The organism is Arthrobacter sp. G119Y2 (assembly GCF_038069765.1).
Lineage (GTDB): Bacteria > Actinomycetota > Actinomycetes > Actinomycetales > Micrococcaceae > Arthrobacter_B.
Window position 1 is genome coordinate 57,212 of sequence record NZ_JBBPFS010000006.1, and the last position, 55,786, is coordinate 112,997.

The window sequence follows — 55,786 nt, forward strand, 5'->3', positions numbered from 1 at the left end:
AACTTTGCCGTGGCCATCTTCGGAGGCACCGCGCCGCTGATCATGCAGGGATTGATCAACGCCACGGACAACGACCTGATGCCCGCCTTCTGGCTGATGGCGACCTCAGTCGTCGGAGCCGTGGCCGTCTTCATCATGAAGGAATCCGCAAACCGGCCGATGCCCGGCTCGATGCCGAGCGTGGACACCCGGGCCGAAGCCCACGAACTGGTGGCGACCCAGGATGAAAATCCCCGGCTCGACGTCGATTCCCTGCCGTTCGGCACGGAAACGGCCGATTCCGGCAAGTAGCAAATCGAGTCAGGCCCGCCAATCCTTGAAGCCTCAACCAACCATGGGAGAATTGACCGCATGAGTGAATCTGATGCATCCGGTCCCCGGTGGCTGAGCCCGGAGGAACGGCGGGCCTGGCTGGCGCTGTACGCGGTGGCCACCCGGCTGACCCCCACCTTGGATGCAGACCTGTTCAAGCGGGCACGGATCACCCTGTTTGACTATCATGTGCTGGCGATGGCTTCCGAAGCGCCGAACCGGGCCCTTCCCATGAGCGAGCTGGCGGCACGGTCCAACGCCTCGCTCTCCCGCCTGTCCCATGTGGTGAAGAAGCTGGAGGGCCGCGGCTGGATGGAACGGTCCCAGTCGCCCGTCGATGCCCGCGTGACCATGGCCGCACTGACTCAGGAGGGCATGGCGGCCCTTGAGGGGCTGGCCCCGGATCATGTAGGCACAGTGCGGGACCTGGTCTTTGACGGGCTTGATGCCCGCGACGTCGAGGACCTTGAGCGGGTGGGGCGCAGGATCCTCGCCCGGATCGAACCGGGCATCGGGTTCCTTGACGAAGAGGGCGCCTGACACCGGGATTTAGCGTTTGCTAGCGTAGTGAGAGCTGAGCAGCCCCACCAACCCAGCGAGAGGTACTACTCATGCATGCGCCGCGGATCCTGACCATTATTCTTGCCGGCGGAACCGGGGGCCGGCTCGGAGCGCTCACCGAGCACCGGGCGAAGCCGGCCATGCCGGTGGCGGGCTCCTACCGGCTCATCGACATTCCCCTGTCCAACCTCCACAACAGCGGGTTCTCCGACGTCTGGATCGTGGAGCAGTACAAGCCCAAATCCCTCAACGACCACCTGGTCAGCGGGCGCCCCTGGGACCTGGACCGGACCAACGGGGGACTGCGCGTCCTGCCGCCGTACCAGGGCGGGGAAGGGGAGGGGTTTGCCGAGGGCAATGCCGACGCGCTTTACCGGCAGGCCGACTACATCCGTGAATATGATCCGGACCTGGTGCTGGTGCTCAGCGCCGACCACCTCTACCGCCTGGACTACCGCGACGTCGTGGCCACCCACGAAGAGGCCAATGCCGCACTGACGGTAGTGACCACCAAGATCCGCAACAACCCCTCGGACCACGGTGTCGTCGAAGCCGCCGACGGGGAGGTGGCCGGCTTCGAGTACAAGCCGGAAAACCCGAAGACTGACCGGGCGGCCGCCGAGATCTTCCTGTATGACGCCGCCGTCCTGCTGTCCGCCATGGACGAACTGATGGAAAAGGAAGGCAAGCTTGAGGACTACGGGGACCAGCTGATTCCGTACCTGGTCCGGACCGAAAAAGTAGCCGAACACCGGCTCGACGGCTACTGGCGGGATATGGGGACTCCGCGCAGCTACCACCAGGGCCACATGGATCTCATCGACGGGCGGGGGCTGGTCTTCGACGACCCGAAATGGCCGATCCTGAGCGCGGCGCCGCGCCGGCTGCCCGGCTATGTGGGGGACGGCGCGCAGGTCTCCGGGAGCCTGCTTGCCCCGGGGTCGCGGGTGGAAGGGACCGTCCGGCGCAGCGTGATTGGCCCGGGCGCAGTGGTGGAAGCCGGCGCGGACGTTGAATCCTGCGTGATCCTCGGAGATGTCCGGGTCCGCTCCGGCGCGCGGCTCCGCAACGCCATTGTGGACGCGGACGCGGTGATCGGCGGAGGCACGGAACTGGACGGTGCGCAGCTGGATCCGGACGCAGGCGTGGTGGTTGTCGGTGCGGACGGCGCCGTTGACGCCCCGCCGTCGTCGTAAACCGTGCCCGGCGACCGTGAGGTCGGGCACGTTAACCGGGTAGGGTGTCCCGCCGGTTTGAATGAACGGCGGCTTGCCCCTAGGATAGAGAGGCGTTAAGTTGCGCCTGTGCCCACCCGGCCCGCTGTGAAGCAGCCGGAGGGACATTTGCGCGGCCACCCGTATAAACCTAGAATTGAAGGCTGTCCCGGCAGATACTGCTTGGCTTCCTGAACTTCACCGTCTTCCCCGCGGCGAGGCACTTCGGCTGGATCTCACCCCGCCAGGTTCACCTCCGGAAAGTCGCAGTAATAACGGTGTCAAAACTGGTGGCGGGACGCTCTTTATGGCAGGTGCTTAGGCAAACGCCCTGTGTCTGTTTTTTGAGGACCGTCATATTTACTACAACTGGAGGAGAGAGATCATGGCAGCATACTGCCAGGTCACCGGAGCCATTCCCGGCTTTGGTCACAGCATTTCGCACTCGCACCGCCGCAACAAGCGCCGGTTCGACCCGAATATTCAGAAGAAGCGTTACTGGGTTCCGTCCCTGCGCCGCAACGTTACGCTGCAGGTTTCGGCCCGCGGCATCAAGACGATCGACGTGCGCGGTATCGACGCCGTCATCACTGACCTTATCGCGAAGGGTGTGAAGCTCTAGTGGCTAAGGACAAGGACGTACGTCCGATCATCAAGCTGAAGTCGACCGCCGGCACCGGGTACACGTATGTGACCCGCAAGAACCGTCGTAACGACCCGGACCGCATGGTCCTGAAGAAGTACGACCCGAAGATCCGCCAGCACGTCGAATTCCGTGAGGAGCGCTAAACATGGCAAAGAAGTCAAAGATTGCCCGCAACGAGCAGCGCAAGGTCGTTGTTGAGCGCTACGCTGCAAAGCGCCTCGAACTGAAGAAGACCCTGGTGGATCCGAACGCCACCGACGAAGCCCGCGAAGCTGCACGCCTCGGCCTGCAGAAGCTTCCGCGCAACGCCTCGCCGGTTCGCCTTCGCAACCGCGACCAGATCGACGGCCGCCCCCGCGGTACCCTCCAGAAGTTTGGTATCTCGCGTGTGCGTTTCCGCAACATGGCCCACGCAGGCGAACTGCCGGGCGTCAAGAAGTCCAGCTGGTAAGCATCGCTTAATCTGCTCTGAAAGGGCGGCAACCTCTGAGGTTGCCGCCCTTTTTGCTGTCCGGGTGCCGTGCGGCGCCGCCCGCCCGGGCAAGGCAGCGCCGGTCCGGCCCTCCGCGGCCAATTCCGTGCCGTTGCAGGGAAGTTGCAGGAAAGCAGCCTACGAGCCGCAGCGGGGCAAATGGCACCTTTTTCTGGGCTGAGAGCGGAAAAAACCGCTAAAAACAGCGGATTTTGCCGGACTTTCGGTGTCAGGCTGGTAAGTTTTCCAACAGTGGCGGTTTCGCATCCGTGATCCGCTCGAGCTAACCCCTAGTCCAGGAGGACATAAATTGGCTATGAACCGCAGTGAACTTGTTGCAGCAGTCGCAGAGAAGTCCGGCAACAGCCAGACCGCAGTTAATGGCGTGCTTGACGCTGTCTTCGAGATCTTCGCAACCTCCGTTGCCAATGGTGAAAAGATCACCATCCCGGGCTGGCTCGCCGTTGAGCGCACCGACCGCGCTGCCCGCACCGGCCGCAACCCGCAGACCGGCGAAACCATCCAGATCCCCGCAGGCCACAGCGTCAAGCTGACCGCGGGCTCCAAGCTGAAGGCTTCGGTCTCCAACAAGAAGTAACTTCTTCGCATGTGCAAGGGCCGGTGCCGGAAGGCGCCGGCCCTTTCCGCGTAATTAGCCCAAATTTCTACCGTGGGTAGAGAATAGGTAACGTGCCTAAAACTGCCAACACCGATACCGCAGCCGGCGGCCGGGCCGGAAGGGATTCCCGCCCCGCACCCGGTGCTCCCGCTGCCGAGGCGGCCGTCCGGAACGGCTGGCTGATCGCAGCCGTCGCCGTCATGCTCACCGCGCTGGCTTCAGCTCTGCTCTTCTCCGGAGCCGCAGCCGCCCAGCAGCTGTCCGATCCCGGGGCCCTGACCCGGTGGGCGCTGCCGGTGGCCAAGGCGGTGCAGAACGCGGCCATGGCCGCCGTCATCGGCGCCTTGGTCTTCGCGGTGGCCATCCTGCCCAAATCCCTGAAACTGAAGCGGGGCCGCAGGATCGAGGCCGGAGAGCCGGAACATCCCGCGTTCGCCAAGACCCTGTCGCTGGCCGGAGCGGCCGCTGCGGTCTGGACGCTGTCCGCCGTCGCCGTACTGCTCTTCACCTACTCGGATGTGTCCGGGCTGCCGCTGAGTTCCGAGGCCAGCTACACCCAGGGCCTGGGATCCTTCGTCACTGATTTCTCCACCGGGCGGGCATGGCTGGCCGTGAGCATTATTGCCGCCGTGGTGACCACCCTGGCTTTCGGCGTCCGGTCCCTGAACGCACTGGCCGCCACTGCCGTGCTGGCTGCAGGCGCCATCATTCCCATTGCCCTGGTCGGACATTCCGCCGGCGGCGATGACCACAGCGCGGCCGTCAACTCGATCGGACTGCACCTGGCCGGCGTTTGCCTGTGGATCGGCGGACTCATTGTCCTGGCCGTCGTGTCCCGCCGGCTGGGCCCCATCACCGGCGTCGTCCTGCGCCGCTATTCTGCCCTGGCCGGTTTCGCATTCGCCCTGGTGCTGCTCTCCGGCGTCGTGAACGCCTCCCTGCGGATCACCTCGCTCGAGCAGCTGAACTCGGAGTGGGGCGCCCTGGTGATCGTCAAGGCTGCGGCAACTCTGCTGCTGGGGGTCATCGGCTTCCTCCACCGCCGCTGGATCATTCCGCAGCTGCCCGCGAAGGTCCCCGGCTCCGCCGAAGGGTCCAGCGAGCACGGCGGACCGAAACAAAAGAGTGCCGGCCGCATCCTCTGGCAGCTCATCGCCGTCGAACTGCTGATCATGGGCGCCGTCTCCGGCGTGGCGGTGGCGCTGGGCCGCACCGCCACCCCCCGCCCTGAGGAACTGCCGCCCAATGCCTCCCCGGCACGCATCCTGACCGGGTACGACCTTCCGCCGGAACTGACCCTGGAGCGCTACCTCACGGAATGGCGCTTCGACTGGCTCTGGGTCGCCATCGTGCTCACCCTCGCGGTCGCTTATCTGCGCGGAGTGGTCAAAGTCCGCCGGCGCGGGGACAAATGGCCGCTGGTCCGGACCCTGTGCTGGCTGGCCGGCCTTGCGATGCTGACGTATGTCACCTCCGGCGCCCCGGCCGTCTACGGCATGGTTCTGTTCAGCACCCACATGCTCGCCCACATGTCCCTGACCATGGTGGTTCCCCTGTTCCTGGTCCTCGGGGCGCCGGTGACGCTGGCTCTGAAGGCCCTCACGCCGCGCGGCGACGGAACCCGCGGCATCCGCGAGTGGATCCTCGTGGGTGTGCACTCATGGTTCTCCAAGCTCGTCACCAACCCGATCTTCGCGGCAGTGAACTTTGCCGGCTCCATCGTGGTGTTCTACTACTCCGAGCTGTTCGGCTTCGCCCTGCGCCAGCACGTGGGCCATGAACTGATGATCGTGCACTTCCTGCTGACCGGGTACATCTTCGTCCTGACGATGATCGGCATCGACCCGCTGCCGTACCGGGCGCCGTATCCGCTGCGCCTGGTGATCCTGCTGGCCACCATGGCGTTCCACGCGTTCTTTGGGGTGGCGGTGATGGGCGGCACCTCGCTGATCCAGGCCTCCTACTTCGGAAACATGGGCCGGGAGTGGGGACTCTCCGCCCTTGCCGACCAGCAGCTGGGCGGATCCATCATGTGGGGAGTCGGTGAAATTCCCACGGTGATGGTGGCAATCGGCGTGGCCCTGCAGTGGTCGCGGACGGACGCCCGCGAAACACGGCGTAAAGACCGGGCCGCCGAGCGGAATAATGAGGCTGAGCTCGCCGCTTACAACAATATGTTCGCCAATCTGGCCAAGCGGGATGCCAGCAGCCCTGAAGGAGATCGTAAATGACTGAAACCGTGCGTGCCGGCTACCGGGTGCGGGCCTCTGCCCTTGAGGGCCGCAACTGGCTCAACACCGGCGGCCGCCAGCTGGGGCTGGAAGACCTGCGCGGGAAGGTCGTGCTGCTGGACTTCTGGACCTTCTGCTGCATCAACTGCCTGCACGTGCTGGATGAGCTGCGCCCGCTGGAGGAGAAGTACTCCGACGTGCTGGTCACAGTGGGCGTGCACTCGCCCAAGTTTGAACACGAAGCGGATCCGGTGGCCCTGGCCGCGGCCGTGGAGCGCTATGAGATCCACCACCCGGTCCTGGACGACCCCGAGCTGCTCACCTGGCAGGCCTATGCCGCACGTGCCTGGCCCACCCTTGTGGTCCTGGATCCCGAGGGCTACATCGTGGCCAACCTCTCCGGTGAAGGACATGCCGCCGGCCTGGATTCGCTGATCGGCGAACTGGTTGCCGAGCACGAGGCCAAGGGAACACTGCACCGCGGAGACGGTCCGTACGTCCCGGCCGAGCCCACCGCCGGAAACCTGCGCTTCCCGGGCAAAGCGGTTCCGCTGCCCGGAGGCACCTTCCTGGTGGCCGACACCGGCCACCACCGCCTGGTGGAGCTGGAAGCGGACCTCACGACGGTGCGCTCCGTCATCGGGGACGGGACGAAGGGCTGGCAGGACGGCTCGGCAGCCGCAGCCCGCTTCAACGAGCCCCAGGGGCTGGCGGTGCTTCCCGCAGCCGTAGCCGGGCGTGCCGGGTACGACGTCGTCGTCGCGGACACCGTCAACCACCGCCTGCGCGGCGTGGCCCTGGCCACCGGAACCGTCACCACAGTGGCAGGAAACGGTGTTCAGCGGCTCCTGGACGCGGGAAACCACACGAAGCGGGGAGCGGGGGAGGAACATCCCTCGGAGTCCAGCACAGCGGAAGCCAGCGGCTCCGGGCCTTCCCTGACGGAGACCGCCCTCGGGAACGAACCCCTTAACGTTTCCCTCTCCTCGCCGTGGGACCTCACCTGGTCAACTGCACTGGGGCGCCTGGTCGTGGCGATGGCCGGCACCCACCAGATCTTCACCTTCGATCCGCTCAGCCGTTCCGTGGACATCCTGGCCGGCACCGGGCTGGAGGGCCTGCTGGACGGGCCCGGAGACAGTGCCTGGTTTGCCCAGTCCTCGGGCCTGGCCGAAGACGCTGACGGCAACATCTGGGTCGCGGATTCCGAGACCTCGGCCCTGCGCCGGCTCTCCTTTACCGCGGACGACGGCGGGACGCAGGTGCTGGTGAGCACCGCCGTCGGCGCCGGGCTCTTTGATTTCGGTTTCCGGGACGGCGCCGCCGGCGAGGCGCGGCTGCAGCATCCGCTGGGCGTGGCCGTGCTGCCCGACGGCTCCGTTGCCGTCGCCGACACCTACAACGGTGCGGTTCGCCGGTATGACCCGGCCACCGAAACCGTGTCCACCCTGGCCCGCGGACTCTCCGAGCCCTCCGATGTCCTGGTTGACACCACTGCGGAGGAACCGCTGCTGATTGTCGTGGAGGCCAACAAGCACGAACTGGTCCGGGTGCCGATTCCCAAGGAAGCGCAGTCCGTGGACGAGGGCGCCCGGCAGACCCAGCGCCCGGCCAGCCCCGTCGCAGCCGGTCCGCTGGCCCTGTCCGTTCGGTTCTCCGCCCCCAAAGGCCAGAAGCTGGATGACCGCTGGGGAGATCCGACGCAGCTGAAGATTTCCTCCTCGCCGGAGGAGCTGCTCGTCTCCGGCGGCGGCACCTCCACCGGCCTGACCCGTGAGCTGGTGCTGTCCGGCTCCGTCCCGGGCGGCGTCCTGCACATCACCGCCCGCGCCGCTGCGTGCGACGGCGAACCCGGGGGCGAGATCCCCGATCACGCGGCGTGCCACCTGTACCAGCAGGACTGGGGCATCCCGGTGACCATCGACGCCGCCGGGGACACATCGCTGACACTGGACCTGCGCGGCCTCGACTAACCGCCTCGAAAGCCCCGCCAACTACAGAAGGTGTACGTCCCCAGGGACGTACACCTTCTGTAGTTCGGGGGAGGGATAGCCGGCCCTGGAAGGTCAGTCGATAAGTGGCGTGACCGAAACCTCGGTGCTGCCGACTGACAGCTGCGCCGCAAAGCTGAAGTCCTTCTCCACATCCAGCGGGCTCTTTACGCCGGAGAACAAATCCGTCTGCGTGGCGGTGAGCCGGGCCTTGCCGTTCAGCGGCGAGAGCACCCAGTTGCCGGAGACGGAGCGGATCTTTACCTCGGGATACTCAGTGATCTCCCAGGTGATCGGCAGTTCAACCCGGTTGTCGGTGAAGTGGAAGAACGGGCATCCCGGGGGAGCGAGGCGGTCCTGGGCGCTGGTGCAGCCCGCCAGGAAGGTGCGCACGTCCTCATTCACTTCATTCTTCAGTGCTTCGGTGGCTTCGGTGGTGAGCACCAGGTCCGCCGTGTCCTGAGATGAGGTGATGGAATCGGTCTGCTCCGGAGCGGCGAAGAACTCCGAGGTGTACGAAACCTCAACCCGGGCGGGATAGAACGCCGCAAAGGTGGTCGTGTCTTCGGGAAGGGCGACCGGGACGCCGTTTACGGAGGCCTGCGGCTGGCCGGCTGCCGTCACCGTCAGCGTCGGCAGCGTGGAGGGCACGAAGGACCAGCGGTCAAAAAAGAGCCAGTGCTTATCGGTGCGTTCCAGCCGGTAGGTGCTGGTCTCTTCCTCACCGCCGAGGGAGTATCGAACATCAAGGTCCACCCGGTTTCCGCCGGCGTTCCGCGGTTCTCCGATTTCCAGCACCTCGAGGCCGGCGGTTGATGCCTTCAACCCCTCATCGTCCAGAAGGGCGGCATTCGCGTTCGGAACCTTGGCGGCAAGCAGGCCGAGGGCGCGTTCGCCGTCGCCCTCCTTCAATGCCGTGAGGTAGCTGCTGACCTGGTGCTCGGGACCGTAGATCTTGGCGTTGACAAAAAAGATCACCACTACGGCGGCGGCCACCGTGAGCATGAGCGCGAGCAGCCATGTGGACACGGCCTTAATTACTGAAGTTGTTCCCTGCACTGCTCAAACGATACCGGGTGAACACGCCGAGGCCCCGGACCTGCGGCAGCGGCCGCAGATCCGGGCCCCGGCGAAGGGCTGCTAGGAGTCGACGCCGCTGCTGACCGCGTCCCTTTCGCGGGCCATCGCGATCTCCTCGGCCCGGGCGGCATTGGCTTCCTCGGTGAGTTCTGCGCCGGCCCGCGCATCACGGGTCAGGTTCTCGCCGGACTCGGGATCAAACAGGTGCACCTTGCGGGTGTCCAGCCACAGCTCGGCGTCCCGGCCGCCCCGGATGCGTGACGCTGCGTCCAGGGTGACCACAATCTGCGGCCGCAGCTCGTCGGCATCCATGTCGCGGGCGAGGTTGTCCAGCAGTTCCTTGACCTCGGGGTCCGGATTGAAGGGGATGTAGCCGTACTGTTCGTTGCCCAGCCACTCGGTGTGGCTGATCGGTGCGGTGAAGATTGAACCGTGCGGGCGCTTGGCCTCGTCAACAAACTTTGCGTCCTCAAAAAATTCCGGCCGCAGCCCCACCAGGACAATGTTCTTCCCGGCGGCCTTGTCCGCCCTGTCCTGCGGAATCGTGAGGTCTCCGACAGCGGTCCGCAGCACGTTTCCTTCCACCGTTGCCGGCAGGAAGTTCATCGACGGGGAGCCGATGAACCCGGCCACGAAGAGGTTGACGGGCTGCTCATAGAGCTCGCGCGGGGAAGCGACCTGCTGCAGGATGCCCTTTTTGAGGACCGCCACCCGGTCACCCAGAGTCATGGCCTCGGTCTGGTCGTGGGTCACATAGACGCTGGTGGTCCCGAGCCGGCGCTGCATCTGGGAGATCTCCGACCGCATCTGGCCGCGCAGCTTCGCATCCAGGTTCGACAGCGGCTCGTCGAAGAGGAACGCATCAGCCTGCCGAACAATCGCACGGCCCATGGCAACCCGCTGGCGCTGCCCGCCGGACAGGTTGGCCGGCTTGCGGTCCAGGTGCTCGGTGAGCTCCAGCGTGGCCGCTGCGTCGTTGACCAGCTTGCGGACCTGTTCCTCGGTGTACTTCCCCTTGGCCAGGCGCAGCGGGAACGCTATGTTCTCGAAGACGGTGAGGTGGGGGTAGAGGGCGTAGTTCTGGAACACCATGGCGAGATTCCGGTCGCGGGGCGCCTTGTCGTTCACCCGCTCTCCGTTGATGAGCAGGTCTCCCGAGGTGATGTCTTCCAGCCCCACGATCATGCGCAGCAGCGTGGACTTGCCGCAGCCCGAGGGGCCCACCAGGATGATGAACTCGCCGTCCGCGATGTCCAAGCTGACATCGTTCACGGCGGGGAAGCCGTCTCCGTACTTTTTGACGAGATTCTTGAGGGTGATCGATGCCATGAGAACAAATCCTTTTCTTCGACCGGACGTGCCGGGACTAGCCCTTGACGGCGCCCTGGGTTAGACCCGAGACGATCTGGCGCTGGAACGCCAGCACCAGGACAACAACGGGAATGGTGACAATAATTGCGGCCGCCGAGATGGCGCCCGTCGGTTCTTCGAACTGGGACGCGCCGGTGAAGAATGCCAGAGCTGCCGGCACCGGCCGGGCCGCGTCGGTTGAGGTCAGCGAGATGCCGTAGACGAAGTCGTTCCAGGCGATAAAGAAGGCAATAATCGCCGTCGTGAACACCCCGGGTGCGGCCAGCGGCACGATGGCCTTCCGGAACGCCTGCCAGGTGGTGGCGCCGTCAACCTGGGCGGCCTGTTCCAGCTCCCAGGGGATCTGCCGGAAGAAGGCCGACAGGGTCCAGATGGAGATCGGGAGCGTCAACGACAGATACGGAATAATCAAACCGGGCCAGGTGTCGTAGAGCCCGATGTTGCGCCACAGATTGAACAGCGGCGTCACGATGGAAATGACCGGGAAGATCGACACGCCGAGTGCGGTGGTCAGGATCAGCTTCTTGCCCGGGAAATCCAGCCGCGCAATGGCATAGGCGCACAGGGTGGCCAGCACGACGGCGATGAAGGTGGCGATGAGCGAAATGCCGATCGAGTTGCGCAGCGAGGAGAGGAACAGGCCCTGCGCATCACCGACCAGGATCTGTTCATAGTTGGAGAACGACCAGGTGGTGGGAAGGAACGTTCCCGACGTCAGGTCGCTGGGCAGCTTGAACGACGTGGCCAGGATGGAAGCCACCGGAAACAGTGCGTACAGGATGACCAGGATCGAGATAATCGTCCAGGTGATCCGCCGCCTCGTGGGCGAGGCTTTCATTAGTTACCCCCTCGTGCACCGGTGAGGTCCACCTTGAACAGTTTGATGGCGATGAAGCAGATGAGGATGACGCACAGGAACAGCAGCACGGACACAGCTGAGCCCATGCCTATTTCGAGCCTGGTAATCGAGGTGCGGTAGGCGAGCAGGGAGAGGACCTCCGTCCCGTACGCGCCGTTGGTCATGATGTAGACGTTGTCAAAGATTCGGAAGGCATCAAGGGCCCGGAAGAGCACGGCAACCATGATGGCGGCCTTCATGTTGGGGAGGATGACCCGGGACATCCGCTGCCACCAGGTGGCGCCGTCGACTTCGGCGGCTTCCGTCAGCTCACCCGGAACCTGCGCCAGTCCGGCAAGGAGCAGCAGGGAGATGAAGGGGGTGGTCTTCCAGATCTCCGAGGCCATGATGACAAACAGGGCGCTGGGACCGTTGGCGAACCAGTTCAGGTCCGGGTTGATGCCGGGCACCCAGTCAAACCAGTTGTTGATGTACCCCGAATCGATGTCGAAGGCGTAGAACCAGGCAAAGGCCGATACCACCGTGATGATGCCGTAGGGCACCAGGATGGCTGTGCGCAGCCAGCCGCGGACGGCCTTTAACGCGCTGTTCATCACTAGGGCGAGGGCAAAGCCCAGCACCAGTTCCACCACAACGGTGATGACGGTGATCAGCAGCGTTACTCCGAGGTCTCGCCAGAACAGGGAATCCGTGAGGATCACTGCGTAGTTGCCAAGGCCGATGAATTCGCGGTCGGCCGGAGCCGTGAGCCGGTACTTGAACAGCGACTCCCACACGGCCAGCAGGATGGGGTAGGCGGTGACCGCCAGCATGATGATGAACGCCGGGAGCGCCAGCGACAGGCCGAGCCGCCGTTCGGAACGGGCCCGGTCACTGAGCCGGGGCTTGGCCGGAGCCGGGGCCGGGGTGGTTCCCCTGGGGGCTTCTACGGAAGTACTCACAACAGCTTCTCCCCTTTCAGGACCGCAAGAATGAACTCGCCGCTTGTTGCCGGCGTGGTGGCCGGATCAACCGCGCTTGGCGGAGTCCAGGTCTGCTGGATTCCGGTCGACACCTCGTTGTAGTACGGGGTTTGCGGCCGGGGCTTGGACAGTTCAAGGGACTCCCTGATGGTTTCCGCCATCGGGAACGTATCGGTCACTCCGGGCGCGTCGTAGGCTGCGGCGCTCGCCGGCGGGTTGCCGTTGGTGGTGAAGTACTGGGCCTGGTTTTCCGGGCTCACAATGCATTCAATCGCCTGGTAGGCCAGATCCGGATACTTGCTGTTGGAGCCGACACCCAGGTCGATGCCTCCCAGCGGCGGAGCGGTGTCTTCACCTTCGTTGACCTGCGGGTAGAGCGTCCAGCCGATGTCTTCGATCAGACCTGCCGGCAGCGTTCCCGCCGTCACCGCTTCATTGGTGGCGGGCCAGACGAAGGGGTAGTTCACCATGAAGGACCCCTGGTCCCCCTGGAACTGGATCATGGACGTGTTTTCTGTTTGGGTGGGAAGGCCGGGCCCGCCAAGCCCTTCCTTGCCGATGGTGGATACGATTTCCGCGGCCTGGGTTCCGGCTTCCGAGTCGATGCCGAGCCGGATTTCATCCGCCGGTGCGTCGGGATTTTCAACGATCGTTCCACCGGCCGATTCAATCAGTGCGTTCACCCACACGGTCATGGACTCCGCGCGGGCACCCTGGACACCGATGTACTTGTCCTGGCTGGCGGCCGCTTGGATGATCTGGTCCCACGTCACGGGTTGGGTCATGTCCATGCCGGCTGCTTCAGCCACTGATTTGCGGTACCAGAGGATCTGCGTGTTGGCCCAGAACGGAACGGCCACCAGCTTGTCCTTCCAGCGGGCTCCGGCCAGGGCGCCTTCCACCACATCTTGAGTGGTGCGTTCCGCAACGTCCTCGGGTACGGGCGCCAGATAGCCCGGCTCCGCGAATTCGGGAACGAAGGGCGGGTCCAGGCTCATGATGTCCATGGTGTCGTCGCCTGCTGCCAACCGCCGGGCAAGCTGCTCCCGCTGCGCTGCCGCGTCATTGGGGAGCAGGGACGTTTGAATGGTGTAAGCGCCGTCAGACTGCTCGGTGCAGGTCTCCGCGATGGTGGCCTGGCCTCCGGCGTCCGGATTGATGTACCAGGTGAGGGTGGGAGGCCCTTCAGCAGAGCTGCACCCGCTGAGCAAAGTGGCTCCGACTGCGAGAGCAAGCCCTGCGGCGGCGTGGGTCCTTTTGCGGGTTCGGCCGTAGTGTCGTGCGTCCGTTGGCATCGGTGCTGTGCCTCCACCTCGTCGTAGGCGCGGACCGGGTAAATCCGCGGCGGCTGCCACCCTCAGCAGCCTTTCGAACGACATTATGCCCTGACAGTGTTTTGCGCCACTGCCAAGCGGGCGCAGGGAAGTAGTTTCCTCAGGTCAGGAGCGCAGCGATCCCCACCAGGACGGGAAGCGAGACCACTGTGGTGAGGAGCACGGTGTCCTTAGCGACGAGTACGCCTTCCTCATAGCGGCTGGCGGCAACAAATACGTTCTGCGCGGTGGGCAGGGCGGCGGTGACGACGACGGCGAACAGCAGGTGCCCCTCCATTCCCAGGGCGAACCGCGCCAGCAGATAGGCCAGCACAGGCTGCAGCACCAGTTTAAACGCCGACGCCAGCACGACGTCGGCGCGCCGGCCGCCGTCGCGCCGAAGCAGCCGTGAGCCAACCAGGGAAATTCCGAAGGCCAGGAGCATGGCCGGCACGGCGGCACCGCCGATCAGAGTGACCGGTTCGAGGATGATAACCGGCAGCTTCAGCCCGGTGGCCGCCAGGACCAAGCCGGTCAGGGTGCCGATGATGATGGGATTTCGGACAATCTGGCCCAGGAAAATGCGCAGCGAAGTGCGCCGTCCGCTGGTCGCCGAGTCCAGGAGCATCAGGAACATCGGGGTAAAGATGGCCATCTGGAAAATCAGGACCGGCGCGATGTACGCCGCGTCTCCCAGAACGTACACAGCGATCGGCAGGCCCAGGTTGGCGCCGTTGACCAGTGACGAGGACATGGCGGAAATCAGCAGTTCGGGCAGCGGGCGGCGCAGCCACCAGCGGGTGCACAGCACAAAGGCGGCAGCGGTGGCGAACGCGCTGGCGGCGGCAACGAGCAGGGGCAGTGAGAACACCGTGTGCAGGTCCGCATCGCTCATCGTTACCAGCAGCAGCGCCGGTGAGGCCACGAAGAACGCGAGCCGGCTCAGGACGTTTTGGGCGTTGTCGCCGAGCACCCCCAGCCGGCCGATCAGATAGCCGACAAGGATGATGATCCAGACAACCGCAAACCCGGTCAGTACCCCCAGCACCGGGTACTACAGCACGGACGGGGGAAGGGAGGCCCTGCGGACCTCGGGCGAGGGGGCGGGCTGGGGCGGTAAGTGGCTCATCGCCGCCCAGTATACGGCCGGAAGCGAACGGAGCGGAAAAGATGAAACCCCGGAAATCGCAAGGATTTCCGGGGTTTCCGTGGAGCGGGCGACGGGAATCGAACCCGCGTATCAAGCTTGGGAAGCTAGCGCTCTACCATTGAGCTACGCCCGCAAAGCCGGAGTACTCCGGCACAGAAAACTACTTTACATGTAACCCCGGCCTCACCCGAATTCGCCGTGCGGGGCGTCGCCGTCCCGCTCCCCGCCGGTTTGCCCGGGGCCGTCGCCGCTGGCTTGCCGGGCGCGTTCCACCAGGTCCCGCCAGCGCCCCTGCACACACTGTTCCGGCAGCGTCACCGCGGTTTGTCCCACCTGGAATTCGTACACAAAACGGTCGGAGCCGCCGGGCTGTTCCGGCGGGGGATTCTGCAGCAGGGGGAGCCATTCCCGTTCAGCCTCCTCCGAGCTGACCTGGGCGCTCCAGACCCTCGTGAGGCCGGCGAATCCGCCCGTTCGAACCACTACGATCTTCATGGCAGCACGCCCACCGCTTCCCAGGCATCGGCTACGGCACTGTATTCGGCTCCGGCCGTCCCGTAGCGTTTTCCGGCTGCGGCGAGTGTCCCCGCCGCAAACAGGTCGAAGGTGCAGTCCGCCGGCAGGTCCTGCTCGGTGATGGTGTCGTACCAGATCTGGCCGGCGCGCTCCCAGGCAAAGTTCCCCAGCGTGGCGGCAGCCAGGTAGAAGGCATGGTTGGGGATGCCGGAGTTGATGTGGACCCCGCCGTTGTCTGCTTCGGTGGAAACATAACCGGCCATGGAAGCGGGCTGCGGATCCCTGCCCAGGACGTCGTCGTCGTAGGCCGTCCCGGGAGCTTTCAGGGAGCGGATGGCCGTCCCGGACACTTGCTCGGTGAACAGGCCCGCACCCACCAGCCAGGTTGCCTCAGCGGCTTCTTGGTGCAGGAGTTTTTGCTCCGTCAGAACGCCGAAGACATCGGACACCGACTCGTTCAGTGCCCCGGCCTGGCCCTGGTATTCGAACCGGGAGGTGTACTGGATGACTCCGTGGGTCAGCTCATGGGCGATAACCGTCAGCGACTTCGTGAACCGCTGGAAGACCTCTCCGTCGCCGTCCCCGCAGACCATGCGCTCGCCGTTCCAGAAGGCGTTGTCGTACTCCCGCCCGTAATGCACGGTGGCGGCCAGCAAACCGCCGGCACCGTCAACCGAGGCCCTGCCGTAAATGTCCCTGAACAGCGCATGGGTGGCACCGAGTCCCTCGTAGGCTTCGTCCACTGCTTCGTCCCGGGAAGGCTCGTCGCCCTCGGAGCGGATCAGGGTGCCCGGCAGCGTTTCCGTGCCTCCGGCGTCGGACACTTCCCGCCGCAGGGACGGCGCAAGAGCCGTCCCCGGCGGCGGGGCGGGAGACTGCCTGGCCCGGGACCGGGCGTACTCCAGCGGAGGCAGCTCGGCCAAAGCCCGCCGTGCTGCCTCCGCTGCCCTGGTGAAACTGCCTCCCTGCTGCTCCGCGATGCGGGCCAGCAGATAGGGGGGAACAATGGAGCAGATCATGGGTGACCTCCGATGCCGGATGCGGCAGGAGCAGGATTCTGCACCTGTGGGCTCAGCCTAGGGGCCCCGTCCGACAGTGCAAGGGGAGGCGGTCAATCCGCCCCCGTTACGGTGCCTGCGGGGTGTCTGCTTCGCCGTCGGAAGCTGCCGGTGCCGCCCGGTTGGCTGCAGCCTGGTCATAGGCGGCCACAATGGCCGCTACACCCTCGGGCGCCAGTTCAAGGCCCATGTCACTGCCCGGGTTGATCGCCAGCCCGTAGCCCTGCGCAATGCTGCGCAGCGTCGCCTCACCCCCGGCCTTGACCATAACCGGGGCCTGTTCCCGGATCTGCTCCGGGACGCGGGCGGCGGTGGTGAAAGTGGCTGCCACCGCGGATTCACCCTCCGGCGCCCTCAGGACCAGTGCCTGGAAGGACGCGGGATCCTGCTCGTCCTGGAGCCGGCCCACGCTGAGCAGCTCCGATTCGCAGATGCGCGCCACCAGCTCCTGGCTGCTGATCCGTCCTTCTTTTCCGGCAGCAATCGCCTCTTCCAGCGCTGCTGCTCCCTCCGGATCCTGATACTGCGTCTGCCCGGGAACGGCATCTTCCTGTCCCGTGCTCTCGGTGTTGCCGGTGCTCTCGGTGCTGTCGGTGTTCTCCATGGGACTCTCCTTGGAAGTTCTGTTAAATGCCTTGTTCATCGCGTTATACCCAGCGGCAAGTTTGGCACAGCGGCAGGGGGGTCTTTCAAGCGGCGGGTCTTTCGAATGCGGAGCCGCCGGTGCGCCGGGGAGGGCGCAGCGCACCGGGGAGGGCTACCGTAGGAGCTGTCTGAACCGCCACGAAACACGGAGCACCGATGAGCGTCAGCAGGAACACCCGCAGCCTGGAAGCCGGTATCGAACGGGACTTCAGCGACAAGATGAGCTACGGCTCCTACCTGGCGCTGGAGACGCTGCTGGACTCCCAGCATCCGGTCAGCAATCCCGAGCACCACGATGAAATGCTGTTCATCATTCAGCACCAGACCTCTGAGCTGTGGCTGAAGCTGGTCCTGCACGAGCTGCGGGCCGTGCGGTCCAAGCTTGCCGGGGACAACCTGCGCGGGGCCATGAAGGGTATCGCCCGGATCAAGCACATCCAGCGCTCGCTGACGGAACAATGGTCAGTGCTGGCCACGCTGACTCCCTCGGAGTACGCGGAGTTCCGCGGGGACCTCGGCGCCTCCAGCGGGTTCCAGTCCTACCAGTACCGCGCGGTGGAATTCCTGCTGGGCAATAAGAACGCCGGTATGGTCAATGTCTTTGCAGCGGATCCGGCAGCTATGGAACTGCTCACCGAGCTCCTCGGACAAACCAGCATCTACGACGAGTTCATCCGCTTCCTGCACCGGCGCGGATACGCCGTCCCCGGGGAGCTGCTGGACCGGGACGTGACCCGGGCACACGTGGCGAACGAGGACCTGATGCGTGTTTACAAACACGTTTACGAGAACGCTTCCGAGCACTGGGACATCTACGAAGCCTGCGAGGAGCTCGTGGACCTGGAAGACAACTTCCAGCTGTGGCGCTTCCGGCACCTGAAGACTGTGGAGCGCACCATCGGATTCAAGCGGGGAACCGGCGGATCCTCCGGAGCTTCCTTCCTCCAGCGGGCGCTGGAGCTGACGTTTTTCCCCGAGCTGTACGCGGTCCGGACGGAAATCGGCCGCTGAGGGCACCGGCCGGACCCGGGCGGCCGGAGGGCGGGAATGCGCTATTTTTAGAAGGTGCTGATTTCTGACCGCGACATCCGAACCGAAATTGCCGACAAGCGGATCGTTCTTGATCCCTATGAACCCGGAATGGTCCAGCCGTCCAGTGTGGATGTGCGCATTGACCGGTTCTTCCGGCTCTTCGACAACCACAAGTACGCGCACATCGATCCCTCCCTGGACCAGCCGGACCTGACCCGCCTGGTGGAGGTCGATCCCGATGAACCGTTCATTCTGCACCCGGGTGAATTTGTGCTCGGTTCCACCTACGAGACCGTCACCCTTCCGGACGATATCGCCGCGCGGCTTGAGGGCAAGTCCTCGCTGGGCCGGCTCGGCCTGCTGACTCACTCCACGGCCGGCTTCATCGACCCCGGGTTCTCCGGCCACGTCACGCTGGAGCTGTCCAACATGGCAACGCTGCCGATCAAGCTCTGGCCCGGGTCCAAGATCGGCCAGCTGTGCTTCTTCCGGCTGACCTCGCCCGCAGAGTTCGCCTACGGCTCCGGGCAGTACGGCAACCGCTACCAGGGGCAGCGCGGCCCGACGGCGTCGCGCAGCCACCTGAACTTCCACCGCAGCGCGGTCTAGGCTCCTCCGAGCCTCCGGAACCGCCGTTATACTTCCGGAACCACCGCACGCGGTGTCTTGTCCGGAGAGCGGACGGGCAGCAGTGCCAGCAGGCCCAGGAGCAGGACGAGCAGGATGCCCAGGATGCCGTAGCGCTGGGCGCCGAAGATGCTGATGAACGCGGCGAACAGTGCCGGTGCCAGGAAGCTCACGGCACGGCCGGTCGTGGCGTAGAGCCCGAACAGTTCGGCTTCCTGGCCTTCGGGTGCAAGCCTGGCCAGGAAGGCCCGGGACGCGGACTGGGCCGGTCCCACAAACAGGCACAGGAGCAGGCCGAAGATCCAGAACGTGGTGTCGCCGGACCACTGCAGCCCCAGCATGCTCTGCTCATCGGGGCCAAAAACCGCGATCAGTCCGCCGGAGACCAGCAGCCCGACCAGCGAGAAGACAATGACGTTTTTCGGTCCGACCCGGTCATCGAGAACCCCGCCGGCGATGGCGCCCACGGCGGCCACCACGTTGCCGAAGATCGCGAACATGATCACCTCGGGCAATTCCCAGCCGAAGGTTCCCCCGGCAATCACGCCGCCGAAGGTGAAGACCGCGGCCAGGCCGTCCCGGAACACGGCGCTGGCCAGCAGGAACCAGACCGTGTGCGGGCTGGTCTTGAAAATGGCCTTGATGCGGCGGAAGAGCAGCCCGTAGGAGGCGAAGAAGCCGATTCCCGCGGCACGCTGCTGCCGGGGGACTTCGGGAACCATGAACAACACCGGAAGCGCAAAGACGGCCAGCCAGACGGCGGCGAAGACAGCAACGGCCCGGATGTTCAGGCCGTCCTCCGAGGTGACGCCGAACCATCCGACATCGGGGTTGATAAATCCGACCAGCACTGCGGCCAGGGCAGCGATGCCGCCCACGTACCCCATGCCCCAGCCGAAGCCGCTGACCCTGCCGACCGTGGCGGGGGTGGAGATCTGCGACAGCATGGCGTTGTAGTTGACGCCGGCAAATTCGCTGAAGACGTTGCCCAGTGCAATCAGGCCCACTCCCAGCAGCAGGAACTCCGGGCGCGGAAAGACAAAGAAGCAGAGGGCGGTGACCAGGCAGACCATCCCCGTATTGATCCCGAGCCACAGCTTCCGCCGGCCGCCGGCGTCGGAGCGCTGCCCGACGACGGGCGCCAGCAGCGCCACTGCCACTCCTGCCAGTGCCACGCCGTATCCGAGGACCGAGGAGGCATGAGCCTCGCCGCCGAAGCTCTCGGACGTCAGGTACACGGTGAACACAAAGGTCGTCATGACCGCGTTGAACGCCGCGGATCCCCAGTCCCAGGCCGCCCATGCCGCGACCTGCCGCTTCCGGATGTCCGGCGGCCGGAAACCGCCGGGTGATGCGCGCGGAACTTCTGTGTCGGAGGTCATAAGCCAGATGCTATCCCTGCGCGGTGCGGGGGCCGGGTTACCCGGAAGCTCCGGCATGTCTGTTGGTGCGGCGCCCGCTGTGACAACGCCGATGAGACTTGGCTGTATGCCATGGGTAGAATAGGTGGACGCCCTCTGACCACCACCTTGATAACTGCAGCCCTGTCCGCGGCTGGAAGACAGTCAAAAAAGCTCGGGAGATCTAGTGCTAATTGTGCTCACCGTTTTGTTTACGGTGGCATTGGTGGCGCCCTTATTGTTCCGCAGGATCGGCCGGTCGGCGTTCTACGTCCTTGCCGCCGTCCCCGCAGCAGCCTTTGTGTGGCTGCTGGTCACGTTCCCCCGGTACACAGGTGCCGACCAGACGCTGGCCTCGGGCGCTCCCAACGCCCCGCCGTCCGTGATCATCCCCTGGATTCCTGATCTCCGCGTGGAGCTGGCATTCCGGATGGACACCCTGGCCGCGGTCCTTTCCATCCTTATCCTCGGCGTCGGATCACTGGTCCTTTTCTACTGCGCCCGCTATTTCCGGCCCGGGGACCCCCAAATGGGTGCCTTTGGTTCCCAGCTGCTGGCCTTCGCCGCGGCAATGTTCGGCCTTGTGACGGCAGATGACCTGATCCTGCTGTTCATTTTCTGGGAACTGACCACCATTCTGTCCTACCTGCTGATCGGCTACTCGGCGCACCGTTTGTCGGCACGCCGGGCGGCCCTGCAGGCGCTGATCGTCACCACCTTCGGCGGCCTGACGATGCTGGTGGGCATGGTCCTGATCGGAGACACCGCCGGTACCCTGCGGATCTCCGAAATCCTGGCCATGGCTCCGCAGCTGCTTGAGCGCGGCGCCGTAGTCGACGTGGCCATTGTGCTGATGCTCGTCGGCGCGGTGTCGAAATCCGCGCTGCTCCCGTTCCACTTCTGGCTCCCTGCCGCCATGGCCGCGCCCACGCCGGTCAGCGCCTATCTGCACGCCGCTGCCATGGTCAAGGCCGGCATCTACCTGGTGGCACGCCTCGCCCCCGGCTTCTCGGAGTCCGCGTACTGGCACGTCGTCGTGCTGGTCCTGGGCCTTTCGACGATGCTGCTGGGCGGCTGGCGCGCGCTGCGCCAGTACGACCTGAAGCTGATCCTGGCCTACGGAACCGTCAGCCAGCTCGGTTTCCTGACCCTTGTGGTGGGGCTCGGCAACCGGGAAGCCGCCGTTGCCGGGCTGGGCATGCTGCTGGCCCACGGCTTCTTCAAGGCGACCCTGTTCCTGGTGGTGGGCATCGTCGACCACCAGTCGGGCACCCGCGACATCCGCAAGCTCTCCGGCATCCACCGCTCCTCCCCGCAGCTGTTCATCGTGGCGCTCATCGGCGCCGCTTCGATGGCGGGGGTTCCGCCGCTGCTCGGCTTCGTGGGGAAGGAATCGGTCTACGAGACCTTCGTCCACTACGCCGAGAAGCAGGGAACCGCAGGAGCTGCGGTGCTGCTGGCCGGCGTCGTCATCGGTTCCATCCTCACTTTCGCCTACAGTGCCCGGTTTGTCTGGGGCGGTTTTGCCACCAAGGCAAACTGCCCGCCCACGCCCTTCAAGCGGGTTCCCTGGGCCTTCCTCGCGGCTCCGGGCATCCTCGCCGTCGTCAGCGTGGTGTTCGGCCTGTGGCCGGCACCGCTGGACGCGGCCATCGTTTCCTACGCTGATCTGTACCCGGCCGACGGCGACCCCACGCACCTGGCGCTGTGGCACGGCTTCACCACCGCCCTGCTGCTCACGGTCATCACGATCGGCATGGGGCTGCTGCTCTTCTGGCAGCGCCTCGGCGTGGAACGGGTGCAGGCACGGTTCACCGCCCCGCTGGATGCCGAGCGCTCCTACCGCGGGATCATCGGCGTGCTCGACGACGTCGCAGTCTGGGTTACCGGCCGCACCCAGCGCGGTTCGCTGATGTTCTACCTCTTCGTCATCCTGTCGGTGGCGGTCGTGACCCCGCTGTTTGCGCTCATCGTGCGGGACGCACCCCTGCCCGAGCAGTTCCACTGGTTTGACTCGCCGCTGCAGGTAGTCATCGGCGTCGGCATTATCCTGGGTGCGCTGGCAGCAGCCCGCGCCAACAAGCGCTTCCTCGCAGTGCTGATGGTCAGCGTCACCGGCTACGGAATTGCCCTGATCTTCGCCCTGCAGGGCGCACCCGACCTGGCCCTGACCCAGATGCTCGTGGAAACCATCGTCCTGGTGGCCTTTGTCCTGGCACTGCGTTCCCTGCCCGCCCGGCTGTGGAAGCGCGAACCGGCCGGCCACCGGCTGCTGCGCGCGGCGCTGGGCCTGGCCTTCGGAGCCACCATGGTCATGATCGCCATGACGGCCATGGCTTCCCGGGTCGCCGAGCCGATATCGCTGGCATTCCCGGACCTGGCCTACGAGGTGGGCGGCGGCGCCAACATTGTTAACGTGACGCTCGTTGACGTCCGCGCGTGGGACACCTTCGGAGAGCTCTCCGTCCTCGCCATGGCCGCCACCGGCGTCGCGTCTCTGATCTTTGTCCGCGGACGCGGCGACAAGCGACGCCGGGCCGAGGGCGTTGCCACCGGCTCCGTGGACCGGGGACGCGAACACTTTGCGTCGTCGTCCGGACGCCAGCAGGCCACACTGGCACTGGCCCGCAAGTTCTCCAGCGTCAGCCGTGACGCCTGGCTGGTTGCCGGCCGGACACTTGCCCCGGAACGCCGGTCAATCATCTTCGAAGTGGTCACGCGCCTGCTGTTCCACTCGGTGATCCTGTTCTCGATCTACCTGCTGCTGGCCGGCCACAACATGCCCGGCGGCGGTTTTGCCGGCGGGCTCATGGCCGGACTCGCCCTGACCATCCGCTACCTGGCCGGCGGCCGCTTCGAACTGGCGGAAGCAAGCCCGGTCAGCGCCGGCCTCCTGCTTGGCGGCGGGCTCGGCATAGCCGGATTGTCAGCGGCCGTGCCGCTGTTCTTCGGCGGGCAGGTGCTGCAGAGCGCCATTATCAAGTTCACCTGGCCGCTCTTCGGCGAGATCAAGTTCGTCACCTCCACCATCTTCGACATCGGCGTGTACCTCGTGGTGGTCGGACTGGTGCTGGATGTCCTGCGGAGCCTGGGCTCCGAAATTGATGAACGCAGTGAAGGCGGTTCCTCCAGCCAGGACGAGACGCTGGAGCCCGAACCCGAAATAGCCAGCCGAGAGGAGGAGGTAGCCCGATGAGCATAAACATCACCTTTATGGTCATCATGGGAGCGCTGTACGCCTGCGGCATCTACCTGCTCCTGGAGCGCAGCCTGACCCGCGTGGTGCTGGGGCTGACCATGCTCACCAACGCCACGAACATCCTGCTGCTCTCCACCGGCGGGTTCCAGGGCCTTGCCCCGCTGTTCAATGCGGACATTGCAGCGGAAGATTACAACGACCCGCTGCCCCAGGCCTTTATCCTCACCTCCATCGTCATCTCCTTCTCCGTGACCGCGTTCATGCTGGGCATCATTTACCGTTCCTGGGTGCTGAGCCGCCAGGATGAGGTCCAGGACGACATCGAAGACCGCCGCGTGGCGAGCCAGAGCAGCTTTGATGCCGAAGACGACGCCGATGTCCCCGAGGACACCACCGAATTCACCCCGCCCGAAGAGGCTGAAGAGGCGCCGGGCTCCCTGCGCGCCACCGGTCAGAGCACCAGCCCGGAGGCCAAGGAATGAACACGATAAGTCTGGCCCCGCTGGCGGTGGTCCTGCCGTTCTTCGGTGCCGCCCTGGCCTTCATCCTGATCCGGCACACGCGCGCCCAGCGCGTAATCAGCATCAGCATCCTGACCGTGACGCTGATCCTGGAAGTGATCCTGCTGTTCTCGGTGTGGGAGACCGGTGCGCAGGCGGTGAACCTGGGCGGCTGGCTGCCGCCGGTGGGCATCACCATGGTGGTGGACCAGTTCTCCGCGCTGATGCTGGTGGTCTCCTCGGCCGTTAGCCTGGCGGTCCTCATATACGCCGCGGGGCAGGGCATGACCGACGGCGACGAGGACGGGCCGATCTCGATCTTCCACCCGACCTACCTGATCCTGGTGGCCGGGGTGTCCAATGCCTTCCTCGCCGGAGACCTGTTCAACCTGTACGTGGGCTTCGAAATCCTGCTTACGGCCAGCTACGTGCTGATGACCCTGGGCGGGACCACGCCGCGCATCCGCGCCGGCGTCACCTACGTGGTGGTGAGCGTGGTTTCCTCGCTGCTGTTCCTGATCACCATTGCCATGATTTACGCGGCCACCGGCACGGTCAACATGGCCGATCTGGCCGTCAAACTGGGCGACCTGGACCCGGGCACACAGCTGATGCTGCACCTGATGCTGCTGGTGGCGTTCGGCATCAAGGCCGCCGTCTTCCCGCTGTCCTTCTGGCTGCCTGACTCCTACCCGACGGCTCCGGCTCCGGTGACCGCCGTGTTTGCCGGGCTGCTGACCAAGGTTGGCGTCTACGCCATGGTCCGGACCGAGACGCTGCTCTTCCCCGGCGACCGGATCAATACGCTGCTAATGGTGGTGGCGGGGCTGACCATGGTGGTCGGGATCCTCGGCGCGCTGGCGCAGACGGATATCAAGCGAATGCTCTCCTTCACCCTGGTCAGCCACATCGGCTACATGGTGTTCGGGCTGGCCGTGGGATCGGTGATCGGCATTGGATCCGCCGTGTTCTACGTGGTCCACCACATTACGATCCAGACCTCGCTGTTCCTGGTCACAGGCCTGATTGAGCGCCGCGGCGGCACCGCCAACATGGACCGGCTGGGCGGGCTGGCCAAGCTGTCCCCGCTGCTGGCCGTGCTGTACTTCATTCCGGCCATCAACCTCGGCGGGATTCCGCCGTTCTCCGGCTTCCTCGGCAAGCTCGGGCTCATGGAGGCCGGCGTGGACCTGGGTACTCCGCTGGCCTACGTCCTGGTAGCCGCCAGCGTGCTGACCAGCCTCCTGACCCTGCTCGTGATGGCCCGCGTCTGGAACCGGGCATTCTGGCGGACACCGGAGGACGCAGTGCACCCCGACCCCATCCTGCTGGCCACGGGCGTCGGCGGCTCTTCGCTGCGCAACTCCGGCGACGTTACCGAGAAGTCCTCGGGGAAGTTCGCCGGCCGCGACGCCGTCGACCTGCTGCCGCGGACCATGGTGTATCCCACCGTGGGGCTCGTGGCACTGGGTGTTTCGCTCAGTGTCCTGGCCGGGCCGCTGTTCTCGCTCAGCGACGACGCGGCACAGGACCTGCTGGACCGCACGCCCTACATTGAAGCCGTTTTGGGAGAGGGGGCTAACCGATGACCCGCAAAGCCCAAATGCGCAAGCGCCCGCGCGTGCCGCTGCTCAAGGAAATCCCGCTGCTGATCTGGCTGGTGTTCCTCTGGGGCGCCCTCTGGCAGGATTTCAGCGCCGGCAACCTGGTCTTCGGTGCGGTTATCGCTTTCATCGTGGCCAACATCTTCTACCTGCCGCCGGTGGAGCTCAGCGGCCGGTTCAACCCGGTTTATGCGCTGGGCTTCGCGGTCCGCTTCTTCTACAAGCTGGTCCACGCCAGCTTCGAAGTGCTGTGGCTGTCCGTTGCTAAGGGTCCGTACATCAAGAACGCCGTGGTGGGCGTGAAACTGCGCAGCCACTCGGACCTTCTGGTCACGGCCACCGGCCACGCGCTGTCGCTGATCCCCGGTTCCCTGGTGGTGGAGGTGGACCGGTCCACCTCCACGCTGTACCTGCACTGCCTGAACGTTTCCACCCCCGAACACGCGGACAAGGTCCGCAAGGACGTCCGGGACACCGAATCCTGGCTGATCCGCAGCATCGGCACCCGCGAGGACCTGGAAGTCTTGAAGGCTGAAGAAGCGTTGTCCCGAGGAGAAGCCGCCGTGCCGGGCGGTACCGCTGCAACCAGCAAGGGAGCCCCGTCATGATGACCGTTTTTGTGGTCCTGGTGTCCATCATGCTGTCGGCCGCAGCGGCCGGTGCGATTTTCCGGATCGCCCGCGGACCGTCCATTCTGGACCGGGTGCTGGCAGCCGATGTCCTGCTGGCAATCGTTGGTGCCGCTCTCGCAACGGACATGATCGTGAACAAGAACCTCAACTTCCTGGCGCTCCTGGTGTCCGTCTCGCTGATCGGCTTCATCGGCTCCGTGACGGTTGCCCGCTTCGTTACGGACAGGAGATAACCGGTGAACCAGGAACTGAAAGACGTCATTGTCGGAGTCCTGATGCTCGGCGGTGCCCTGATGTCGCTGGCCGCAGCCATTGGCCTCACGCGTTTCCCCGACCTCATGAGCCGGATGCACGCCGCCTCCAAACCCCAGGTGCTGGGCCTGCTGCTGTTCCTGCTGGCCATGGCCGTGCAGTTTGAAAGCTGGGTCCTGCTGCCGGTCCTTGCCGTGTGCTGGCTGTTCATGCTCCTCACCGCCCCGGTCTCCGCCCACATGATTGGCCGCGCGGGTTACCGCACCAAGCACCTGCGGCCGGAGCTGCTGACGATCGACGAGCTCGACGACGTTGTGGCGCGGGCGCAGGAGCTGCTGCTGCAGGCCAACGCCGGAACCGCCGGGGATGACAGCGACAGTGAAGACCCGCGCGTGGACGACGACCCCGGCGAACACCCGCCGGCCGGCTCGCTGGACGACGACGCCGTACCCGTTACTCCGGCCCGGGCTCCCGAGGCGCAGCCCGGGGCTGTATCCGGAGCCGAAGCGGAAAACAATCAGGGCGCCCGCCGCCCGGGACACAGTCCCGAGGGCTGAGCGCCCCGAAGTAAGGCGGAGGACGCCTAGACGATTTCCGGCGTCTTCTGGTAGCGCTGGATGGCGCGCTGGGTGCCCCGGTTCGTCAGCACGCGGATGCCCTGGCTGACGGCACCGGATACGACGGCGAAGATCACCGCGGTGCGCAGGCTCACGTCCAGGACACCGTCCTTGTCGCGGGGCGGCTCGTTGCCCGTGACGCGGGTCCAGACAAAGTCCAGGATCTTGGCGGACAGGAGACCGGCGCCGATGCTGGCACCGGTGGCGAGCAGTTTGAGGATCAGGTTCATGATGCTCCTAGGGTTGAAGGCCTTTTCCCTAACCCTACCCGCCGATCCTCCCCTTCGGGCCGTTCCGTGTGTACAGTGGGAGGCGCAAACATACGACAGGGGAGCGCCTCTGCCCTTGCTCTCTGCCCGGGATTACAGCCGGTCAGAAAGAACAAGGAAAGACCAACGGCGCTGAGAGTGCGGACATCCGCAGACCCTCGAACCTGATCCGGTTAGTACCGGCGCTAGGGAGTCGAGATCTCACGGGACCTCACGGCAGTCCGCCGTGGACGGTCCCTCCCCTCCTGTACCTCAGGAGGATTTTTTTATGCAGCAGAACCGTTTCCAGCAGCAGTTGTCATCCCTCCGGCGCCCGTGGCGGGTGGTGGATATTGTGGTCGCCTCTGTGCTGGGCGTGGCAGTAGGCGTAATTTTTTGGGCCTGGTCCCTGGGCTACGCCGGCGTTGAAGCCCTGATCCTTGCTTTCCCTCCGCTCGGCGGGCTGTACACCGGCGGATGGTTGATCGCCGGCGTTCTCGGTGCGCTCATTATCCGCAAACCCGGCGCTGCAATTTACTGCGAAGTCCTCGCCGCCGCAGTTTCCGGCGTGCTGGGCACCCAGTTCGGCCTGTCAGTGCTGCTCTCCGGCTTCATCCAGGGCCTCGGCGCGGAACTGGTGTTCCTGGCGTTCCTTTACCTCCGGTACACGCTGCCCGTGGCGGTGCTGGCCGGACTTGTCTCGGGAATCTTCCTCGGCGTCAGTGAAAGCATCCTCTACAAGCCGGAATGGGCCTTCCAGTGGCAGGCGCTGTACACGCTGTTCGCCGCCGTCTCCGGAGCCGTCATTGCCGGATTTGTCTCCTGGCTGATCGCCCGGGCGCTGGCCCGCACCGGAGTGCTGGCCCCGTTTGCGTCCGGACGGGCTGCGGACGTTCGCTCCCATGCACGCGCCTAGGCGGTCCCCGGCCGGAGCTCCCGCAGCGGTCCGAGCCCGCGACTACAGCTGGCGGCACTCCGGGCGCAGCACCCCGGCCGTCTCCTCCCTGTCACTGGACATTGAGGCCGGCGAAAAGGTGCTGCTGCTCGGGGCCTCCGGCGCCGGCAAATCCACCCTGCTGCATGCCCTCGCCGGCGTGCTGGGCGAAGGGTCCGGCCCCGATGCCGCGGGCGAGGAGCACGGCACCCTGACCCTGGACGGGGAAACTCCGCTGAAGGCCCGCGGCCGGGCCGGGCTCGTGCTGCAGGATCCCGACTCCCAGCTGGTGCTCTCCCGGGTGGGCGACGAAGTGGCGTTCGGCGCCGAAAACCTCCGGGTGCCGCCGCAGGAGATTTGGGAACGGGTCCGGGCGAGCCTGGACGACGTCGGGCTCCGGGTTCCGCTGCACCATCCCACCGCAGCCCTGTCCGGCGGGCAGAAACAGCGGCTGGCTCTGGCATCGGTGCTGGCCATGCGGCCCGGGCTGCTGCTGCTCGATGAACCCACGGCCAACCTGGACCCGGCGGGAGTGCTGGAGGTCCGCGCCGCCGTCGAACGCGTCCTGGAACGCACCGGCGCCACGCTCATCGTGGTGGAACACCGCGTTTCAGTGTGGGCCGACGTCGTGGACCGCGTGGTGGTCCTGGCGGCCGACGGCGGAATCCTCGCCGACGGACCGCCCTCGAAGGTCCTCACCGATCCGTCCAACCGGGACCGCCTCCGCGCCGCGGGGGTCTGGCTGCCCGGAGTGCGGCCGGCCGTTGGCGGTCCGGCGGCCGGAACACCGGGGGAACTCCTGCTCGAAGCCCGCGGTCTCGGCGCCGGACGCTCCAAGCGGGCACCGGCTGTTGTGGGAGACGTGGACCTGGCGCTGCCGGCCGGAACCGCCCTGGGGATCACCGGTCCCAACGGGGCCGGAAAGTCCACGCTGGCGCTGACCCTGGGCGGGCTGCTGAAGCCCGTCGCCGGCGCCCTGCGTGCCGCCCCCGCACTGGCCGGTGCTGCAGGGCCCGATCCTGCGCGGTGGAAATCAACGGACCTGGTGACCCGGATCGGCACCGTTTTCCAGGAACCCGAGCACCAGTTCCTCGCGGCAACGGTGCGGGAGGAACTGGCCTTCGGACCCCGGCGCACGGGGCGGAAGTCCGAAGCGCAGGTAGCCGGGCTGGTGGCTTCCCTGGCCGACCGGCTGCGGTTGTCCGCGCTGCTGGACGCCAACCCGTTCACCCTCTCCGGCGGAGAGAAGCGCCGCCTCTCCGTCGCCACGATGATCGCCACCGACCCCGCTGTGCTTCTCCTGGACGAACCCACCTTCGGGCAGGACGCGAACACCTGGGCCGAGCTCGTGGCACTGCTCCGTACGCTGGTGGCTGACGGCACGGCGGTGGTCTCCGTGACCCACGACGCCGAATTCCTGGCTGCCCTGGGCGGCAGCCTCCTGCGGGTGGAACACGGCACCGCCCGGGCCGGAGCGCTGCTGTGAAACGCTCGGAAGAATTGAGTTTCACAGCACAGCACCAGGAACCCGCCGACCTGAGCAACCCCTCCCGGCGGCCGGCCGGAACGTTGCTGGAACGGGCCAATCCGCTGTCCAAGCTGGCTGCGGCGCTGGCTCTGACAGTGGCTGTGCTGGTGAGCGTGGACTGGATCAGTGCCTCAATAGTCCTGGCGTCCGAGCTGGTCCTGCTGCCGCTGCTGCGGATTGAGCCGCTGACGCTGCTCAAGCGCATCTGGCCGTTGCTTGTTGCTGCCCTCATCGGCGCCTACGGCACCGCACTGCTGGCCGAAAAGACCGGAGTGGTGCTGCTGGACGCCGGGCCGCTGCTGTTCACATCGGATTCGGTGGAGGCAGGCATCGCGATTGGACTGCGGGGGCTGGCGATCGCCCTGCCCGGAATCTATCTGCTGGTCTCCACGGACCCGACGGATCTGGCGGATGCGCTGGCCCAGAAGCTGCGGCTGCCGCACCGCTTCGTGCTCGGCGCGCTGGCTGCCATGCGGCTGGTCGGCCTGCTGGTCTCGGAATGGCAGACCCTGGGCATGGCCCGGCACGCACGCGGGATCGGCTCGGACGCAGGGCCGCTGGCCCGTGCCCGGTCCTTCCTCGGGCAGTCGGTGGCGCTGCTGGTCCAGGCGGTGCGCCGCGCCATTCGGCTGGCAGCGGCCATGGAGGCGCGCGGCTTTGGCAGCGGCGAGCGGACCTGGGCGCGGACGTCCGTGTTCACCGGCCTGGATATCTGGGTGGCTCTGTACGGGGTGGTGTCTGCCGGCGCTGCACTGGCTGCCGCCGTGGCGGCGGGGACGTTCAACTTCATCCTCACCTAGGCCGGCCGGGGGCCCGGCCGGGGACCCGGGGCGCCCGCGCCGGGGCGCCCCGGCGGCGGCCGTTCCCTCTCGTTAACCCTCCGTCAGCGCTTCCCGCAGCAGGGCGGTCAGTTCCTCGGTGAGAGCGGGGGAGGAACTGATCGGCGTTCCGTCGATGGAGGTAACCGGAGCCAGCAGCCGGATGCTGGAAACCAGCCACACGGCGTCGGCCTCCATCAGGTGCGCCGGCTCCAGCGGGCCGTAACCCCGGGCCCAGCCGGCTGCTTCGGCGGCGTCGAACAGGGCCCGCTGGGTGGTGCCGGGGAGGATCCCGCTCTCCAGCTCGGGGGTCAGCAGCATTTTGACGCCGTCCTCTTCCACGGCCAAAATGACGCTGGACGTCGGGCCTTCCAGGACCTTGCCGTCGGCGGAGGTGAAAATGACGTCGTCGGCGCCGTTGGCCTTCGCGTAGCGCAGGGCGGCCATGTTGACGGCGTAGGAGAGGGTCTTGGCTCCGAGGAGCAGCCACGGTGCCCGCTCCGCCAGAGTGCTGTCGTAACCGCGGTCCAGCAGCAGTACGGACACGCCGTCCGCAGTGCGTTCGCGTGTGCCGGCCGGAACGGGGGAAGCGGCAACCCACGCCGTGGGGGAGTGCGCCCCTTCAACGCCGCGGGTCAGCAGCAGCTTCACCACGGCCTCGCCCGGGCCTTCCCGCAGCACCAGTTCCGTCAGCGCTGTTGCGACGGCACGCTCCCAGGCGCCGCGCGCCGGCGGTTCAAGGTCCAGGGCGCGGGCCGAGGACGTCAGCCGGTCCAGGTGGGCGTCCATTTTGCGGGCGCTGCCGTCCACGGCCAGCATCGATTCGAAGATGCCGTCGCCTCGGGTCGCGCCGAGATCTGTGGCCATCAGCTGCGGAACGGAAGCGTCGGCCAGGCGGCCTTCGGGGAATTCGGGGTCCAAAAATACCAGAACAGTCATGTGCCCAGCCTAGTTTGCCGGTGCGGCAGACTAGGCTTGAGGATAAGGATCAGCTGATGGGAGCGTCGTGTGTGGGTGGCATTAACCGGTTCGACGCTGCCTTTGTGGATTGCCACCGCACTCACCATCCTTGACTACGCCATCCGAATCATTGCGCTGGGCGTGGTTCCCGGCAACCGGCGCCCCACCACCGCCATGGCCTGGCTGCTGTGCATCTTCTTCCTTCCGGTCCCGGGAATCATCCTGTTCCTGCTCTTCGGGAACTTCCGGCTGTCTGAACACCGGGTGAAACGGCAGGCTGAAGTCAACCGGGCCGTACGTGAGAACACCCGCGAACTCGAGGCCGAAGGCAGCCGGTATTCCGGTCCCGAGTGGGTGGTTTCCGCCACCGAGCTGAACCGCAGGCTGGGATCGTTCCCGAGCCTGGACGGCAACAAAGTGGAACTGCAGCGGGACTACGACGAATCCATCAGGGAGATGACCGAGGTGGTCCGGGGCGCGCAGAAATACGTGCACGTCGAGTTCTACATCATGAGTTACGACGCCGTCACCCGGGACTTCTTTGCCGCCCTCAAGGAAGCGGCGGCCCGCGGCGTGCCGGTGCGGCTCCTGTTTGACCACATCGGCACCCTGCGGGTGAAGGGATACCGCAAGCTGCTCAAGGAACTGCGCAGCACCGACATCCAGTGGCGGCGCATGCTGCCCATCCTTCCGGCCCGCGGCCAGTGGCGCCGCCCGGACCTGCGCAACCACCGGAAGATCCTCGTGGTGGACGGCCAGGTGGCCTACACCGGTTCGCAGAACCTGGTGGAACCGTCCTACCGCAAGCCCCGCAACCACAGGATGGGGCGCAAATGGGTGGAGCTGATGGCCCGCCTGGAGGGGCCGGTGGTTGACGAAATCAACGTGGTGTTCGCGACCGACTGGAACGCGGAAACCGACGAGAACCTGGAACGCGAACTCAGCCTCTACGAGTGGACAACGCACCCCGGTGAAGTCACCTGCCAGGTGGTGCCCAGCGGTCCCGGATTCTCCACCGAAAACAACCTCCGGCTCTTCACCTCCCTGATCTATTCGGCCTCGGACCGGATTTCCATCACCAGCCCGTACTTCGTTCCTGACGATTCGCTGCTGTATGCCATTACGACGGCGGCGCAGCGCGGCGTGCAGGTGGAGCTTTTTGTATCCGAGAAGGGCGACCAGTTCCTGGTGGACCACGCCCAGCGCTCCTACTACGAGGCGCTGCTGCGGGCCGGCATCCGGATCTATCTCTACCCGAAGCCGCTGGTCCTTCACGCCAAGCACTTCACCATCGACAACGAGGTGGCGGTGCTCGGTTCCTCAAACATGGACATGCGGTCCTTTTCGCTGAACCTGGAGGTGTCGATCATGATGTTTGACGGCGACATCGTGGCGAAAACCCGCCGGATCGAGGACACCTACCGTTCCATGTCGCGGGAGCTGCTGCTCTCCGAGTGGGTGGACCGCCCGGTCTGGCAGCGGTACATCGACAATGTGTGCCGGCTGACGGCCACGCTGCAGTAACCGGCCGGGCCGTTCCTCAGCCGGGGAACCGGGCGCCCAGTGCGCTGAGGACGCCGAAGGCCTTGGCCCGGATTTCCTCCCATTCCGCTGCCGGATCGGAGTCGGCAGTGACGGCTCCGCCCACCCCCAGCGTCAGCGAGTTTCCCTGAACCCCCAGGGTGCGGATCACCACCGAAAGATCAGCGGCTCCGGTGAGGGAAAACCAGCCGGCGACGCCGGAATAGGGGCCGCGCGGCGCACCCTCCAGCCGGTCGAGGATGGCCATGGTGCTGATCTTCGGAGCGCCGGTCATGGATCCGGGCGGGAAGGCGGCGGCAACAGCTTCAGCCCGGGACGCTTCGGGAAGCAGACGGGCATCGACGGTGCTGACCAGCTGATGGACCGTGGCGTAGCTTTCCACTGCGAACAGCCGCGGAACGGTGACGGACCCCGGAACTGCGGAACGGGACAGGTCATTGCGCAGCAGGTCCACGATCATGACGTTTTCAGCGCGGTCCTTCAGCGATGTCACCAGGTCTTCCTCCAGCTCCCGGTCCGCTTGCGCAGTGGCGCCGCGCGGGCGGGTTCCCTTGATGGGTTCGGCGCGCATCAGCCCGGAGGCGTCCATGGACAGGAATCGCTCCGGTGAGGTGCCGGCCAGAGCGAAACTGCCGAACCGCAGCAGGGAAGCAAACGGTGCGGGGCTGCGCCGCCGAAGTGCGCGGTACATCTCCAGCAGCGTCCGGCTGTCGGGCGGAACCGACAGCCGGGCGCTCAGGGACGTGGTCAGGCAGACTTCGTAGGAATTGCCGTCCGCAATTTCCTGCTGGGCGGACCGGACCTTTGCCAGATAGGAGTCCCGGCTGTCCCGGACGGTGAATTCCGGGGCGCTTTGAATCGGCCGGACGGGAGCCTGCGGGACGGAGGGAATTCCGCCGGAGCCCGCGCCGCCGACACCGCCGACACCGCCGACACCGCCGACACCGGCGGCAGCGTGCGCTGCGTGCCTGACCCGGCCGGCCCACGCGCCGTCGTCATCGCCCAGTGTCAGCGCGTACAGGCAGCGCAGTTCGTGGTCCAGCACCACTGCCCGGCCCGCAAAAAGCAGGGCGGCGTCCGGCGCCCCGTCCGCGGGCGGAGCGGCGTCGGAGCCGCCGGTTTCGCGCTTGAGCTCGTATCCCAGGAAACCCAGCCAGCCCAGGGCGAATCCGCAGGGGTAGTCCTCGGGTACGGCGGCCCGGGGCTCGCCCCACACCGAGTCCAGCCACTGGAAAAACGGACCGGGGCGGGACACCGTGACCGGCCCGGACACCACGGTGGTCACGCCGCTGCGGTGCTCGGCGTACCTGCCCAGCGCTCCGCCGTCGTCGGCCATGATGCTGTACCGGCTGCGCGCGGCAATGTGTGCGGCGCCGGACCCCGCGGGAAGCCCGGGGGCCGCCGCGCTGGAACTGTCCAGCCAGACCGCGCGCGCCGAGTCCGTGTACAGGGCGGCAAACAACTCTGCGGGATCGGGCTGCGCCTCGATCCGATGCACGCGGACGGCGGCGGACGCGGCACCTGTTTCGGGCCGGGCCAGCTGCAGCCGCGGCAGGGACAGATCAGCCAGGGCGCGCAGGACATAACCCGCGGCTTCCGCCGGAGTTCCGCGCCGGTGCTGCCGGTCAACGGTGATGTCCGCGCGTTCCGCGGCGGGATCCGCGGCCGCCCAGCTGCGTTCCTGCGCCGCCCAGCGCTCCCAGTGCGGTGCGTAGGTTTCACCGTCGCGTTCCAGCGCCTGTTCCCGGCGCAGCTCGGCGGGCGCCTGCACCCACACTGCGGCGTCAAGCAGCTGCCCCGCAGCGGCGGCGGTGGCTCCAACGCCCTCCACTATGACGATTTCCGCCGGCTCCGTGGTGCGGGCCGGACCGTAGCGGCCCGCGTCCCAGTCCCATGCCTGCCAGACCGCCGGGCGTCCTGCTGCCAGCGGCGCTGCGACCTGCCCGCAGTAGTAGGCGATGCCGTCGGCCAGGCCGTCCCAGCCCGGATAGATATCCTCCAGATGGAACAGGGACACCCGGTGGTGGGCGCGCAGGGCGGCGGCCAGTTCAATGGCGAGAGTCGTTTTTCCGGCACCGGAGAAGCCGTCGACGGCGATCATCACCGGCAGGGCGGCGGTGCCGGCGGCCGTGGGGGAGGGAAGAGGCATTAGCCCGCGGTGCCGGAAGCTGCGACCAGGGCGGCGGCCGCATGCTGCACGATGCCGGGGACCGCGGCTGTAATCAGGGCGTAGGAGGAATCGAAGTCCCGCATGTCGCCGTACCAGGGATCCTCGATGCCGAGCTGTTCCGGGGGAAGGCCGGCCGCGGCCGGATCGAAGCTGCGGAGCAGGCGGATTTTGTCCCGGTCCGTTTCAGTGCGGGCCAGGTCCTGGAGCTCCAGCAGATGGCCGTAGTCCAGGGCCAGAATCAGGTCGAGGGCTGCAAACTCTTCCGGCTCGAAGGCGCGGGCCCGGAACGGCGCAAGGTCGGCCGCGGAAAAACCGTGCTTGAGCAGCTCGGCCCTGGTGCGGTCATCCATGGGGCGTCCGGCCTCCCACCCGGTGACGCCCGCGGAAGTTACGCTCACACGGGCTCCCAGGCCGGCGTCTTCAAAAGCACGGGTCAAACAAAACTGGGCCATGGGGGAGCGGCAGATGTTGCCGGTGCACACCGCACTGATTCGGTACATTCCTCCAGCCTACCGAGTGGTTATCAGGCCCAGGCAATCACTTCTCCCGACGGCAGCAGGAACCAGCCGTCAGCGGCCTGCGACCAGCGCCGCCAGCCTGCGGCCATCCGTTCCAGCCCGGCGCGGTCGCTCAACTCACGGTCCAGGGCCTGCTCCGCGAAGGCGGAGTGCAGCACCCGCTCGGCCCAGCCCTCCCCGAACCAGGCGCGGCGCTCCGGCGTGGCATAGAGCCAGTTCGACGAGGAGGGCTCGAACTCGGTGAAACCGGCTTCCAGGATCCAGGCCACAAGCCGTCGGCCGGCGTCGGGCTCGGCAGCGTTGCCGCGGGCAATCCGCTGGTAGGTATCCATCCATTCCATGAGCTCCGGAAGCTCGGGATACCAGCTCATCCCGTGGAAATCGGCGTCGCGCACCGCCACAATGCCGCCGGGACGGGTCACCCGGCGCATCTCGCGCAGTGCCGCCACCGGGTCCGCCAGATGCTGGAGGACCTGGTGGGCGTGAATGACGTCGAACGTTCCGTCCGGGTAGTCCAGGTCGTACACGTTGCCCGCCGTGAAGCCGATGTTCGTCAGGCCGCGCGAGGCAGCAAGTTTCCGCGCCGAAGCAACAACGTCTTCGGACGGATCCAGCCCGGTCACCGGACCCGGCTCCACCAGGTTGGCCAGGTCCGCGGTGATGCTGCCCGGGCCGCAGCCGACATCCAGCACCGCCAGGCCGGGTTCCAGGAATGGAAGCAGATAGGCGGCGGAATCAGCGGCGGTCCGTGCCGCGTGGGCGCCGACCACGCTGCTGTGGTGGCCGTGCGAATACTGTTCGGGAGCCATAGGAGGAGAATACGCGGGCCGCGGACCGGATTGTCCGGAGTTCGCGGCGTGTGTCCTTCCTGGCGCCTGGAAGCCCCGCGCCGATGCCGTCAAGACCCGGCCGGCAGATACACAGAGTTGAGTCAATCAGGCTCAACTTTGTTGACAAAGCCGATGCTCTGAGTAAAGTTGAGTGCAGAAGGCTCAAGACGCGCTGCGGGATGGGTGATTCCTCCCAACGGCGTCGTTTTCCACGGAAAGAGGAAGCAAACATGTCACGTGCAGTAGGTATCGACCTTGGAACCACCAACTCGGTTGTCTCCGTCCTTGAAGGCGGCGAGCCCACCGTTATCGCCAACGCTGAAGGCGGCCGCACCACGCCGTCGGTTGTTGCTTTCGCCAAGTCCGGTGAGGTCCTGGTAGGCGAGATCGCCAAGCGCCAGGCCGTCAACAACATCGACCGCACCATCTCTTCCGTCAAGCGCCACATGGGCACGGACTGGAAGGTGGACATTGACGGCAAGAATTACACGGCCCAGGAAATCTCCGCCCGCATCCTGCAGAAGCTGAAGAACGACGCCGAGTCGTACCTGGGCGAAAAGGTCACGGACGCCGTGATCACCGTTCCCGCGTACTTCAACGACGCCGAGCGCCAGGCCACGAAGGAGGCCGGTGAAATTGCCGGCCTGAACGTCCTGCGCATCGTCAACGAGCCCACCGCGGCAGCCCTGGCCTACGGCCTGGACAAGGGCAAGGAAGACGAACTCATCCTGGTCTTCGACCTCGGCGGCGGAACGTTCGACGTTTCCCTGCTCGAAGTCGGCAAGGACGAAGACGACTTCTCCACCATCCAGGTGCGCGCCACCGCCGGTGACAACCGCCTCGGCGGCGACGACTGGGACCAGCGCGTCGTGGATTACCTGCTGCAGCAGGCCAAGGCCAAGGGTGCGGACCTGTCCAAGGACAAGATCGCCCTGCAGCGCCTGAAGGAAGCCGCCGAGCAGGCCAAGAAGGAGCTCTCCTCCGCGACCTCCACCAACATCTCCCTGCAGTACCTCTCGGTCACCCCCGAAGGTCCGGTGCACCTGGACGAGCACCTCTCCCGCGCCAAGTTCCAGGACCTGACCAAGGACCTGCTGGACCGCACCAAGAAGCCGTTCAAGGACGTCATCTCCGAGGCCGGCATCAAGGTCTCCGACATTGACCACATCATCCTCGTCGGCGGTTCCACCCGCATGCCGGCCGTCACCGAACTGGTGAAGGAGCTGGCCGGCGGCCAGGAGCCGAACAAGGGCGTCAACCCGGACGAGGTCGTCGCCGTCGGCGCCGCACTGCAGGCCGGTGTCCTGAAGGGTGAGCGCAAGGACGTTCTGCTGATCGACGTCACCCCGCTGTCCCTGGGCATCGAGACCAAGGGCGGTGTGATGACCAAGCTGATTGAGCGCAACACGGCCATCCCGACCAAGCGCAGCGAAACCTTCACCACCGCTGACGACAACCAGCCGTCCGTGGCGATCCAGGTCTTCCAGGGCGAGCGCGAGTTCACACGCGACAACAAGCCGCTGGGCACGTTCGAGCTGACCGGCATTGCTCCGGCTCCGCGCGGCGTTCCGCAGGTTGAGGTCACCTTCGACATCGACGCCAACGGCATCGTCCACGTGTCCGCCAAGGACAAGGGCACCGGCGCCGAGCAGTCCATGACGATCACCGGCGGCTCTTCCCTCTCCAAGGAAGACATTGACCGCATGGTCCGCGAAGCTGAAGAGCACGCAGCGGAGGACAAGAAGCGCCGCGAGGCAGCCGACGTCCGCAACTCCGCCGAGCAGCTGGCGTACTCCGTGGACAAGCTCCTTACGGACAACGATGACAAGCTGCCCGAAGACGTCAAGACCGAGGTCAAGGGCGACGTTGACGCACTGAAGAAGGCGCTGGAAGGCACCGAGAACGACGACGAAGTGAAGTCGGCGTTCGAGAAGCTGCAGACCTCGCAGACCAAGCTGGGCGAAGCCATTTACGCCCAGGCCCAGTCTGACGGCGCAGGCGCTGCAGGCGGTGCCGGTGCTGCGGGCGGTGCCGGCGCTTCCGACTCCTCCTCAGCGGGCGATGAAGACATCGTTGACGCCGAGGTTGTTGACGACGAAGACAAGAAGTAATCATGACGGCAGGGAACGAAAACCCCAACGAGAAGCCCGACCCCAACGAGCAGGAAGCCGCCGGGCAGCCGGCGGGGTCCGGCAGCTCACCGGCTGACGCATCGGAAGCTCCGGCTTCCGGTGCAGACGCCGGAGCTGACGGTGATGCCCTGGCCCAGGCCGAGCAGATCCTCAACAGCGCCGGCGCGCCGGACCAGCCGCAGGAAGCGGGTTCCACGGAAGCCGCCGAACTGCGGAACGATCTGCTGCGGCTGCAGGCCGAGTACGTCAACTACCGCAAGCGGGTGGAGCGTGACCGCGACGTTGCACGGGAAATGGCTGTCATCGGAGTCCTGAACTCCCTGATGCCGGTCCTGGATGACATCGACGCAGCGCGCCAGCATGGCGACCTGGCGGACGGGCCGTTTGCCTCGATCGCCAACAAGCTGGAAAACACGCTGAAGACGTACGGCCTGGGCAGGATCGACGAAGTGGGGGTCGAGTTCGACCCGAACATCCACGAAGCGTTGATTCAGCAGCAGAGCCCGGACGTCCAGCTGGATACAGTGACGCAGATCCTGCGGGCCGGTTACAAGGCCAATGACAGGGTGCTGCGGGCGGCACAGGTTATCGTCTCCGTTCCGGAGCAGTAACCTCGGGTGCCCGGGACCGTCACGGCCCCGGGCACCCTTTTTCTTTTCGCAGTGCACGTCCTGCCCGTAACCCCACGGGTTCCGGGCAGGAGCAGGAATTTATGGAAGGGGACTCCAATTGGCTAGTCAGGATTGGGTCGATAAGGATTTTTACAAGATTCTGGGTGTCCCCAAGGACGCGTCGGAAGCCGATATCAAGAAGGCTTATCGGAAGCTGGCGCGAAAGTACCATCCGGACCAGAATCAGGACGATGCCAACGCCGAGCGGATGTTCAAGGACCTGTCCGAGGCCTACTCGGTGCTGTCCGACGCCGAAGAGCGCCAGCAGTACGACGCGATCCGTGCCATGGGCAGCGGGGCGCGCTTCTCCGCCGGCGGTCCGGGCGGTGCAGGCCCCGGCGGCGGCGCCGGTTTTGAGGATCTGTTTGGCGGACTGTTCGGCCAGGGCGCCCGTCCCGGCGGCCGCCGCACCACCTACAGCACCCCGGGCGGCAGCAACATCCCGCCCGAGTTCGCCGATCTGTTCGGCGGAGGCGGCTTTGGCGGCGGCGGTTTCGGCTCGGCCCCGCCTCAGAAGGGGGCTGACCGGACGGCCAGCACCACCATTTCCTTCGCGGGGTCCATCAACGGAACGGTTATTGGCCTGCGCGAGCCCAGCGGCGAAGTCGTTGAAGTGCGGGTGCCTGCCGGTGTGAAGGACGGCCAGAAGATCCGTGTCCGCGGCAAGGGCCAGCCCGGGGCGGCCGGCAACGGTGACCTCATGGTGACGGTGAACGTCACCCCGCACGACTTCTTTGTCCGCGACGGCAACAACATCCGCATCCACGTACCGGTGAGCTTCCCGGAGGCCGCGCTGGGCGCCACCATTGAGGTGCCCACCCTGACCGGAGACAAGGTGAGGCTGAAGGTGCCGGCGGGAACCCCGTCCGGCCGCACCCTGCGGGTGAAGGGCCGGGGCGTCCACACCGCAAAGGGCGACGGTGATCTCCTGGTCACCATCGACGTCGCCGTCCCTTCGCATCTGAACAAGGAAGCCCGGGCGGCGGTCGAAGCTTTCGCTGAGGCCACAAAGGGCGAAGATCCCCGGGCCGGACTGGCGTCCAAGGCCCGGCTCTAGCAGCGCACACCCGGTTCGGTTTCCCGTGCCCCGGGAGCCGAACCGGGTTATCGTTACTACTTCAACTGCTGTCAAGGAGGAACAATGGGCATCGATGTCAATGCGCCTATTTTTGTGATCTCCGTTGCCGCGGAACTGGCGGACATGCATCCGCAGACCCTGCGGCAGTACGACCGGCTGGGTATTGTCTGTCCCAGCCGCGCTCCGGGCAGGTCACGGCGCTATTCGCAGCATGACATCGAAATGCTTCGCGAGGTTCAGCGGCTCTCCCAGGAGGGTGTGTCCCTGGAGGGCATCAAACGCATCATGCACCTCGAAAACCAGGTGTCCGGGCTGCGCGCCCGGGTCCAGGAACTGTCCGAGGAATTGGAATCCATGCAGCAGCGCAACCCCGACCGGAGCAGGGTCTTCGCGGCCGGCCTGGCCGGCGACGTCGTGACCCTGACCCGCGGACAGCGGCCGCCGGCGTCGCGCCCCTTCGCGAGCCAGCTCAGCCTGGCGTCACTGGTTCAGCGGCGCGGCAAGCTGCGCGCCCTGCCGGCCGGGAAGCAGGAACCCGTGGACTACGCCGACGGCGGCTACGTCCCGTCCCTCTAGCGGAACCGGCGGCCCTGGTCGCGGCGGTTGGCCCAGACCGCCAGGGCGCCGAGGAGCAGTGTCCAGGCCAGCAGGCACGGCAGTGCGGCCGGCCCGAGCGGTTCACCGGAGAATACCGCCACCGAGACATCCCGCGCGGCCCGGGTGGGCAGGAACAGGGAGAACGTGTTCAGTCCCGGACTGAACAGATCCGGCGGAAGCATCAGCCCGCCCGCAAACGCCAGCGGAAAGAACACCACCTGGGTCACTGCAATGGCCACCTTTGAGGTGCACAGATAGCCGATCAGCAGTCCCAGAAACAGGAACGGCAGGCCGCACACCAGCCACACCGCAACCGCGGCCGGGACCCGCCACCAGGAGACCAGCCCGGTGGTAAAGGCCTCCAGTGCCGCGGTGGTGAACAGGCCCACCAGCATCACCGGGACCAGGGCGAAGAAAGCGAACATCATGGCCGTCAGGGCGCGTCCGACGGTGGGCGGCACGGCCCCCGCCGGCAGCGTCCGCACGTAGCTGCTCCACGGGTTGGCGCGCTCCTCTGCAACACCGATGCCGTAGTTGAAGAGGAACGAGCTCATGACGCCGAAGAGGGCGAGCTGGGAAATGGCCATCAGCGACGCAACGGGATTGGATGTGATTGCCTCCTGCGGGAGCACGAAAAACACCAGGGCCAGGGTGGGGAACACTGTCGAGGAAATCACCGAGATCGGAATCCGCAGCTGCTCCAAAACCTGGGCCTTGGCGTGGGCCCGGATCAGCTCCGTCCGGGATCGTCCGCGTGCCGGGGCGGATACTGCGCTCATGGCTGCTCCTTCCGCGCGAGCGGCTCCGGGCCGGCGGCGGGCTGGTGGGTGAGGGCAAGGAAGGCCTCTTCGAGGCTGGCGGCATGGACTTCAAGGCGGGCAAAGGGAACGTTGTCGCGGACCAGCCGGCGCACCGTTTCATCGGCATCCCGGCTCAGCACCGTCACTGAATTTCCCGGTCCGGCCGTGACCCCGGCGCTCTCGGGAAGGGCTGCGAACGACGACGGCGGCAGGTCGGTGCGGAAGGACACCTTGCTCACGGAGACATGGCTGCGGATATCATCAACGGTGCCGTCGGCAACGACGGATCCGCCGTTCAGGACCACCACCCGCCCGGACAGTGCCTGGATCTCCTCGAGGTAGTGGCTGGTGACCAGCAGTGTTCCGCCGTCCCGGCGGTACTGGCCCAGACGTTCCCAGAGATTCTCCCGGGCCTCCACGTCCAGGCCCGTGGTGGGCTCGTCCAGGATCACCAGCCGGGGCCGGCCCACCAGTGCCAGCGCCACCATGAGCCGGCGCTGCTGTCCGCCGGAGAGCCCGCCGCACTGCTTGGCTGCCATGTCGGAGAGCCCGAAGTCAGCCAGCAGCTCGGGGGTGGGCACCGGGTCCGGGTAGTGGGCGGCAACAAAGTCGACGGTCTCGCGGACCCGCAGGGTGGGCGGAACCGAGGTGGCCTGGGGCGTGGTCCCGAGTTCCCGCCGTGCCGCCGGATCCCGCGGGCTGCGGCCGAAGAGTTCCACCGTCCCGGCGTCGGGGGTCCGGGTGCCGCACAGCAGGTTCAGCAGGGTGGATTTGCCGGCACCGTTGGGGCCGAGCAGCCCGAGGGCCTCACCGGCGCGGATGGAAAGGCTCACCCCGTTCAGGGCCGGTTTCCCTGCGTAGTTTTTCCTCACGGAGGAGGCCGCTGCGAGCACGTCAGCCTGACGTTCGGGGGGAACTCTCTCAGCGGTGACGGGACTCGGGTTCACACTCATGCTGCCTCCAGGAAACGGGTTCGGCGGGACGACGGTCAGTGCGGCTGCGGTTCTTCGGCGCGGGTCCGGGGGGCGCCCTCGGGCACCGGCCCCGCGAGGAGGTCCCTCAGCGCCTTGCGGTACTGCGCGTAGGCGAGCTTCCCTTCGGCGCTGATGCCCACATAGGTGGCGGGGGAGCGGCCCTCGATGGTCTTGGTGATTTCGATGTAGCCGGCATCCTCGAGCTTGCGCAAATGGGTGGAAAGATTGCCCGCCGTCATGTCCAGCATGGCGCGCAGCTTGGTGAACGCGATGCGGTTTCGTTCGCCCACCTCGTTCAATGTGGTCAGGGCCCGAAGCCGCGATTCGGCGTGGATGACCGGATCCAGTTCAGGCACGGGGAACCCCCGATGCCCGGCTCCGGGTGCCGAGATATTCGGCGAGGGAGCCTGCGAGCATGCCCCCGGAACCCAGGTAGAGATTGACGGTCAGGAAATGATCCGGCCCGGAGAGGAGCGCGGCCGCGGTGACCGCCAGCAGCCACAATCCGAGCCAGCACTGGCGGGGATCGTTGTAGACGGTGCCGCCGGAAATGTAGAGCAGGCCGACAATCAGCACCGCGCTCGAATTGATCAGCATGCCCCGCAGCCAGAAATCGTCCACCGCCCGGCCGATGCTCATGCTGAGGATGCCCATGACGAGGAACCCCAGGATCCATGAAGCACCGTACATTCCGGCCTGGAAGGCGCTGTGCCCCCTGATGCCCAGAGCGGCCCGGATCGACACGGCCACTGTGGCAGCGGTGGCAATCAGCAGCGCCGCGCCCAGCACGATGAGGGCGGAGGCCGGCTCGAGCGGAAGCCACCCGCGCCTGCTGCCGTCCAGCGCACCGTACCCGGTGAGCCACGCCAGCCCCCACAGCAGGTAGATCAGGGCCGCGTTGCCGGTCAGCTGCCTGCGGGTGGAGCGTTCCGCGTTCTCCACGATGGCCAGGGCCGCCCCCGGGTCCAGCGGCCGGTCCGGGGCAGGCGTGTCCATGCGCCCGCCCGCGGGAGATCCGCCGTCGTGGTGCAGGCCCGCTGACTGTCGTTCCATGCTGTCCTCCGGAAGAGATCCGGCCGGCTTTGCGCCGGTTGCAAAGCAGTTTGCATCACAAACCCGTTTGCAACAAGAGGGTTTTGGAACTTTTCCGGGCACCGCACGCTCAGCGCAGGCGGCGGGCTTTCAGGATGACGTCTTCGGTATGGTGCGCGCCGGCGCCGGCGGCAACGTGCCGGGGACGGATTTCGTCAACTTCGATCCGCCAGTTCCCCTCAAGGAGTGCGCGGATTTCCGCCAGGCCCACATATTCGTCGAGATTCATGCCGCGGGCCTTGGCCTCGGCGGCGGTCGGCAGCGGGTGGTGCACGGCCAGGAGCAGACCGCCGGGAGCCACCGCGTCCAGGAGTGCGTGTTCCGCGAGGTTCTCCGGCGTGCGCAGCAGCGCCGGGTACTGTGCGGAGACCAGGTCAAAGGACCCGGCCGGCAGGGCCGCTTCGACCAGGCCCGAATGCAGCCACGTCACGCGGAGCCCGCGCGCTTCGGCCTCGCGGGCGGCCCGGTCCAGCGCCACCCGGGAAACATCCAGCGCCGTGACGTTCCAGCCCTGTTCCGCCAGCCACAGGGCGTCGGCGCCTTCACCGCAGCCAACGTCCAGGACCCGCCCGGGCTCAAGCCCGTCCACCTCATGGACAAGTGCGCCGTTGGGCTGTCCGCTCCACAGGCTTTTCATCTCCGCGTAGCGCCGGTCCCAAAAGTCTTCGATTCCGCCGGAGGGCTCTCGGGTGTGGGCGGGGGACTGCTGCGCATCACGCGTGCTGCCGTCATTTCTCTCCATGGAAAAAGCATGCCGCCCCGGGCCGTTTGCAGCCAAGCTGTTTTGCTGAACCGGCAACCCGCGGATCCCGGCCCGTGTGAAAGAATGCCGGAATGCCGCATGAGGGAACGCCGATAGGCACGGTCCAAGCGCTTTACCGCTACCCGGTCAAATCAACCGCAGGCCAGGCGGTGCGCAGCTGCGCCGTGACCGGCCGGGGACTGCTGCATGACCGCGGATGGGCCGTGTATACCGACGACGGCGGCATCGCCAGCGGCAAGCGGACTCAGCGCTTCCGCCCGGTCCCGGGCCTGATGCAGTGGTCCTCCCTGGTGGAAGATGACTGCGGAGAACCGCTGCTCGTAAGTCCTGAAGGGCTCCGTTTCGCGGCGGGCGACCCCGCCGCATCCGGGGCCCTCAGCGAAGCCTTTGGCCGTTCACTGGAGCTGCGGCCCGAAACCACGGTCCAGCACCACGACGAGACGCCCCTGCACCTTCTCACGACGTCCTCGCTGGCAGCACTCGGGAACCTCACCGGCGCCGCGGTGGACGAGCGCCGGTTCCGCGCCAACATCATTCTCAACACCGGGGCCCAGCCGGCGTTCTGCGAGGACGGCTGGGCCGGGGCCGAACTGGCCCTGGGGAATGAGGTTGTCCTCCGGCTGGGACCGGGGATGCCCCGCTGCGTGATGATCGATCAGGCCCAGGCAGGAGTCACCGAAGGCGGCAAAACCCTGAAGCTGCTCGGCCTGCACCACCGCACGGAATTCGGCCTGCAGGCGTATGTGCAGCGGGCCGGGACGGTGCGGGCCGGAGATGCGGTCTCCCTTCGCTGACCGCCCTGCTCTGTCCTCCCTGCCTTAGAGCCGGGAATCCGCTTCCGGACGCAGCCGGATGAGCCGCTGCGGGCCGTCCTCGTCCAGCTCCACCAGATCCCCGTGCGAAGACAGGAAATCGGTAAAGGACCGGAAACCGAGCGGCTTCTCGTTAAAGGACGGGTCCATGCGCCGCATCTGGTTCTTCACGGTGCCCGTGTTGAGCCACTCGTCGGCGTCGCCCTTGGCATGGCCGATCTTCAGTGCCCGCACCAGGAGTTCCGTGGCGAGGGTCCGGGGATCGATGTCTTCCGCAGTATCCGGTTCTTCGAACGGGGCATCCCCGGTGTGGGAGAACATGGGAACCACGGTCAGCTTCCGCGCGGTGTCCGGAGCCTGGTCCTGCGCAGCGGCTGCAGTGCCCCTGGCCTCGGTGGAGGCCGGAGCAGTCTCGCTTGCCTTCACAACGCCGGGCAGCGAGTCATAGTCTTCGAACTCGTCGCACGCAGCGGCCAGGGAGGTGCTTGTCGATCCGGCGACGCCGATGCCCACGACGAAGCGGCCCAGGCGCTTGGATTTCTGGGCGAGGGCAATGTAGTCGCTGTCGCCGGCCACAATGATGACGTGGGTCAGGTCCGGCAGCCGGAAAAGGTCTTCGACGACGTCCACGGCGAGGCGGATGTCCGCCCCGTTCTTGGTTCCCCGGGTGGTGGTCGTGAAGAGCTGGGTGAGGTCGACGGCCCGGGACATCAACTGGCGCTGGTAGCTGGCGTTCACCGGCACCGACCAGTCGGCGTACGCGCGGTTGACCACCAGCGTGCCGAATGAGGCGGCGAAGTCGATGATGGCGTTGAAGTCCACCGTCGCCGCGGTCAGCTTGGCTGCCACCTCGGGATCGGCGTCACGGCTCAGCCGGTCAAAATTGCGGATGCCGTCGCGCTGGAAGGCGTTGCGGCCGTGCAGCTGCTGGTAGCGGGAAATGACAATGTTGTCGAAGTCGATGTAGAGGCCGACGCGGGCGTCGTTGGGTTCATTCATGGAACTTAGGCCTTGCGGTAGGTGAGATCGAAAATCAGGCGGCCTGCCTGGTGGGCTTTGTTCTCAAAGCTGGTCAGGATGCGGCCGTCAAAGCGCGGTGCCCAGCCGCCGCGGGTGTCGACGTCGTTCACGGGCGCCTTCTTTTCCAGGCCTTCCCGGTTCACCCGGGTCAGCGGGCTGTCCTCGCCGGCGCGCTCCCCGGCGTGCAGGTTGACGAACGCCCCGGAGGCGTCCAGGACCTCGCGCATCTGCACTGCATAATCGGACCAGTCGGTGGCGAGGCGCCAGAGACCGCCGGGCACCAGCACCCGCGCAACCAGTTCGGCGAATTCTTCCTTGACCATGCGGCGCTTGTGGTGGCGGGTCTTGTGCCAGGGATCGGGGAAGAAGACCCAGACTTCGTCCACGGACCCGGCGGGAAGCATGGTGGTCAGGACCTCGGGGGCGTTTGCCTGGACCACGCGGACGTTGCTCAGTTCCTTCTGCCCGATGCGCTGCAGGGTCTGGGCGAGGCCGGGAAGATACACCTCAACGGCAAGGTAGTTTTTGTCCGGATTCTGCTCGGCGGCATGAGTTACCGCTTCCCCCAGCCCCGAACCGATTTCCACGATCAGGGGAGCAGTCCGGCCAAACTCGGCAGCGGCGTCGAACACGTACTCCGGATCAACGGACGTGTCAGCTTCGGCCCGGGGGACGTCAATGACGAACTGATCGGAGAGCTCATCCCATGCCTGCTGGCGGCGTCCCTGGAGGCGGGAGCCGCGGCGGACAAACGACACCGGTGAGCGGAAGTGCCGGGGATCGCCGGTTTCGCCGGTTTCACCGGTTTCGTTCCCGTGCTCCGGGGCAGCGGGTTCCGGAAATTCGGGATCCGCAGCGTTCTGGGAGCCGGCGTCGGGCAGGGCTGGTTCAGTAGTCATCACTGTTAATGCTATCGGCTGGGACGGGGGCCGGTTTCCAGCCGCTCGGCGCTGTTCCGGCGCTGTCCCGGCGCCGTCCCGGGGGTGCCTGCGGACCCGCCGATTAGGAAACTGGGGGCAATCCGGTAAACTGGACGAAGTTGTTGTGTCTGCCGCGCCTCAAAGCCGCGTGTGTAAGCAGCACAACCTGCGTCGATGAACGCTTTCTTTTGTCCCGCTGGCCCTTATCCGGCCAAGCCCTGGACACTGTCTGACTTTTCTTCGGCGAACCCCCGGCGCCATACGGTTTTGGGGACCACTTACCGAAAGTTGCCTGTCTTTTAATGACTACTTTTGCTGCCCTTGGTGTACCCAAGGTCCTCGTTTCCTCCCTCTCCGCTTCCGGAATTGACGAAGCATTCCCGATTCAGGTTGAAACACTTCCCGACACCCTCAAGGGCCGCGATGTGCTGGGCCGCGGCCGCACCGGCTCGGGCAAGACGCTTGCATTCTCGCTGCCGCTCGTCGCCCGGCTGGCTGAAGCCGAAGCAGGCTACCGCCGCCGTCCGAACCGTCCGCTGGGCCTGGTCCTGGCACCCACCCGCGAACTGGCCACACAGATCAACAACGTGATTGAGCCGCTCGCCAAGGAAATGGGCCTGGTCACCACGGTGATCTACGGCGGCGTTTCCCAGCAGCGCCAGGAAAAGGCGCTGAAGGCGGGCGTTGACATTGTCATTGCCTGCCCGGGCCGCCTGGAAGACCTGATGAAGCAGAAGGTCATCAGCCTGGAATCCGTTGAAATCACTGTGCTCGATGAAGCCGACCACATGGCTGATCTCGGATTCCTGCCGGTAGTCCAGCGGCTGCTGGACCGCACCCCGGAAAAGGGCCAGCGGATGCTGTTCTCCGCAACGCTGGACAACGGCGTGGACAAGCTTGTCCGCCGCTACCTGTCCAACCCGCTGACGCACTCCGTGGATGATCCGCAGGCCGCGGTCACCACCATGGAGCACCACGTTCTGCTCGTCCAGGACCAGACGGCAAAGAAACTGCTGGTCAAGGAACTGGCCTCGGGCCAGGGCCGGCGCATCATGTTCATGCGCACCAAGCACCACGCACGCAAGATGGCCAAGTTCCTGACGGACAGCGGCATCCCGACCGTTGACCTGCACGGCAACCTGTCGCAGAACGCCCGTGACCGGAACCTGGCGGAATTCTCCTCCGGTGACGTGCGCGTGCTCGTTGCCACCGACGTCGCCGCCCGCGGCGTCCACGTGGACGACGTGGAGCTGGTTGTCCACATCGATCCCCCCACGGAGCACAAGGCCTACCTGCACCGCTCAGGCCGTACGGCCCGTGCCGGGTCCAGCGGAACCGTGGTCACGCTGACCCTGCCGGAGCAGAAGAGCGAAGTGTCCAAGCTGATGAAGGCTGCCGGCGTGGACGTTTCGATCGAGAAGGTCTCGCACAACTCCCCGTCCATTGCCAAGCTGATCGGCGACCGCGCCGCTGCTGTGGAGCCGCATGTGCGCGCCGCCCAGCTCGCGTCGAAGTCGCCCCAGCAGGGCGGCGGCCGGTCCACCGGTGCCAACGCACAGCGCAAGCGCGCCGCCCGCTCCACCACCGCACCCCGTGCCGGCGGCCGGGGCGGATCCGGCGGACGCGGCCGTGTCTCCGCTGACCGCACGGAACGCAGCGACCGCAGCGAACGCAACGACTTCACTCCCGATGCGCCCCGCGCCGGCCGGTCGCAGGACGGACGCCGCGGTGCCGCTGCTGCTTCCACCGCTTCGGGCCGCAACCGCCGTCCGGCCACCGGCCAGCGCGCCGGTGACGTGGCTCCCGCCGGCGGCGGCCGGCCGGCTGCTTCCCGCAGCCAGGCACCAACGGGCGCAGGCCGTCCCGCACGCGGTGCCGGCCCCCGCCGCGCAACGGCTCCGGCGTCGAACGAACGCCGTTCACGCTAGCCTCTAGCACCAGCCAAAAGGCGCCTGCTTCCTTCCGGAAGCAGGCGCCTTTTTTGTTGAGCAGACCGTGGGTTCAGGCCGTCGGCTCACACCTTGAGTTCGGTCCGTCAGTCCAGGTCATAGAACGAGACGACGGCGGCGAAGCCCCGGCCCACGACAGCAGGCCGCTCGGGCCCGCCAACCACGGTGTCCAGGGGGCCCAGTGCCGAGGCTGAACCGTCGGCGGCGGTGACGCTTGCCGCGCCGTGCAGCAGCACCACAAACTGTCCCTCGCCAATGGTCTGCGGGTTCTTCTTGGAGAGCTCGGCGACCAGCACGGAAGCTCCGGTCGAGGCCCGGTCAGCAACGGTGTTCAGCACCGTCACCGGCCCGGTGGGCAGCGCTGCTTCGGCGGGGGAGTCACCGGAATACCGGAAGGGCCGGAACCTCTCCATCCCGTGCTCAGCGCCGTCAACGGTGAGCACCAGCAGCTCGCCCTCGACCGGCACCGTGATCCGGTCGCTGCCGGGAAACGGGGTAAAAGCGCCGGGCTTGTCGATGGAGGCAATGCTCAGGCGCCACCCGGTTCCGGAGGACACCTCCTTGACGCGGCCGTTGTTTTTCCCCCACGGGACAGAGGGGAGATCGGCAAAGCGGATGACCGGGGTGCCGGTGTTCTGGGGACTGCTCACGGTGTCCTTACTCGATGGAGGGCAGCGGAGTGCTGCCGCGCAGATAGTGCCGCCGGGCTGCACTGTTAATGAGGAAGCTGCGCCCGCTGGTCTGCACGGGTTCGATCCGGAGGAAATGGTTCTTTTCCCCGGCCTGCCAGGGGAACAGCGGAAGCTCCTCGGAAGCCAGGATGTCTTCAATGCTCTCCAGCTGCACGGCTCTGCCCTTCAGGACAACGCTCCAGGCCTTGCCGAGGCGGTCGTCATATCCGTCTACTTCGAAAGCGACCGCACCACCCTCAAGGGCGCCCGCGAGCTTCGTTCCCTCAGCCGTACGGAAAATCACCGAACCCCTGTCCACGACAAAGTTAATCGGGAAAATCTCGGGATGCCGGTCGACTACCACGGCCAGCCGGCCGATGGCCGCTTGGCGGATGTAGTCCCAGCACTGGTTGGCCGTTAGTTCGGCGGGCTTCTCGGCAGGTGTTCCGGCATCATCTTTGATAGGCAACATGCCCTCAGTCTAGTTGCAGCGGCCAGCTTCGCCGGAAACCGGCGCTGCTCCCGGGATATGGTGCCGCCGGGGCCAGTGCCCCACAATGAGACGATGAACCTCATCCTGAACATCATCTGGCTCCTGTTCGGCGGCATCTGGCTGGCACTGGGCTATGTGCTGGCCGGCATTGTCTGCTGCCTCCTGATTGTGACCATCCCGTTCGGCATAGCTTCGTTCCGGATCGCCGCCTACGCCTTCTGGCCGTTCGGCCGGACTGTGGTGGACCGCGGCGGATCTCCCGGGCTGCTGTCCACGGTCGGCAACGTGATCTGGCTGGTCGTGGCCGGCGTGTGGATCGCGGTGGGACACATCCTGACTGCCATTCCCATGTTCATCAGCATCATCGGCATTCCGCTCGGCATCGCAAACCTGAAGATGGTGCCGATCTCCCTGATGCCGCTGGGCAAGGTCATTGTCCCGACCGGCCGTCCCGGGGTCACTCCGTACGGTGCGGCCGCTCCTTACGGGCAGGCGGGATCTTACAGTGCCGCGCCGGGATACGGCCAGTACCGCAGCTAGTTCCGCCGCTATCCGGCCGCTCCGTCCAGGAAGGCCTTCATGAGCGGACCGCCGGAGGTGGAGCCCAGTTCACCCTCGGCGACAAACACGGCCACGGCCAGGTCTCCTTGGAGTGCCACCACCCAGGCGTGCGTCCGCGGCGGTGTTTCGCTGCCGAACTCGGCGGTTCCGGTTTTCGCCAGCACCGGTTCGCCCGGGACATCCAGCAGCATGGCAGCGCCGCCCTCGGTCACCACGCCGCGCATCAGCTCACGCAGCGATGTTGCCTCCGCAGCGGTCAGGGATCCGGGGTCGGCGGCTTCCGCAGGCTCAGGCTCAGGCTCAGGGGCAGCGGAAGCCGACGGCGAAGTGCCGGTCTCCGCTGTCGCAGCAGAATCCGCGGCGGCGGCCGTGACCAGGACGGGAGCCACGCGTTCACCCTTTCCAACGGACGCGGCAGCAACGGCCATGGCCAGCGGCGAGGCCAGCAGCTCGCCCTGGCCGATCATGGAGGCGGCATGGTTGGTGCCTTCGGCGGTTTCCGGAACCGAACCGAAAAATGCCTCAGTACCGATGGGCTGTTCCACGCCGATGCCCAGATCTGCGGCAGCGGCGGCCAGTGCCTCCTGGGGAACCGCATCCCGGGTGCTAATAAACGCGGTGTTGCAGGACTGGGCAAAGGCATCGCGCAGCGGAATGTCTCCGACAAAGGCTGCCGGATAGCTGCCGGCGTTGTTGAATTTGCGGCCGTCAACCATCAGCTCGGCCGGGCAGGACAGCACACTGTCAGGAGTGCTTCCCTGCCGGAGGAGCGCCAGGGAGGTGGCAATCTTAAAGGTGGATCCCGGCGGATACTGGCCCAGCAGAGCGGTCTGCTGCCCCTCGCTGCCGGGGCCGTTTGCCACGGTAAGAATTTCACCGGTGGACGGCCGGAGCGCCACGATGGCGGATGCTGAGGGCTCGTCCTCAAGCACCGATTCGGCGAGGGCCTGCAGCCTCGCGTCGAGGCTCGTCTTCAGCGGCGTTCCCGGTTTCGGGGCGGAGGTGAAGGCTTCCGAGGAGACTTCCCCGGCGGCATCCATCACCATCACCGTGATTCCGTCCGTGCCCCTCAGCTGGGCATCGTACTGCTGCTGCAGTCCGGAAAGCCCGGCCTGGTCTCCGGCCGCCAGCACGCCGTCGGATTCCTCGATCAGTTCGGCGGTTGCTTCTCCCACCGAACCGAGGAGAGCGCGGGCGAAGGTGCGGGTGGGGGCAAGGGCCATGGTGGCCGGAAGTGCGACGGCGCCGGGGATTCCGGCGACCCGTTCCGGCAGATCCGGCTCTTCCTCGGCGCGGAGGGTAATGGCCTCCACGAAAGCTTCCGGGCCGGCGGCTTCGACGCTGGCGGTGTAGGCTGCCGGGTCCAGTTCCAGCAGTGTTGCGAGGGCAGCGGCAGAGGCGGCCTGGGCTGCCGCGTCGACCTTGGTCTTGTCGATCCCCGCACGGAAGACGCCGCGCTGGGTCACCAGTGCCTCATCGCCCGCGCCCAGGATGTCGGCGCGCGCGGCCGGCTCGCTGGTCCGGACAAGCCGCTGGTCATCCGAGAGGCCGGTGAAGAGGACAGCCGGTTCCCAGCGTGTCTGCCACGAATCGTCGTCGGCCCGTTCGAGCGGAGCAGTGGTCTCGTAGGTCCAGTCCGCGGTCTCATCCCGGTCGAAGTCCCAGGCATAGCTGAGGCGGGCCGTGGCGGCGTCGTCGCCGTCCTCCTGAACTCCGGCGACGGTGACGTCGGGCTCCACATCCCCCAGGCCGGCCAGGATTTCTTCAAGCTCTGTGCCAACATTCGCCGGATCGGTGTCGGCAAAGGAAAGCCCGGCGACATCCCGGGCGGCGATTCCCTTGGCCAGCGACTCGGCCGCGTCCTGCGGCGAGGGTTTGTCCTCCGAGCAGGAGACGAGCGTCAGTGCCAGGGCCGAAGCGGCCAGGACGGAAGTGATGGTGCGAATTTTCCCCATCCGCACAGAGTACCTGCGCTCCGGAAAAGAAACGCCGAAGGGGCGGCGGGAGTGTTTCCCCCACCGCCCCTTCGGCGTTCCCTGCTGGCTGCCGGTCTTATGACCTGCGCGCAGCCTTGATCAGGTCCGCGCAGCGTTCACCGATCATCATGGTGGTGATGTTCGGGTTGACGGTAACCAGCTCAGGCATCACCGACGCATCGGCGACCCGCAAACCGGTGACTCCCTTGACCCGCAGCTGCGGATCCAGCGGCGACATCACGTCTTCGGCAGCTCCCATCCGGACGGTGCCGGCCGGGTGGTACACCGTGTTGTGGGTCTTTTTGATGTACTCGGTGATTTGTTCATCCGTTTGTACGTCTTTGCCCGGGTACAGTTCCTCGCCGGCCCATTCCGCCATGGCCGGCTGGGAGACAATTTCGCGGGCTTTCCTGATCCCTGCCACCATGACCCGCAGGTCATGCGGGTCCGTGAAGTAGCGCGGATCCACCATCGGCTTGTCCCGGAAGTCCCGGCTGCGCAGCCGGACGGTGCCGCGGGAGCGGGCGTGCGTGACGTTCGGGGTCAGGCAGAAACCGTTCTCCGTGGTGGGGTATCCGTGCCGCAGGGTGTGCATATCAAACGGCACCGCCCCGTAATGGAACATCAGGTCCGGCCGGTCCAGTCCCTCTTCGGTGGGAGTGAAAATCCCGATTTCCCACCACTGGGTGGAGGTTTCGGGCATCGGCTTTTTGGCCTCCCACTGAATCACGCCCTCGGGGTGGTCCTGCAGGTTGGATCCGACGCCGGGGGAGTCCACCCGGACCGGTACGCCGCGCTCCACAAGGTGCTCCGCGGGGCCGATGCCGGAGAGCATCAGCAGCTTGGGGGAGTCGATCGCGCCGGCGGCGACCACTGTCTCGATCCGGGCCCGCAGCGTGTGGGCCCGGCCAAACGGATTGTTCACGACGGCGACGCCGGTGCAGCGGTTGGCCTCATCGAAGGTCAGTTCCTTCGCCAGGACACCGGTGAGGAGGGTGAAGTTCTCCCGCTCCATGATCGGATGAATGTAGGAGACCGAGGATGAGGACCGGGTGCCGTCGGCGCGGCGGTTGAGCTGGAAGAAGTTCGCTCCGTTGATCACCGTCTCGCCGGTGTTGAACTTCACGCGCGGAATGCCGGCCTGCTCGCAGGCATCCAGCAGCGCCACCCCGCACGGGTCCGCCGGGGGAATGTTCATCAGGTGCACGGGGCCGGAGTCTCCGTGGTGCGGGGCCTCCGGGCCGGCGTCCTCGTTGGACTCCAGCCGCTTGTACAGGGCGAAAGCCGTTTCCGCGTTCCAGCCCTCGGCCCCGAACTTGGCCTCCCACTCGTCGATGTCCTCGCGCGGGGCCCAGAAGGCGATGCAGGAGTTGTGGCTGGAGCAGCCGCCCATCACCTTGGCGCGGGCGTGGCGCATGAAGGAGTTGCCGTTTTCCTGCGGTTCAATCTGGTAGTCCCAGTCATAGCCGGATTCGAGCAGTTCCATCCAGCGGTTCAGCTGGAGGATTACCTCTTCGCCGCGGTCATCGGGGCCGGCCTCAACCAGCGCCACCTCGACGTCGGGGTCCTCGCTCAGCCGGGCGGCCACAGCCGCGCCGGCGGAGCCGCCGCCCACCACGATGTAGTCGAATTCGGTCTTTTCAGCCATGTAGCCCTAGGCCTTTCCGTGATCGGTGAACCAGCCGGTCACCTGCGGGTTGATGTTCTGGTAAATGTGCTTGGCTTCCTGGTATTCACCGAGCCCGGTGGGTCCGAGCTCGCGGCCGATGCCGGACTGGCCGTATCCGCCCCATTCGGCCTGCGGCAGGTAGGGATGGAAATCGTTGATCCATACGGTTCCGGCGCGCATCCGCCGGGCCACGCGCTGGCTCTTGCCGGCGTCGGAGGTCCAGACGGCTCCGGCCAGTCCGTAGTCGGTGTCATTGGCGAGTTTCACGGCCTCGGCTTCGCCGTTGAACGTCTCCACCGCGACTATGGGGCCGAAGGCCTCGTCCTTAAGAGCAGCAGTGCCGCTGTCCACGTTGTCCAGCACGGTGGGAGCGTAGTAGAAGCCCTTCTCCAGCTCCCCGGTGCCCCAGGTGCCGCCGCAGCGGATGCGGGCGCCTTCCTCGACGGCCTTGTTCACGTACGCGGTGACCTTGTCGCGGTGGGCCGCGGAGATCAGCGGGCCGGTTTCGGTGTCCGCGTCGAACGGGCCGCCCATCCGGATCATTTCGGCGCGGCGTGCCAGTTCGGCCACGAACCGTTCGGCGATCGGTTCCTCCACGAGGAGCCGGGCTCCGGCGGAGCAGACCTGGCCGGAGTGGACAAAGGCGGCGTTGAGGGCGTTGTCCAGTGCGGCGTCGAAGTCTGCATCGGCGAAGATGATGTTGGGGTTCTTGCCGCCCAGCTCCAGGGCGACCTTCTTGACCGTCTTGGCGGCGGAAGCGGCAATCACCTTGCCCGTGGCCACGCCGCCGGTGAAGGAGACCAGGTCCACGTCCGGGGACTCGGAGAGCGGCGCGCCGGCAACTGCCCCCGCCCCGAGCACGAGGTTGGCGACACCGCGGGGCAGGCCGAGTTCCTCCAGCACCTGCATCATCAGGATGGAGGTGTGCGGGGTCAGCTCGGAGGGCTTGAGGATGAAGGTGCAGCCGGCGGCCAGGGCCGGGGCAATCTTCCAGGCTGCCTGCAGCAAAGGATAGTTCCAGGGAGCAATCAGCCCGCAGACGCCCACGGGCTCGTACTCAATGCGGCTGACGACGTCGTTGTTGCCGGCGTCGACAATCCGGCCGGCATTGGAACCGGCGATCTTGCCGAAGTAGGTGAAGCAGGCAGCGATGTCGTCCATGTCGATTTCGCTTTCCACCAGGCGCTTGCCGGTGTC

54 protein-coding genes, 1 tRNA gene, 1 pseudogene and 1 riboswitch (2 of these 57 cut by a window edge) are annotated in these 55,786 nt (G+C 66.3%); of the genes and pseudogenes, 28 read left to right on the plus strand and 28 right to left on the minus strand.

Features of this window, described 5'->3' with window-relative positions; genetic code table 11:
* From WKB88_RS13885 to WKB88_RS13925, 9 genes are all read left to right on the plus strand, one after another.
* Positions 1–291, plus strand: partial view of an MFS transporter gene (locus WKB88_RS13885; RefSeq protein ID WP_341395147.1) — the 3' end only. 1,209 nt of this gene lie to the left of the window's left edge; 291 of the gene's 1,500 nt are visible here — the last part of the coding sequence; the start codon falls outside the window, past its left edge; its stop codon occupies positions 289–291.
* A gap of 60 nt (positions 292–351) precedes the next feature.
* Positions 352–852, plus strand: a complete 501-nt coding sequence (locus tag WKB88_RS13890) for a MarR family winged helix-turn-helix transcriptional regulator (RefSeq protein WP_341395148.1) — start codon at positions 352–354, stop codon at positions 850–852.
* Positions 853–923: 71 nt separating this feature from the next.
* Positions 924–2,069: a glucose-1-phosphate adenylyltransferase family protein gene (locus tag WKB88_RS13895; protein WP_341395149.1), complete on the plus strand. Its 1,146-nt coding sequence runs from the start codon at positions 924–926 to the stop codon at positions 2,067–2,069.
* Positions 2,070–2,472: 403 nt separating this feature from the next.
* Positions 2,473–2,709, plus strand: coding sequence for a 50S ribosomal protein L28 (rpmB, locus tag WKB88_RS13900; RefSeq protein ID WP_104053173.1), 237 nt, complete (start codon positions 2,473–2,475; stop codon positions 2,707–2,709).
* On the plus strand, positions 2,709–2,876 hold the full coding sequence (gene rpmG, locus WKB88_RS13905) for a 50S ribosomal protein L33 (RefSeq protein ID WP_013602737.1): 168 nt from the start codon (positions 2,709–2,711) through the stop codon (positions 2,874–2,876). Before rpmB ends, rpmG begins: the two co-directional genes overlap by 1 nt.
* 2 nt (positions 2,877–2,878) lie before the next feature.
* Positions 2,879–3,184 (plus strand): 30S ribosomal protein S14, encoded by a 306-nt coding sequence (gene rpsN / locus WKB88_RS13910; RefSeq protein WP_104102015.1) that lies wholly within the window; start codon positions 2,879–2,881, stop codon positions 3,182–3,184.
* Positions 3,185–3,515: 331 nt separating this feature from the next.
* Positions 3,516–3,803: an HU family DNA-binding protein gene (locus WKB88_RS13915; protein WP_152223378.1), complete on the plus strand. Its 288-nt coding sequence runs from the start codon at positions 3,516–3,518 to the stop codon at positions 3,801–3,803.
* 221 nt (positions 3,804–4,024) lie between these two features.
* Entirely contained in the window at positions 4,025–6,055 is a 2,031-nt protein-coding gene (locus tag WKB88_RS13920; protein ID WP_341395305.1) for a cytochrome c oxidase assembly protein, read from the plus strand.
* The gene (locus tag WKB88_RS13925; RefSeq protein ID WP_341395150.1) at positions 6,052–8,028 is read left to right on the plus strand and encodes an NHL domain-containing thioredoxin family protein; all 1,977 of its coding nucleotides are present in this window, start codon (positions 6,052–6,054) and stop codon (positions 8,026–8,028) included. The genes WKB88_RS13920 and WKB88_RS13925 overlap by 4 nt, the downstream gene beginning before the upstream one ends.
* Before the next feature lie 93 nt (positions 8,029–8,121).
* Here the strand turns inward: WKB88_RS13925 and WKB88_RS13930 are convergent, their stop codons facing one another.
* The 10 genes from WKB88_RS13930 to WKB88_RS13975 all read right to left on the minus strand — a co-directional run bounded on the left by WKB88_RS13930 (position 8,122) and on the right by WKB88_RS13975 (position 16,959).
* Positions 8,122–9,075, minus strand: a complete 954-nt coding sequence (locus WKB88_RS13930; protein ID WP_341395151.1) for a hypothetical protein — start codon at positions 9,073–9,075, stop codon at positions 8,122–8,124.
* Positions 9,076–9,186: 111 nt separating this feature from the next.
* On the minus strand, positions 9,187–10,455 hold the full coding sequence (locus tag WKB88_RS13935) for an ABC transporter ATP-binding protein (RefSeq protein WP_341395152.1): 1,269 nt from the start codon (positions 10,453–10,455) through the stop codon (positions 9,187–9,189).
* Positions 10,456–10,492: 37 nt separating this feature from the next.
* On the minus strand, positions 10,493–11,335 hold the full coding sequence (locus WKB88_RS13940) for a carbohydrate ABC transporter permease (protein WP_341395153.1): 843 nt from the start codon (positions 11,333–11,335) through the stop codon (positions 10,493–10,495).
* Positions 11,335–12,297, minus strand: coding sequence for a carbohydrate ABC transporter permease (locus WKB88_RS13945; RefSeq protein ID WP_341395154.1), 963 nt, complete (start codon positions 12,295–12,297; stop codon positions 11,335–11,337). The genes WKB88_RS13940 and WKB88_RS13945 overlap by 1 nt, the downstream gene beginning before the upstream one ends.
* The gene (locus WKB88_RS13950; protein WP_341395155.1) at positions 12,294–13,613 is read right to left on the minus strand and encodes an extracellular solute-binding protein; all 1,320 of its coding nucleotides are present in this window, start codon (positions 13,611–13,613) and stop codon (positions 12,294–12,296) included. The genes WKB88_RS13945 and WKB88_RS13950 overlap by 4 nt, the downstream gene beginning before the upstream one ends.
* Before the next feature lie 139 nt (positions 13,614–13,752).
* Entirely contained in the window at positions 13,753–14,679 is a 927-nt protein-coding gene (locus WKB88_RS13955; RefSeq protein WP_341395156.1) for an AEC family transporter, read from the minus strand.
* A gap of 161 nt (positions 14,680–14,840) precedes the next feature.
* Positions 14,841–14,914 (minus strand) — tRNA-Gly (locus tag WKB88_RS13960).
* Between the two features lie 50 nt (positions 14,915–14,964).
* Positions 14,965–15,276 (minus strand): protealysin inhibitor emfourin, encoded by a 312-nt coding sequence (locus tag WKB88_RS13965; protein WP_341395157.1) that lies wholly within the window; start codon positions 15,274–15,276, stop codon positions 14,965–14,967.
* Positions 15,273–16,316 carry a M4 family metallopeptidase gene (locus WKB88_RS13970; RefSeq protein WP_341395158.1) on the minus strand — a complete coding sequence of 348 codons (1,044 nt, stop codon included), beginning with the start codon at positions 16,314–16,316 and terminating at the stop codon, positions 15,273–15,275. The genes WKB88_RS13965 and WKB88_RS13970 overlap by 4 nt, the downstream gene beginning before the upstream one ends.
* A 106-nt stretch (positions 16,317–16,422) precedes the next feature.
* Entirely contained in the window at positions 16,423–16,959 is a 537-nt protein-coding gene (locus tag WKB88_RS13975) for an SseB family protein (RefSeq protein WP_341395159.1), read from the minus strand.
* 197 nt (positions 16,960–17,156) lie between these two features.
* Between WKB88_RS13975 and WKB88_RS13980 the strand changes: the two genes are divergently transcribed.
* Positions 17,157–18,011, plus strand: coding sequence for a tryptophan 2,3-dioxygenase (locus WKB88_RS13980; RefSeq protein WP_341395160.1), 855 nt, complete (start codon positions 17,157–17,159; stop codon positions 18,009–18,011).
* A 54-nt stretch (positions 18,012–18,065) separates the two neighbouring features.
* Positions 18,066–18,641, plus strand: a complete 576-nt coding sequence (gene dcd, locus WKB88_RS13985) for a dCTP deaminase (RefSeq protein ID WP_341395161.1) — start codon at positions 18,066–18,068, stop codon at positions 18,639–18,641.
* Between the two features lie 26 nt (positions 18,642–18,667).
* Here dcd and WKB88_RS13990 read toward each other — a convergent pair whose 3' ends face one another.
* Positions 18,668–20,041, minus strand: coding sequence for an MFS transporter (locus WKB88_RS13990; RefSeq protein ID WP_341395162.1), 1,374 nt, complete (start codon positions 20,039–20,041; stop codon positions 18,668–18,670).
* A gap of 205 nt (positions 20,042–20,246) precedes the next feature.
* Between WKB88_RS13990 and WKB88_RS13995 the strand changes: the two genes are divergently transcribed.
* The 6 genes and pseudogenes from WKB88_RS13995 to mnhG form a co-directional block, all read left to right on the plus strand.
* A complete protein-coding gene (locus WKB88_RS13995) occupies positions 20,247–23,255 on the plus strand; it encodes a Na+/H+ antiporter subunit A (protein ID WP_341395163.1) in 3,009 nt (1,002 codons plus the stop codon).
* Complete coding sequence (locus WKB88_RS14000) at positions 23,252–23,740, plus strand: Na(+)/H(+) antiporter subunit C (protein WP_152223407.1); 489 nt, start codon at positions 23,252–23,254, stop codon at positions 23,738–23,740. Before WKB88_RS13995 ends, WKB88_RS14000 begins: the two co-directional genes overlap by 4 nt.
* Positions 23,737–25,347, plus strand: a complete 1,611-nt coding sequence (locus WKB88_RS14005) for a Na+/H+ antiporter subunit D (RefSeq protein WP_341395164.1) — start codon at positions 23,737–23,739, stop codon at positions 25,345–25,347. Before WKB88_RS14000 ends, WKB88_RS14005 begins: the two co-directional genes overlap by 4 nt.
* Positions 25,344–25,970, plus strand: coding sequence for a Na+/H+ antiporter subunit E (locus tag WKB88_RS14010; RefSeq protein WP_341395165.1), 627 nt, complete (start codon positions 25,344–25,346; stop codon positions 25,968–25,970). Before WKB88_RS14005 ends, WKB88_RS14010 begins: the two co-directional genes overlap by 4 nt.
* Positions 25,967–26,227, plus strand: coding sequence for a monovalent cation/H+ antiporter complex subunit F (locus WKB88_RS14015; protein WP_341395166.1), 261 nt, complete (start codon positions 25,967–25,969; stop codon positions 26,225–26,227). The genes WKB88_RS14010 and WKB88_RS14015 overlap by 4 nt, the downstream gene beginning before the upstream one ends.
* 3 nt (positions 26,228–26,230) lie before the next feature.
* A pseudogene (gene mnhG / locus WKB88_RS14020) lies at positions 26,231–26,572 on the plus strand (monovalent cation/H(+) antiporter subunit G); the annotation flags it as partial.
* A gap of 257 nt (positions 26,573–26,829) precedes the next feature.
* Here the strand turns inward: mnhG and WKB88_RS14025 are convergent.
* On the minus strand, positions 26,830–27,093 hold the full coding sequence (locus WKB88_RS14025; RefSeq protein WP_341395167.1) for a DUF4235 domain-containing protein: 264 nt from the start codon (positions 27,091–27,093) through the stop codon (positions 26,830–26,832).
* 87 nt (positions 27,094–27,180) lie between these two features.
* A riboswitch (TPP riboswitch) is annotated at positions 27,181–27,341 on the plus strand.
* 59 nt (positions 27,342–27,400) lie between these two features.
* Between WKB88_RS14025 and WKB88_RS14030 the strand changes: the two genes are divergently transcribed.
* Genes WKB88_RS14030 through WKB88_RS14040 form a run of 3 tightly spaced genes read left to right on the plus strand, consistent with a single transcriptional unit; the run spans position 27,401 to position 30,373 of the window.
* Positions 27,401–28,027, plus strand: a complete 627-nt coding sequence (locus tag WKB88_RS14030; RefSeq protein WP_341395168.1) for an ECF transporter S component — start codon at positions 27,401–27,403, stop codon at positions 28,025–28,027.
* Positions 28,014–29,531: an ABC transporter ATP-binding protein gene (locus WKB88_RS14035; RefSeq protein ID WP_341395169.1), complete on the plus strand. Its 1,518-nt coding sequence runs from the start codon at positions 28,014–28,016 to the stop codon at positions 29,529–29,531. The genes WKB88_RS14030 and WKB88_RS14035 overlap by 14 nt, the downstream gene beginning before the upstream one ends.
* A gap of 50 nt (positions 29,532–29,581) precedes the next feature.
* Entirely contained in the window at positions 29,582–30,373 is a 792-nt protein-coding gene (locus WKB88_RS14040) for an energy-coupling factor transporter transmembrane component T family protein (protein ID WP_341395306.1), read from the plus strand.
* 72 nt (positions 30,374–30,445) lie between these two features.
* Here the strand turns inward: WKB88_RS14040 and WKB88_RS14045 are convergent, their stop codons facing one another.
* Positions 30,446–31,330 carry an aminodeoxychorismate lyase gene (locus WKB88_RS14045; RefSeq protein WP_341395170.1) on the minus strand — a complete coding sequence of 295 codons (885 nt, stop codon included), beginning with the start codon at positions 31,328–31,330 and terminating at the stop codon, positions 30,446–30,448.
* A gap of 69 nt (positions 31,331–31,399) precedes the next feature.
* Between WKB88_RS14045 and cls the strand changes: the two genes are divergently transcribed.
* Positions 31,400–32,875: a cardiolipin synthase gene (cls, locus tag WKB88_RS14050; RefSeq protein WP_445818928.1), complete on the plus strand. Its 1,476-nt coding sequence runs from the start codon at positions 31,400–31,402 to the stop codon at positions 32,873–32,875.
* Positions 32,876–32,891: 16 nt separating this feature from the next.
* On the opposite strand, the gene WKB88_RS14055 is transcribed toward cls, so the two are convergent.
* From WKB88_RS14055 to WKB88_RS14065, 3 genes are read right to left on the minus strand one after another with little or no spacing between them, the layout of a single operon-like run.
* Positions 32,892–35,042: a chorismate-binding protein gene (locus tag WKB88_RS14055; protein WP_341395171.1), complete on the minus strand. Its 2,151-nt coding sequence runs from the start codon at positions 35,040–35,042 to the stop codon at positions 32,892–32,894.
* Complete coding sequence (locus tag WKB88_RS14060) at positions 35,042–35,563, minus strand: low molecular weight protein-tyrosine-phosphatase (protein ID WP_341395172.1); 522 nt, start codon at positions 35,561–35,563, stop codon at positions 35,042–35,044. Before WKB88_RS14060 ends, WKB88_RS14055 begins: the two co-directional genes overlap by 1 nt.
* A 23-nt stretch (positions 35,564–35,586) precedes the next feature.
* Complete coding sequence (locus WKB88_RS14065) at positions 35,587–36,390, minus strand: methyltransferase domain-containing protein (RefSeq protein WP_341395173.1); 804 nt, start codon at positions 36,388–36,390, stop codon at positions 35,587–35,589.
* Positions 36,391–36,641: 251 nt separating this feature from the next.
* Between WKB88_RS14065 and dnaK the strand changes: the two genes are divergently transcribed.
* From dnaK to WKB88_RS14085, 4 genes are all read left to right on the plus strand, one after another.
* Positions 36,642–38,522 (plus strand): molecular chaperone DnaK, encoded by a 1,881-nt coding sequence (dnaK, locus tag WKB88_RS14070; protein WP_341395174.1) that lies wholly within the window; start codon positions 36,642–36,644, stop codon positions 38,520–38,522.
* 2 nt (positions 38,523–38,524) lie between these two features.
* On the plus strand, positions 38,525–39,154 hold the full coding sequence (locus WKB88_RS14075; protein ID WP_341395175.1) for a nucleotide exchange factor GrpE: 630 nt from the start codon (positions 38,525–38,527) through the stop codon (positions 39,152–39,154).
* 118 nt (positions 39,155–39,272) lie between these two features.
* A complete protein-coding gene (locus WKB88_RS14080) occupies positions 39,273–40,271 on the plus strand; it encodes a DnaJ C-terminal domain-containing protein (RefSeq protein ID WP_341395176.1) in 999 nt (332 codons plus the stop codon).
* A gap of 84 nt (positions 40,272–40,355) precedes the next feature.
* Positions 40,356–40,868 carry a heat shock protein transcriptional repressor HspR gene (locus tag WKB88_RS14085; protein WP_341395177.1) on the plus strand — a complete coding sequence of 171 codons (513 nt, stop codon included), beginning with the start codon at positions 40,356–40,358 and terminating at the stop codon, positions 40,866–40,868.
* On the opposite strand, the gene WKB88_RS14090 is transcribed toward WKB88_RS14085, so the two are convergent.
* The 5 genes from WKB88_RS14090 to WKB88_RS14110 form a co-directional block, all read right to left on the minus strand.
* Positions 40,865–41,668, minus strand: coding sequence for an ABC transporter permease (locus tag WKB88_RS14090; protein ID WP_341395178.1), 804 nt, complete (start codon positions 41,666–41,668; stop codon positions 40,865–40,867). The genes WKB88_RS14085 and WKB88_RS14090 overlap by 4 nt on opposite strands.
* Positions 41,665–42,642 carry an ABC transporter ATP-binding protein gene (locus WKB88_RS14095; RefSeq protein WP_341395179.1) on the minus strand — a complete coding sequence of 326 codons (978 nt, stop codon included), beginning with the start codon at positions 42,640–42,642 and terminating at the stop codon, positions 41,665–41,667. The genes WKB88_RS14090 and WKB88_RS14095 overlap by 4 nt, the downstream gene beginning before the upstream one ends.
* A gap of 35 nt (positions 42,643–42,677) precedes the next feature.
* Positions 42,678–43,019, minus strand: a complete 342-nt coding sequence (locus tag WKB88_RS14100) for a transcriptional regulator (protein WP_341395180.1) — start codon at positions 43,017–43,019, stop codon at positions 42,678–42,680.
* Complete coding sequence (locus WKB88_RS14105; protein WP_341395181.1) at positions 43,012–43,716, minus strand: hypothetical protein; 705 nt, start codon at positions 43,714–43,716, stop codon at positions 43,012–43,014. Before WKB88_RS14105 ends, WKB88_RS14100 begins: the two co-directional genes overlap by 8 nt.
* 109 nt (positions 43,717–43,825) lie before the next feature.
* Positions 43,826–44,497, minus strand: coding sequence for a class I SAM-dependent methyltransferase (locus WKB88_RS14110; RefSeq protein ID WP_341395182.1), 672 nt, complete (start codon positions 44,495–44,497; stop codon positions 43,826–43,828).
* 92 nt (positions 44,498–44,589) lie between these two features.
* Here WKB88_RS14110 and WKB88_RS14115 point away from each other — a divergent pair, with 92 nt between their 5' ends.
* Positions 44,590–45,312 (plus strand): MOSC domain-containing protein, encoded by a 723-nt coding sequence (locus WKB88_RS14115; RefSeq protein ID WP_341395183.1) that lies wholly within the window; start codon positions 44,590–44,592, stop codon positions 45,310–45,312.
* 24 nt (positions 45,313–45,336) lie between these two features.
* On the opposite strand, the gene WKB88_RS14120 is transcribed toward WKB88_RS14115, so the two are convergent.
* Positions 45,337–46,329 carry an NYN domain-containing protein gene (locus WKB88_RS14120; RefSeq protein WP_341395184.1) on the minus strand — a complete coding sequence of 331 codons (993 nt, stop codon included), beginning with the start codon at positions 46,327–46,329 and terminating at the stop codon, positions 45,337–45,339.
* A 5-nt stretch (positions 46,330–46,334) separates the two neighbouring features.
* A complete protein-coding gene (gene trmB, locus WKB88_RS14125; protein WP_341395185.1) occupies positions 46,335–47,249 on the minus strand; it encodes a tRNA (guanosine(46)-N7)-methyltransferase TrmB in 915 nt (304 codons plus the stop codon).
* 323 nt (positions 47,250–47,572) lie between these two features.
* On the opposite strand from trmB, the gene WKB88_RS14130 reads away from it, so the two are divergent.
* Positions 47,573–49,198 carry a DEAD/DEAH box helicase gene (locus tag WKB88_RS14130; RefSeq protein ID WP_341395186.1) on the plus strand — a complete coding sequence of 542 codons (1,626 nt, stop codon included), beginning with the start codon at positions 47,573–47,575 and terminating at the stop codon, positions 49,196–49,198.
* 107 nt (positions 49,199–49,305) lie between these two features.
* On the opposite strand, the gene WKB88_RS14135 is transcribed toward WKB88_RS14130, so the two are convergent.
* Both WKB88_RS14135 and WKB88_RS14140 read right to left on the minus strand, forming a co-directional pair.
* Positions 49,306–49,869, minus strand: coding sequence for a HutD/Ves family protein (locus tag WKB88_RS14135; protein ID WP_341395187.1), 564 nt, complete (start codon positions 49,867–49,869; stop codon positions 49,306–49,308).
* A gap of 7 nt (positions 49,870–49,876) precedes the next feature.
* Positions 49,877–50,362, minus strand: coding sequence for a pyridoxamine 5'-phosphate oxidase family protein (locus tag WKB88_RS14140; RefSeq protein ID WP_341395188.1), 486 nt, complete (start codon positions 50,360–50,362; stop codon positions 49,877–49,879).
* A gap of 93 nt (positions 50,363–50,455) precedes the next feature.
* Here WKB88_RS14140 and WKB88_RS14145 point away from each other — a divergent pair, with 93 nt between their 5' ends.
* The gene (locus WKB88_RS14145) at positions 50,456–50,923 is read left to right on the plus strand and encodes a YccF domain-containing protein (RefSeq protein WP_341395189.1); all 468 of its coding nucleotides are present in this window, start codon (positions 50,456–50,458) and stop codon (positions 50,921–50,923) included.
* 8 nt (positions 50,924–50,931) lie between these two features.
* Here the strand turns inward: WKB88_RS14145 and WKB88_RS14150 are convergent, their stop codons facing one another.
* From WKB88_RS14150 to WKB88_RS14160, 3 genes are all read right to left on the minus strand, one after another.
* Positions 50,932–52,899, minus strand: coding sequence for a penicillin-binding transpeptidase domain-containing protein (locus WKB88_RS14150; RefSeq protein WP_341395190.1), 1,968 nt, complete (start codon positions 52,897–52,899; stop codon positions 50,932–50,934).
* A gap of 97 nt (positions 52,900–52,996) precedes the next feature.
* Entirely contained in the window at positions 52,997–54,568 is a 1,572-nt protein-coding gene (locus WKB88_RS14155) for a GMC family oxidoreductase (RefSeq protein ID WP_341395191.1), read from the minus strand.
* 6 nt (positions 54,569–54,574) lie between these two features.
* On the minus strand, positions 54,575–55,786 hold the 3' portion of the coding sequence (locus tag WKB88_RS14160; protein ID WP_341395192.1) for an aldehyde dehydrogenase family protein. 273 nt of this gene lie beyond the right edge of the window; only the last 1,212 of its 1,485 coding nucleotides appear in the window; the start codon falls outside the window, past its right edge; it ends in the stop codon at positions 54,575–54,577.

What these genes read in the sequence shown, in the direction of transcription:
- WKB88_RS14120 (WP_341395184.1), bottom strand. Translation starts at nt 46,329, where the DNA reads ATGAATGAACCCAACGACGCCCGCGTCGGCCTCTACATCGACTTCGAC.
- dnaK (WP_341395174.1), top strand. Translation starts at nt 36,642, where the DNA reads ATGTCACGTGCAGTAGGTATCGACCTTGGAACCACCAACTCGGTTGTC.
- trmB (WP_341395185.1), bottom strand. Translation starts at nt 47,249, where the DNA reads ATGACTACTGAACCAGCCCTGCCCGACGCCGGCTCCCAGAACGCTGCG.
- WKB88_RS13950 (WP_341395155.1), bottom strand. Translation starts at nt 13,613, where the DNA reads ATGCCAACGGACGCACGACACTACGGCCGAACCCGCAAAAGGACCCAC.
- rpsN (WP_104102015.1), top strand. Translation starts at nt 2,879, where the DNA reads ATGGCAAAGAAGTCAAAGATTGCCCGCAACGAGCAGCGCAAGGTCGTT.
- WKB88_RS14130 (WP_341395186.1), top strand. Translation starts at nt 47,573, where the DNA reads ATGACTACTTTTGCTGCCCTTGGTGTACCCAAGGTCCTCGTTTCCTCC.
- WKB88_RS13920 (WP_341395305.1), top strand. Translation starts at nt 4,025, where the DNA reads ATGCTCACCGCGCTGGCTTCAGCTCTGCTCTTCTCCGGAGCCGCAGCC.
- WKB88_RS14150 (WP_341395190.1), bottom strand. Translation starts at nt 52,899, where the DNA reads ATGGGGAAAATTCGCACCATCACTTCCGTCCTGGCCGCTTCGGCCCTG.
- WKB88_RS13980 (WP_341395160.1), top strand. Translation starts at nt 17,157, where the DNA reads ATGAGCGTCAGCAGGAACACCCGCAGCCTGGAAGCCGGTATCGAACGG.
- rpmB (WP_104053173.1), top strand. Translation starts at nt 2,473, where the DNA reads ATGGCAGCATACTGCCAGGTCACCGGAGCCATTCCCGGCTTTGGTCAC.
- WKB88_RS14055 (WP_341395171.1), bottom strand. Translation starts at nt 35,042, where the DNA reads ATGCCTCTTCCCTCCCCCACGGCCGCCGGCACCGCCGCCCTGCCGGTG.
- WKB88_RS14065 (WP_341395173.1), bottom strand. Translation starts at nt 36,390, where the DNA reads ATGGCTCCCGAACAGTATTCGCACGGCCACCACAGCAGCGTGGTCGGC.
- WKB88_RS14000 (WP_152223407.1), top strand. Translation starts at nt 23,252, where the DNA reads ATGAGCATAAACATCACCTTTATGGTCATCATGGGAGCGCTGTACGCC.
- WKB88_RS14115 (WP_341395183.1), top strand. Translation starts at nt 44,590, where the DNA reads ATGCCGCATGAGGGAACGCCGATAGGCACGGTCCAAGCGCTTTACCGC.
- WKB88_RS14155 (WP_341395191.1), bottom strand. Translation starts at nt 54,568, where the DNA reads ATGGCTGAAAAGACCGAATTCGACTACATCGTGGTGGGCGGCGGCTCC.
- WKB88_RS14035 (WP_341395169.1), top strand. Translation starts at nt 28,014, where the DNA reads ATGCACGCGCCTAGGCGGTCCCCGGCCGGAGCTCCCGCAGCGGTCCGA.
- WKB88_RS14075 (WP_341395175.1), top strand. Translation starts at nt 38,525, where the DNA reads ATGACGGCAGGGAACGAAAACCCCAACGAGAAGCCCGACCCCAACGAG.
- WKB88_RS14110 (WP_341395182.1), bottom strand. Translation starts at nt 44,497, where the DNA reads ATGGAGAGAAATGACGGCAGCACGCGTGATGCGCAGCAGTCCCCCGCC.
- WKB88_RS13940 (WP_341395153.1), bottom strand. Translation starts at nt 11,335, where the DNA reads ATGAAAGCCTCGCCCACGAGGCGGCGGATCACCTGGACGATTATCTCG.
- WKB88_RS14015 (WP_341395166.1), top strand. Translation starts at nt 25,967, where the DNA reads ATGATGACCGTTTTTGTGGTCCTGGTGTCCATCATGCTGTCGGCCGCA.
- WKB88_RS14025 (WP_341395167.1), bottom strand. Translation starts at nt 27,093, where the DNA reads ATGAACCTGATCCTCAAACTGCTCGCCACCGGTGCCAGCATCGGCGCC.
- WKB88_RS14060 (WP_341395172.1), bottom strand. Translation starts at nt 35,563, where the DNA reads ATGTACCGAATCAGTGCGGTGTGCACCGGCAACATCTGCCGCTCCCCC.
- WKB88_RS14105 (WP_341395181.1), bottom strand. Translation starts at nt 43,716, where the DNA reads ATGGAACGACAGTCAGCGGGCCTGCACCACGACGGCGGATCTCCCGCG.
- WKB88_RS13935 (WP_341395152.1), bottom strand. Translation starts at nt 10,455, where the DNA reads ATGGCATCGATCACCCTCAAGAATCTCGTCAAAAAGTACGGAGACGGC.
- WKB88_RS13895 (WP_341395149.1), top strand. Translation starts at nt 924, where the DNA reads ATGCATGCGCCGCGGATCCTGACCATTATTCTTGCCGGCGGAACCGGG.
- WKB88_RS14140 (WP_341395188.1), bottom strand. Translation starts at nt 50,362, where the DNA reads ATGTTGCCTATCAAAGATGATGCCGGAACACCTGCCGAGAAGCCCGCC.
- WKB88_RS14010 (WP_341395165.1), top strand. Translation starts at nt 25,344, where the DNA reads ATGACCCGCAAAGCCCAAATGCGCAAGCGCCCGCGCGTGCCGCTGCTC.
- WKB88_RS14095 (WP_341395179.1), bottom strand. Translation starts at nt 42,642, where the DNA reads ATGAGTGTGAACCCGAGTCCCGTCACCGCTGAGAGAGTTCCCCCCGAA.
- WKB88_RS14085 (WP_341395177.1), top strand. Translation starts at nt 40,356, where the DNA reads ATGGGCATCGATGTCAATGCGCCTATTTTTGTGATCTCCGTTGCCGCG.
- WKB88_RS14045 (WP_341395170.1), bottom strand. Translation starts at nt 31,330, where the DNA reads ATGACTGTTCTGGTATTTTTGGACCCCGAATTCCCCGAAGGCCGCCTG.
- WKB88_RS14090 (WP_341395178.1), bottom strand. Translation starts at nt 41,668, where the DNA reads ATGAGCGCAGTATCCGCCCCGGCACGCGGACGATCCCGGACGGAGCTG.
- WKB88_RS13890 (WP_341395148.1), top strand. Translation starts at nt 352, where the DNA reads ATGAGTGAATCTGATGCATCCGGTCCCCGGTGGCTGAGCCCGGAGGAA.
- WKB88_RS13965 (WP_341395157.1), bottom strand. Translation starts at nt 15,276, where the DNA reads ATGAAGATCGTAGTGGTTCGAACGGGCGGATTCGCCGGCCTCACGAGG.
- WKB88_RS14030 (WP_341395168.1), top strand. Translation starts at nt 27,401, where the DNA reads ATGCAGCAGAACCGTTTCCAGCAGCAGTTGTCATCCCTCCGGCGCCCG.
- WKB88_RS13990 (WP_341395162.1), bottom strand. Translation starts at nt 20,041, where the DNA reads ATGACCTCCGACACAGAAGTTCCGCGCGCATCACCCGGCGGTTTCCGG.
- WKB88_RS13925 (WP_341395150.1), top strand. Translation starts at nt 6,052, where the DNA reads ATGACTGAAACCGTGCGTGCCGGCTACCGGGTGCGGGCCTCTGCCCTT.
- WKB88_RS14145 (WP_341395189.1), top strand. Translation starts at nt 50,456, where the DNA reads ATGAACCTCATCCTGAACATCATCTGGCTCCTGTTCGGCGGCATCTGG.
- WKB88_RS13970 (WP_341395158.1), bottom strand. Translation starts at nt 16,316, where the DNA reads ATGATCTGCTCCATTGTTCCCCCCTATCTGCTGGCCCGCATCGCGGAG.
- WKB88_RS13975 (WP_341395159.1), bottom strand. Translation starts at nt 16,959, where the DNA reads ATGGAGAACACCGACAGCACCGAGAGCACCGGCAACACCGAGAGCACG.
- WKB88_RS14005 (WP_341395164.1), top strand. Translation starts at nt 23,737, where the DNA reads ATGAACACGATAAGTCTGGCCCCGCTGGCGGTGGTCCTGCCGTTCTTC.